The following is a 54,447-nucleotide window of genomic DNA, read 5'->3' on the forward strand; positions in this document are numbered from 1 at the left end:
GTCGACCGTGGTGCTTGATAGTCCGTGAAGGCCTCCTTGAGGGACCCTGGGTCCCTCAAGGAGGCCTTCACGGACTTGGCAGAGAAAGGACTTACTTACTTCACCGCGTCCAGGGCGTTGACGCGCCCGTGCCCGTAGTACGAGTTGTCCTTCGCCGGGCCTTCACAGACCGGCGCCGCGGAACCACAGGCGACCGTGTCGGCCTGGTGCTCCAGCAGCCACCTCAGCGCCACAGGCGGAGCGTGGCGGTAACGGGAAGCCAGCAGCGCGGCGACACCGGCGGCGTGCGGCGACGCCATCGACGTACCGCACTTGGTGCCGTACGCGCCGTTGAAGATCGTCGACAGCGGACAACCGGCACCCTGTCCGGCGGGCGGCAGCTGGGCCCGGTCGCCGCCGGGCGCGGTGACCGAAACGTCGTTGCCGTAGTTGCTGTACGACGACTTCGTGCCCGCGTAGCCGATGGCCGAGACGTTGACGACGCCGTCGATGGCCTTGGGCAGGATCCCGCAGCTCGAGTCGACGGGGTGCGGACGGTTCGGGTCGACGGTCTGCTTGTCCGGGTCGAAGCCGCTGTTGCCGGCGGCGGCGACGTTCAGCACGCCACGGCCGGTCGAGTAGGTCACCGCGCGGCGGACGGCCTCGAACGCGGCCGCGTCGCCCGGCTCCTTCGTGCAGTAGAACATGCCCGGGTCGATGTAGTAGCTGTTGTTCGTGACCGGGAAGCGGTGCTTCGCCGCCCACATGAACCCGCACACGGCGGCTTCGGGGAGGATCAGGCCGTCGTCGTTCACGACCTTCACCGACGCCAGCTTGACGCCGGGCGCGATGCCCGTGAAGCCGCGCGCGCTGTCCTTGCCCGCGATGGTGCCGGCGACGTGCGTGCCGTGGTCGGAGCTCGTGGGCGCCCAGGCGGCGGGCGTCGTGTCGGGCGCACCCGTGTTGCAGCCCGCGGAGGTCTTCGGGTCGATGGCGGCCTTCAGCGCGGGGTGGGTGGGCTCGATGCCCGAGTCCAGCACGCCGACGGTCACCGAGCGGCTGCCACCGGAGACCTTGTTCGCCTCGGGAGCCTGGATCGCCCGCATGTCCCACTGCTGGGCCGAGAGGTCTTCTTCGGCCGCGACGCTGGTGGTCTCTTCGCTCTCCTTGGTGTCGACCACGGCGGAGTGGGTCGAACGGGCCGACGCCGCCGGCGGGAACGCCACGTCACGGCCGCCCGAGTAGGCGCGGAAGACACCGATCTTCGCCTGGAAGTCGGCGTTGCGCGAGGTCGCGACCGCGACCCCGATCTCCGGGTAGTACGCGACCTTCTCGCCGCACTTGGCGCGCAGCTCGGTGTCGACCTTGCGCTCCGGGGTACGCGGGTTGTAGAGCACCACGTAGTTGAACGGCGCGCTCGCGGTGTCGCACTGCGGCGCGGGCGCGGCGCTCGCCGACGGGGCCGCGAACACACTTCCCGCCGCCGCCGCGACGAGCGCGGGGACGAGCAGGCGTCTGATCCGGGACATTCCACCTCCATGATTCGGTGGAGTGAACGTAAGCGAGCCGAAGCCCGGCCACCACCGACAAAAGGACGACAAACCGGATCAGGCGTCAGCCTTTTCGGCCTCCCGTGACTTGGCGCCACGAAGCGTGCGCAGACCGATCAGGCCGATGATGGTGCCGAGCACGAACGAGACGACCGTCAGCACCGCGTGCACGATGAAGTAAGCGGTGGGCGAGCCGTCGGCGGCCCAGGCGCGGTCGCTGTCCCAGAGGTTCTTGGCGAACGTGATCCAGATGATCCACGACCACACGCCGAAACCCAGCAGGAACATCGAAGTACCTCGCGAAATGCGCATGCCCCTGAGTATGCAGCGAGCCCGGCGACGCTACATTGCTCGGGTGCACAGCGCTATCTCCCGGTCGCTCCTGGTCCTCGTTTCCGGTGTGCTCGCCCTCGCGGTGACGCCGGTGGCCACAGCCGCTCCGAAGCCACCAGCCCAGGCGCAGCCGTGCGCGAACAAGACGACACCTCCCGCGCCGATCGACACCTCCGAGAAGCCGCGCCCCGGCGAGGCCGTGCCCGCCCCGTTGCCGGTCCCGCCGGTCCCGGTCGGCGGCGACCGGATGGCCGAATGCGGGCTCGTGCTCCCGAAGCGCGCGCTGAACCCGCCCGACGGGAGCACCGCCGCGTCCTGGGTGCTTCAGGACCTCGAAACCGGCGACGTCATCGCCGCGAAGGATCCGCACGCCCGTCAGCGGCCGGCGTCGCTGATCAAGGTCCTGCTGGGACTGGTCGTGGTCACCGAACTCAAGCCGGAAACGGTCATCACCCCGACCAAGGAGGACGCCGAGCAGGAGTGCACCTGCATGGGCATCGCCGCGGGCGGTCAGTACACAGTGGACCAGCTGCTGCACGGGTTGCTGATGCACTCGGGAAACGACGCGGCGCACGCGCTCTCCACCGTGCTCGGCGGGGTCGACGCCACCGTCGCGAAGATGAACGAGCTGGCTATCCGCGTCGGCGCCACCGACACCCGGGCCGCGACACCGTCCGGGCTCGACGGCCCGGGCATGTCGACCTCGGCCTACGACATGAGCCTGATCTTCCACTACGCGATGAAGAAGCCGGAATTCGCGCGGGTGGTCAAGACCAAGAGCTTCGAAATCCCGCCCACCGCGGGAAAGCCGGTCATCACGATCTACAACGACAACAAGCTCCTCGGGACCTACCCCGGGTTCATCGGCGGGAAGACCGGCTTCACCGACGACGCCCGGCACACCTACGTCGGCGGCGCGCTCCAGAACGGTCATCGGGTCGCGGTCGTGATGCTCCGCGCCGAACAGCGTCCGACGCGGGTCGTCGAACAGGCGGCGAAGCTCCTCGATTACGGCATCGCGCTGCGTGAGGCCAAGGCCGAATCGGTCGGGCGCATCGAATACAAGGCGGCGGAGGCCGTGGAAGCGGGCCAGGCATCGGCCGCGCCGAACGCCGACGGCACGTCGAACAGCGGCGCCGCGGCCGCGGCGGAAGACCCGTTCGGGGTGACCGGCTGGATCATCACGCTGGTCGTCTTCCTGATCATCGTGGCGTCGTTCGTCATCGGCCACCAGCGCAAGAAGGCCATGGCGGGCGAGTAACGGATCAGGACTTCCGGCGGCCGAACCAGCCCAGAAGCGCTCCGGTCGCGAAAGCCCCGCCGACGGCGCCGAGTCCCGGCCCCTGCTGCACGGTCACCCTCGGATGGATCAGCACCGGGGCCGGCGGCTCGATGACCGTCTGCATGTTCTCCTTGGCCGTCGCCGTCCACGCGGTGACGAACAACAGGAACCGCGAAACGAGATTCGCGAACACGAGCAGGCCGATCACCGGGCCGAACAACGTGAACGCCGGTGATTTCGTGACGCTGCCGAGGTAAACGGTCGCGGCCTGCTGGAGCACGATGAACCCGACGGCGGCGAAGATCGCGCCCTTGACCGCGCTGCGCAGCGCGACGTGCTCACGAGGCAGCCTCGCGATGACCCACAGGAACACCAGGGTGTTCGCGAGCAGGCCGAGCAGGATCGTGGCGACCTTCAGCAGGAACTTGGCCCAGCTCTGCTCCTCCAGGCCGACCAGTTCGAGCAGGAACCGCCCGACGCCACTGCCCGCCGCGGTGAGGCCGAAGGACACCACCAGCGCGAGACCCAGTCCGACCAGCGACAGCAGATCCTTGATCGTCGTCGACACCAACGGCAACTGTTGCTTTTCCTGCCCCCATTGGGCCGTCAGCGCGTCCCGCAGGTTCGTCATCCAGCCGATGCCGGAGTACAGGGCGAGCAGCAGGCCGAACACGCCGATACCGCCGCCGGAGTCCAGCGCCGCCTGGATGATGCTGCCGACCAGATCGCTCAGTCCCTCCGGGACCGACTTCTTGATGCCGTCGACGAGCTGGTTCGTCACCGCGGTGTCGCCGCGGAGCACGATCCCGATGATCGCGAAGGCGACCATCAGGATCGGGATCACCGAAAGCACACTGAAGTAGGTGATCGCGGCGGCGTAGTGGTTCCCGTAGCGCTCGGTGAAGGCGTCGTTCGCCCGGATGAGGTGATCGAGCCAGCCGTACTTCCGCCTCAGGCGCGGTAACAGCTTGTCCTCTTCCGGCTTCGCGCCGTCATCTTTCGCCACCTTGAAACGCTAACCACGCGGCGGCGACATCGCAGCGCGAATCAGCCTGCCGGGGGAAGGAACCCGATGTTGTCGTAGACGTTCCGCAACGTCACCGAAGCGACTTCCCGCGCCCGTTGCGCGCCGAGGGCCAGCGCCTTGTCGAGCTCGGCGACGTCGTCCATGTAGGACTGGACGCGTTCCTGCACCGGCGTGGCCCACTCGACGAACGCCTCGGCGACACCCTTCTTCAGGTCGCCGTAGCCCTTGCCTTCGTAGGCGGTGACGAGTTCGCCGACCGGCTGGTCGGTCAGCGCGGAGAGGATCGTCAGCAGGTTCGAGACACCGGGCTTGTTCTCGGCGTCGAAGACGATCTCGCGGCCGGTGTCGGTGACCGCCGACCGGACCTTCTTCGCCGACTTCTTCGGGTCTTCGAGCAGCTCGATGAGGCCGTTCCCGGTCGACGAGGACTTGCTCATCTTCGCGGTCGGTTCCTGCAGGTCGTAGATCTTCGCCGTGTCCTTGACGATATGCGGCTCCGGCACGGTGAACGTCTTGCCGTAGCGGTTGTTGAACCGCTGCGCGAGGTTGCGCGTCAGCTCCAGGTGCTGGCGCTGGTCCTCGCCGACGGGGACCTCGTTCGCCTGGTACAGCAGGATGTCCGCGGCCTGCAGGACCGGGTAGGTGAACAGGCCGACGCTGGCGCGATCCGTGCCCTGCTTCGCGGCCTTGTCCTTGAACTGCGTCATCCGGCTCGCCTCGCCGAACCCGGTCTGGCATTCCAGCACCCAGCTCAGCTGGGCGTGCTCCGGCACCTGGCTCTGGACGAACAGCGCGCTGCGGGCCGGGTCGACACCGAGCGCGAGCAACTGCGCGGCCGAACGGCGCGTGCGGTCGCGCAGCACCTTCGGGTCCTGCTCGACGGTGATCGCGTGCAGGTCGACGACCATGTAGAAGGTCTCGTGGGTGTCCTGCAGCCGCACCCATTGCCGCAGCGCACCCAGGTAGTTGCCCAGGTGGAACGAGTCGGCGGTCGGCTGGATCCCGGAGAGCACCCGCGGGCGCTTCAGTTCGTCGGACACGCCCGGATTCTGTCAGGCCGCGTCTCGGCGGGTCATCGGAGGTCGCCCCCGACGAACGGTCTAAACGGTTAAACGCCACATACTTCCGACGGTTCTGGGCGCGTTGTCCGATTCCTAGCGTTCATGGCACCGGACCTTCCGGCCACACCGAAGGAGAACCCAGATGAAGGCACGATCCCTGCTGATGGGCTTGGCCATCGCGGCTGCGGCCGTGTTCACGCTCCCCGGAGTCGCGACGGCGGCCGAGCCCACCGGCGGCGTCCAGCCGAACATCGTCGGCGGCGGCAACGCGACCCAGGTCTACTCGTTCATGGTGTCCCAGCAGTCGAGCTCCGGTGGGCACCAGTGTGGTGGCTCACTGATCAGCTCGACCTGGGTGGTCACCGCGAAGCACTGTGGCACGCCGGCGCAGGTGCGCGTCGGGACCACGAACCGCACCAGCGGCGGCACCGTGGCCCGCGTGGCCCAGCGGATCGCCCACCCGAGCGCCGACCTGGCGCTGCTGCGACTCTCGACGTCGGTTTCGCAGGCGCCGGTCACGATCGCCGACTCGTCCGGGGCCGTCGGCACCGCGACGCGGATCATCGGCTGGGGCCAGACCTGCGCCCCGCAGGGTGCCTGCGGTGCCCCGGTCACCCTGCAGCAGCTGGACACCTCGATCGTCGCCGACAACCGCTGCCTCGGCATCAGCGGCGCGAGCGAGATCTGCACCAACAACCCCGGCGGGAACAAGGGCGCCTGCTACGGCGACTCGGGCGGCCCGCAGGTGAAGCAGGTCAACGGTGTCTGGCAGCTGGTCGGCGCCACCAGCCGCGCCGGGAACAACAGCAGCACCTGCGCGACCGGGCCGTCGATCTACGTGGACGTCCCCTACTTCCGCAGCTGGATCCGCAGCAACTCCGGAGTCTGACCCGGTTCCCGCGTCGCCCCACCGCCCCCTGGGGCGACGCGGTCCCAGCCGGTTCAGCAAGGAACCGTGCGGAAGTTCGAAGAGCCGCTCCAGCAGCGCGACCGCCTTCAGGGAGTCGCATCGCTCGGGGCGGCTTCTTCCTGTCCGCCAGTAGCTCAAGGTCGCGACACTGACCCGGACGCCCTGCTGGGCGAGCCGGTGGCGGATCCGGTCGAGTCCGAGACCACTGTCCGCGATCGCCTGGTCCAGGGCCCGAGGGAAAGGATCACCGGGCCGGTTGCGACGTTGCGTCACCGTCATGCACCCGAGCGTGGCGACCGGCGCGCCCCTAAACAATCCGGGCGGGACTAGGTGTCCCTACCCAAGTAATCCGGCACTTCGCCTTTCGCGGGCTAATCGCGCTCCGCCCCTCTCGCGCGCCGACCTGCGTTTAGCGGGCTAAACGCGATCCGTGCGCGCCAGAGACCCAGGCGACTTTAGCGGGCTAATCGCGATCCGCCGGGGCCTGAGGCCAGAGCGACTTTAGCGGGCTAAACGCGATCCGGGGCCACGTTGCGTTTCGCCCCCTAAACGCGATTCGGGGGCGGGGAGGCGCAGGTCAGCGGCGCTGCTGGCGGGCGAGGGCGTCGTCGGTGAGGGCGGCCTCCGCCATCGCGGCGACGTGCGGGGTGGCGGGCTGAGCCGGAGCGACGGGAGCGGGGGCGGCAGCGGCCGAGCGGGCCTTCCGGCGCTGACGGAACACTCCGAAGGCCATGCCGACGACGCCGAGCGCGACGGCGATCAGGCCGACCGGGCCCAGAAGACCGAACGCCATCTCCGAGCGTGACGTCGCCTCCGCGGCCGAAGCCGGGACAGCGCCCGCGACGAGCAGCGCGACCGGGATCGCGATGACCGCCGCGGCCCTGGCCGCGGGCAGGGCCGAGCGCATCAGGAGATGAGCTGGGTTCCGCACCGGAGTGCCTCCCGTGACGTGACTTTGCCGAACCGGAACGCTAACCCGAACGAGTGAGCATTTCCAGGCTGCTGGTCAAAAAACTACCGAGCGTGTCAAGACCTGTGGGTTCTGATCAACTCGGGGCACGAGACTAGCCCCTCACAGGGGGGATCTTTCGAGCACCCCTCTTCTCAGAGTTGCCACGCACACAAAGGGTTTCTGACAAAACCGGACAGGGCTACGCCATTCGGCTGTCACCACAGGGCCGAACAGGCACGATCCGACTTTCATCGGTTGGTTTCTTGTCCGCAATGGTCTATACCTGTTGGCCATACCCCTTAAAAGGTATAGACCAATATCTCCCTGCATGGTCCCCTCGTACGAAGGAGCCACCGATGTCTCTTCGACGTATTCTCGCGGCTGTCGCCGCCACCTTCGCCGCCACCACGGTCGCCGTGGTCGTCCCGGCCCAGACCGCCTCCGCCGCGGACTGCGTGGCACCGTGGAACGCGAGCTCGGTCTACTGGGGTGGCAACACCGCCTCGCACAACGGACACAACTGGTCCGCCAAGTGGTGGACGCAGAACGAAACCCCGGGTACGGCGCAGGTTTGGGCTGATCAGGGCGCCTGTGGCGGCGGCACGACCAACCCGCCGAACCCGTCCGGTTTCGTGGTCAGCGAGGCCCAGTTCAACCAGATGTTCCCGAGCCGGAACGCCTTCTACACCTACAACGGCCTGGTCACCGCCCTCAGCGCGTACCCGGCCTTCGCGGGCACGGGCAGCGACACCGTGAAGAAGCAGGAAGCGGCGGCCTTCCTGGCGAACGTCAGCCACGAGACCGGCGGCCTGGTCCACATCGTCGAGCAGAACCAGGCCAACTATCCGCACTACTGCGACACGAGCCAGTCCTACGGTTGCCCGGCGGGCAACGCCGCCTACTACGGCCGCGGCCCGATCCAGCTGAGCTGGAACTTCAACTACAAGGCCGCCGGCGACGCGCTGGGCCTGCCGCTGCTGACCAACCCGTGGCTGGTGCAGAACGACGCGGCGGTCGCCTGGAAGACCGGCATCTGGTACTGGATGACCCAGAACGGTCCGGGCACGATGACCCCGCATGACGCGATGGTCACCAGCCGCGGCTTCGGCGAGACCATCCGCAGCATCAACGGCAGCATCGAATGCAACGGCGGCAACCCCGGCCAGGTGCAGAGCCGCGTGAGCAAGTACCAGCAGTTCACCGGGATCCTCGGCGTCGCCCCCGGCGGCAACCTTTCCTGCTGATCCGTCCAGGTAGCTGAAGGGGCTCTTCGCCGCTGTTGACGCGGCGAAGGGCCCCTTCGTCATTCGAGAGAGCTCAGAAGTCGGCGCAGCGCCCTGTCCAGGACTTCGAGGTCACCACCCAGCGGCGAAAGCAGCTTCGCGACATTCGCCGTGTGCTCGGTCATCGCGGCGTCGACGACTTCGAACCCGCGCTCGGTCAGCGTGACCCGGAAGCTGCGCCGGTCCTCGGTATCGAGCGCCCGCTCGACCAGGCCCGCCGACTCCAGCCGGTCGATCCGGCTGGTCATCCCCGCCCGGGACATCATCAGCGTCGCGGACAGCTCGGACGGGATCAGCGTGTACGGCTTCCCGGACCGTCTGAGCGCCGCGAGCACGTCGAACTCGCCTTGCTTCAAGCCGTGCTTCGCGAACACGGCCTCCACCATCGGCGTGGTCAGCATCGTCACGCGGCCGAGGCGGCCGGCGACCCCGATCGCGGTCAAGTCCAGTTCCGGTCGTTCCCGCCGCCAGGCGCCGACCACGTCGTCGATCGCGTCGACGTTCCGCTCTTCACTCACGCCTCGCAGTCTATTCGACGGGAGATAGTTTGACAGCGAACTATCAGTGGTGGAACTATCTGGGCATGACACAGAGCATCGAAACCCACGAACCCGTCCTCGTCCGCGCCGCCGAAGCCGAGACCGTCGGCGCGGCCCCCACCCTCGTCACCCTGCTCGCCGACGTCTCCACGACAGGCGGAGTCATGAGCAGCGCGAGAACACAACTCGGCGTCGGTGCCGACGGAGCGGCGCCGCACTACCACACCGGCTCCTCCGAGATGTTCTTCATGCTGGGAGGAAAGCTGGAAGTCCTTGTGGGAGAAGAGATCGTCACCGTTTCCGAGGGCGACATGCTCCTCGTTCCACCCTTGACCACGCACGCTTTCCGCGCGGTCGTGGACTCAGCGGCGGACGTACTGATCGTGTTCATCCCCGGCGTGGAACGGTTCGACTACTTCCGCCTGCTGGAAAAAGTCGGCCACGGCGACGCGACCGTCCAAGATCTCTTGGACAGCCAGGAAAAATTCGACAACCACTTCGTCGAAAGTCCAGTGTGGACAGAGAGCGCGAAATCCCGTCAGTAACCGCGTGGCGGATACCCCGGCGGCGGGCCGTACGGGCCCGGCTGCGGATGACCCTGCGGCGGGTATTGAGGCTGTGGGTATTGGGGTTGGGGGTACTGGGGTTGGGGATAGTGCGGCGCCGGGTACTGCGGCGGCGGATATCCCGGCTGCTGCGGATACGGCGGCCGACCGTACTGCGGCGGAGGCGGGTATTGCTGCGGATACCCGGGATTCTGCGGCGGATACGGCGGTTGCCGGTGTTGTTGCGGCGGTGGCGCGGCGGCCTGCCCGCCACCGAGATGGAACGGCAGAAGCGACACCAGGTTCCCGAGGTGCGCCAGTGTCAAGAGCACGTCGTCCGGCTTCGTCCGGCCGAACGTCGGGTTCTCGACGTAGACCAGTTCCGCGCCCACCAGCGACCAGGTGTGCAGCTTCGACGACCGCATCGTGGCGGCGACCTGCGGCGTCAGCACCCCGACCGCGATGTTCGGATCGGTGTCGATCAGCTTGTACCAGCGATTGAACTTCCGGTCCGCCGTGGCGGGCTCGGGGTACTGATCGACGTCCCAGGCGGCTTCGATGCTCGACACGATCTGGAAGTTCGGCATCGGCGCGGGCAGCGTGATCACCCAGACCGTGTCGATCGAGATCGTGTCCAGCTCGTTGACCTTCTTGTTGGTCCACCGCGTGTGCACGCTCGTGACCGTCGGGCGGCGGTGGTAGTCGAAGACGCTGAACCGGAGCCCGTTGTACGCGCCGCTCAGCGCGCCGAACGCCATCCGCTTGTCACCGCGCTGGTTGAACGGCAGCACCGTCCAGCGCTCCAGGAGGTTCGGCGCGTCCGGGCTGAACTCCCACCCGTACTGGGCGGACATCGCGTAGCGCTCGGCGTTCGTCGCCTCGATCCGCCTGGCTTCGTTCGTTTCCATTACCGGCCTCAGGTCTTTTGCAAGCGCCGAAGAACGCCGATCATCCCGAAAGCCTCTCGGTGAGCACCTGCCACACCAAGGCATCGTCGACGGTCGCGTATCCTTGGATGAGAATGTCGCGAAAGGCAACGATACGACCGAGGTCGGGAACCTGCCCAGCGAGAACGCTATCCACTTTGGACAGCTGGTTCAGCGCCTCACCCATCGAAGTCTTCGCCCTCACTGAACTCAGTCAGCAGTTCTGCTGCCCTCAACGCCTCCCAAAGGTAGGCGCGAGCATCACGCTGCATAAAGAAGCTCCCGAGTCTCCAGCACCTGCTCGAGGCCCTCTTTCAGGTCGAAATAAGTACCGAAGTGGTCGAACCCCGGCCCCGCGTCGAACTCGACGAGCACGTCGACATCGCTGGACACCGAGTCGAACCTGTCACTCACGGCAGAGCCGAACAGATCGAGGCGACGCACCGAGTGTGTTCGGCAAAGATCCTCGATTTCGCGCTTCTTGAGTTCGATCGACTCGTGCACGGCCGCCACCTCCTGAGCCTGATTGTGCCCGACCGAGTCCCGGAGGTCACGGTGACCGGCCTCAGGTCAGCCGGAATAGGTCGCGGTCACCGGCGCGTGATCCGACCAGCGCTGGTCGTAGGACTCGGCGCGTTCGACCACGATCGACGTGCACCGCTCCGCCAGGCCGGGGGTGGCGATCTGGCAGTCGATGCGCCAGCCCGAGTCGTTGTCGAACGCCTTCCCGCGGTACGACCACCACGTGTACGGGCCGGGGCCTTCGGGGTCGAGTTTGCGCTGCACGTCAACGTAACCGGCTTCGGTGAACACGCGGCCGAGCCACTCCCGCTCCTCAGGCAGGAAGCCCGAGCTCTTCTGATTCCCGCGCCAGTTCTTCAGGTCGGTCTTCTCGTAGGCGATGTTCCAGTCGCCCACGACGACGACCTCGCGGCCGCCGGCCTCGGCCTTGGCGCGCAGGTCGACGAGGTACGGCAGGAACGCCGCCATGAAGCGCTCCTTCTCGTCCTGGCGCGGGGTGCCGACGTCACCGCTGGGCAGGTACAGGCTCGCGACCACGACGTTCGGCAGGTGGATCTCGGCGTAGCGGCCGCTGTCCTCGAATTCGGGCTCGCCGAAACCGATGCGGACCTCGTCCGGCTCGGCGCGGCTGAAGAGCATGACGCCGTTGCGCCCCTTCTGCGCGGACGGCGCGTGCACCACGTGCCAGCCTTCGGGCGCGGCGGCACCGGCCGGCAGCTCCTTGAGCTCGGCCCGGACCTCCTGGCAGGCGACGACATCGGCCTTCGTCGAACCCAGCCACTCGACGAAGCCCTTTTTCGCGGCGGCGCGGAGGCCGTTGACATTCACAGTGGAGACGGTCAGCACCCTCCGCACGCTACCCGGAGGGTCCGACAGAATCGTCAGGGGTTGAGCCGCGCGGAGAGGTCCCGTTCATAGCGGTCCGAGATCTTCCGCAGCGACGGGCCCATGGTGAACTCCAGCAACCGGAGAAATCCGTGCGTCTCGATGACGACGTCGCAGACCACCTCGGTCCCGGTGCCCGTGCTCTTCAGATGCCAGGCGCCCGACACGGTGACCAGGCCGGGATCCAGCGTGCGGAACGCGACTTCGGCCGGCTCGTCGGCGCGGGTCAGCTCGACTTCACTGCCGATTTCCTTGCCCCGCGGTTTCACCCGCTGGTGGTATTTCGCCCCCGGCACGCCGACCTCTCCGGACGCGAGCGAGCACGACACGACGTCGAAGCGCCACTCCGGCTGGTTGGTGAAGTCGGCGAGATAGGCGTAAACCTCGTCGATCGGCTTCGGGGTGACGACCCGGCTCTGGACCTGCTTCATGACGGACCTCCGGTCACGAAGTCGCCGGAAATCGCGCGCCGTTACCCGGGATCTCCTGCGAGACTGCGCGCATGAGCGAGCTGACCGTGCTGGGCAGCTGCGGCGCCTGGCCGGAACCGGGACGCGCCTGCGCCGGATTTCTCCTGGTCCACGAGGGTTTCAAGCTGGTGCTCGACCTCGGCTACGGGGGCGCGTCACGGCTGTTCGAACACGCCCCCGGCGGCCGGGTCGACGCGGTGGTGGTGACGCATGAACATCCCGATCACTGCGCCGACGTGAGCGCGCTCGGCCGTGCTCGCGCCTACGGGCTGCCGGACGAGCCCAGGATCCCGCTGCACTGCACGCCGGGCACGGTGCGACGGCTCGAAGCGATGGAACCGCGGCCGCATCCGACGACGATCTTCGACGTGTCCGACCTCGGCCCACCGCGCGAGGTCGGGCCGTTCCGGATGACGACGTTCCTGCTGCCGCACCACGTGCCGAACTACGGGATCCGGCTGAGCGCGCCCGGGCTCACCGTCGCGTACACCGGCGACAGCGGGCCGAGCCCGGTCCTGGCCGAGCTGGCGCGCGACGCCGATCTGCTCATCGCCGACGCCACGTTGCAGGGCCCGTCTCCCGACGAGACGCCGCGGCTCGTGTCGACGGCGGGCGAGGCCGGTTACTGGGCCGAGCGCGGGGGCGCCCGGCGGCTGCTGCTGACCCATTTCTGGCCCGGTTCCGACCGCGAGATCTCGGTGACCGAGGCGCGCGACGAGTTCAGGGGCGAGGTGCTGGCGGCCGAGGAAGGCGCCCACTTGCGTTTAGCGGGCTAAACGCGATCCCGCAGGTCAGGGACACGTCGCCTTTAGCGGGCTAAACGCGAAGCCGCAGGTCACGGGCCGCATTTGGCGCCTTGGACCGGGGGCGCGAACTCCGCCGAGACCCACTTGCCCTCGGCGATCTTGCGGAAGCCGTTCTCGACCACCGGCTGCGCGTCGATCTTCGCGTCCTTGACGTACTTGCCGACGATCTTCTGCCCACCGGGGACGTCGCGCGCGTTGAGTACGTCGGCCGTCACCACGACCTGGCAACCGGTCGGGCTCGACGCGCTCGACTCCCGGTCCTGTCCCGAGATGGCGACGACGACGATCAGCGCCAGTCCGCCGCCGATGAACAAGACCGGTTTCGAGATGGCCATGATGGTCACTCCTCGAACAAGGGAATCGTTTTCTGTCCGGTCCAGAGTGGCAGAAACCGGGGCGGTCGCCCAGATCCCGGATTGCCAACCACCCGGAGGCGCCAACCGGAAAGTCGCCGGGCTACCCAGGGTCACAACGCGAAAAGGCCCCCTTCCGCGAGGAAGGGGGCCTTCGTCGTACTACAGCGAGACTCAGCCCTGGGCGATCTTCTTGGCCAGGTTCTCGTCCAGCGTCGCGAGGAACTCCTCGGTGGTCTGGAACGCCTGCTCCTTGCTGATCAGCAGCGCGAGGTCCTTGGTCATCTTGCCGCTCTCGACGGTCTCGATGACGACCTGCTCCAGCTTGTTCGCGAACCCGATCAGCTCCGGGTTCGAGTCCAGCTTGCCGCGGTGCTCGAGGCCCCGGGTCCACGCGAAGATCGACGCGATCGGGTTGGTCGAGGTCGGCTTGCCCTGCTGGTGCTGGCGGTAGTGCCGGGTGACCGTGCCGTGCGCGGCCTCGGCCTCGACGGTCTTGCCGTCCGGGGTGCGCAGCACCGAGGTCATCAGGCCCAGCGAGCCGAAGCCCTGCGCGACCGTGTCGGACTGCACGTCACCGTCGTAGTTCTTGCAGGCCCAGACGTAGCCGCCCTCCCACTTCATCGCCGCGGCGACCATGTCGTCGATCAGGCGGTGCTCGTAGGAGATGCCCTTGGCGTCGAAGTCGGCCTTGAACTCGGCCTGGTAGATCTCCTCGAACACGTCCTTGAACATGCCGTCGTAGGCCTTGAGGATGGTGTTCTTGGTCGACATGTAGACCGGGTACTCACGGTCGAGGCCGTACTGCAGCGAGGCGCGCGCGAAGTCCTCGATGGACTTGCGGTAGTTGTACATGCCCATGGCGACGCCGCCGCCCTCGGGGAACTTCGCGACGTCGAACTGCATCGGCTCGGAGCCGTCGTCCGGGGTGTAGCTGATGGTCAGCGTGCCGGGACCGGGGACCTTGAAGTTGGTCGCCTTGTACTGGTCACCGTGCGCGTGACGGCCGATGATGATCGGCTTGGTCCAGCCGGGCACCAGGCGCGGGATGTTCTGGATGACGATCGGCTCGCGGAAGATCACGCCGCCGAGGATGTTGCGGATCGTGCCGTTCGGCGAGAGCCACATCTTCTTCAGGCCGAACTCTTCGACGCGCGCCTCGTCCGGCGTGATCGTGGCGCACTTGACGCCGACGCCGTGCTTCTTGATCGCGTTGGCGGAGTCGATGGTGATCTGGTCGTCGGTGCGATCCCGCTCCTCGATGCCCAGGTCGTAGTACTCCAGGTCCACGTCCAGGTACGGGTGGATCAGCCTGTCCTTGATGAACTGCCAAATGATGCGGGTCATCTCATCGCCGTCGAGCTCGACGACGGTGCCCTGGACCTTGATCTTGGCCATGAGCAGCGGTGCTCCTTCCGCGGATCTTCGCGTTCTTCTTCAGTCTCTCCGGTAGCGGTACAAGCGTACTGCTTTACGGTCCTGGATGGTTCCAGTAGTGGTCGGTATCAAGTCTCCACGAGGCCGTTGTGACCGACGTCACCCGGTCGGACGACGGCCATCCGGCCGTCACGGGATCCCCGGAGACCGCGCCATCATCGAACCGCACTCCATTTTCGGCGCAGCAGGCCCACCGGAAGGGCGGTCCCCATGTCCACCAACCCCTACGCCGTGCCGCCGCACGAGCAGCCGTCGGTGCCGGAGCCTTATCTCCAGCCTAGGCAAAGCAGCCGTGCCGTGCCTCGTGTGATCAGCGCGCTCGGCGGGGTCCTCCTCACGCCGGTCGCGCTCGGGCTGGTGATCTACAGCGGCTCGCGCCTGCAGGGGATGTACGCGCAGGCCTACACCGTCGGCGAAGACCCGCTGGGCATGATCCTGCTGATCGTCGGCGGCTTCTTCCTTCTCGGCGTCGCGCTCCTCGGCGCGCTGTCCGGACTCGGGCCGGTCCTCGGCGGGCTGATCTGGGGAGTGATCCCCGGACTGACCACGCTCCTGGGCGGGACGAGCGTCATGAGCAGCCTGTACGACTTCGGCGGCCGCGAACTCGGCGTCGGCCTGGTGTCCTGGCTGGTGCTGGGCGCCCTGTTCGGGAGCGGTTTCCTCCTGGTCGGGGCGGGCCTGGTCGGGACCCTGACCCGGCGCCGCTCGAATCGCGTTTAGCGGGCTAAACGCGCTCTGCGGAGATCGAAGTGAACCGAAGGGGCTTCGCGTCCGTAGTCCGGTGCAGGGAGGTGGCCCGCCCATGTCATCGCACCGGTACGTCGCGGAGTACGACGACGAGGACTACCAGGAGTACGGCGAGTACGAGCAAGAGAAGCCCAAAGACCCGCGAAGGCCGTACGAGGACGTCGAGTCGTATGAGCCGTATGAGCCCTTCGAGGACGACCTGGGCACCGAAGACCCCCGCGCGGGCCGGGGCGTGCGCCGCGTCCTCAGCGGCGCAGGCGGCCTGATCCTGACGCCGGTCGCCCTCGGCCTGCTGTCGTGGGGCGGCCTGCGGCAGCAGATGCTCATCCAGGCGACGCTGAGCACCCAACGTGACGTCCTCGGCATCAGCCTGCTGGTGGGCGGCGGGATCCTGCTGCTGGCGGTCGGACTGCTCGGTGCGCTCTCGGCGACCGGGCCGATCCTCGGCGGTCTCGTCTGGGGCGTCGCGCCCGGCCTGGCCGCCGCGGCGGTCCCCGAATGGGGCTTCCGGCTCATGAAGTACCTGCCGCAGAACGACGTCACCTACGGCGTCACGAGCTGGCTCTTCATCGGCGGGCTGCTCGGGACGGGCTTCCTCCTGATCGGTGCCGGCCTCGCGTCGAGACTCGCCCGGCGGCGCCGCTGAGCGGGCTGGGACCATCGGCGCATGGGATTGTTCACCGTTCCTGAAGCCCGCGCCGAGCTCGCCCGGCTACGCCCCGTGCTCGACGAGCTCGTCCGCCTCCGCGCCGACGCGGCCGAACTCGCCGCGTCCCTGCGCCCGGGCGGCCGGGAGACCGCGCTCGGCGGGATGCCGGAATGGAAGGCCGCGCAGGCCAGGCTGGACGATCTGATGACCACCGTCCAGCGGACCGGCGCGGAGCTGAAGGGGTTCGCCCCGCTCCTGATCGACTTCCCCGCCGAACTCGACGGCGTCGACGTCCTGCTGTGCTGGCTCGAAGGCGATCCCGAACTGTGCTGGTATCACCGCGCCGACCTGGGTTTCGCCGGGCGCCGCCGCCTCCCGGATAGGGTCGCCGTCGTGACCGAGGAGATCGCGGCCGGACTGTTCGACGGCATGGCCGCCCACTACGACGAAGACACCTTTCACGGCCTGGTCGCCGAAGCGCTCGTCGACGGCCTCGGCCGCACGGCTCCCGAACGCGTTCTCGACGTCGCGACCGGTACCGGCGTGGCCGCGTTCGCCGCGCTGCGCCTGGAGCCGGGCGAGGTGCTCGCGATCGACATCTCGCCGGGCATGATCGCCCAGGCCGAGACGAAGGCGGCGACACTCGATCCCGGCAAGGTCATCACCTGGCAGGTCGCCTCGGCGGTTCCGTCGCCGGTGGAGGACGAGGGCGCCGACGCCGTCCTGTGCGCGTCCTCGCTGCACTTCCTCGGCGCGGCCGCGCTTCGCGACTGGCTGCGGGCGCTGCGCCCGGGCGGACGGGTCGGCTTCAGCCTGCCGCTGGCGTCGGCGTTCCGGCCGTCGGAGGCGTTCGCCGCGATCGTCCCCACCGACCTGAAGCTGCCGGAAACCGAGGACGACGCGGCGGAACTGGCCTCCGAAGCGGGCTTCACCGAGGTGACCGTGAAGCGCCTCGACGTCGAGTCCGAGGACAGGGTCCGGTCGGTGTTCGTGGTGCACGCGACCAAACCCTGAGCCCTACAGCGTCCTACAGCGGTGCGAAGAACGGCACGCACTTCGGCGCGGGCGCGCCTTCCGGGTCGAGCGCCTTGAGGATCAGGCCCGTCACGTTCGGGTCGATCGCCTGGCTCAGGTGCCCGGAGACGTCCACACCACACCTGTCCTGCAACACGATGTCGGTCGCACCCGGCTCGTTCAGCACGCCGCTGGTGTACGGCGTGACCACTCGATCGTGGCGGCTCACGATGCTCGTGTAGGTCGGCCCCGGCACGGTCACCCCGCCGCGGGCCAGATCGTCGAGGAAGTCCGACGGCGCGAGGTATTCACGGCAAGCCCTGCACACGCCGTCGGCGAGCAGGTCGAGGCCGGGCAGCGAAAGCACGGCCTTGGCCAGCCCGGAAAGGCCGGTGAGCGACGTGCCCTTGAAGTTCGAGCCGAAGCCGACGAAGTGCTTCACCTTCTCCGCGCCGCCCTCGAACTTGAGGTAGTACGCGGGCATCGTCGTGCCCTCGGAGTGCCCGACGATGTCGACCTTGTCCGCACCGGTGCTCGACCGCACGCGGTCCACGAACGCGCCGAGTTCGACGGCGCTCTTCCGCATCGAGGCCATTCCGCCGAACAACTGTCCACCCAGGACGGTGCCGCCGTAGGTCAGCGAATAGACGCAGTAGCCCGCGTTCTTGAGCTTCGGCGCGTGATAGAACCAGTTGGTCGTCGCGTTGCCGCCGAGGCCGTGCACCAGCACGACGGGCTCGGGGTGGTTCGCACTGGGCTTGCACGACCAGTCGTTCCAGCCGCTCGAAGGCGCCGCGCTCGCCACCGCCGGGACGGCGATCGTGAACGTCAGAGCCGCGACAAGCGTGGTGAGGATCTTCCTGGTCTTGGTGGCACCGCCGTTGGTGACCCGAGCCCGCATCCCTGCCTCCGGTTACTCGTCAGTATGTGATGCGTGTCATCATGCGTCACAAACTGGTGGCCGGGACCGGGAGAAGAACCAGACTTACGCGCCGCCTCTTGTGACGGATCACAAGGGCTTCAGGCGGTGGCCACCAGTGTCACACCGAGGGCGATCATCGTCGCGGCGACCAGGCCGTCCAGCACCCGCCACGACGACGGCTTGCGGAAGAACCCGCTGAGCAGCCGCGCGCCGAAGCCGAGCACGAGGAACCAGATCACGCTGGCCAGCACCGACCCGACGCCGAAGGCCCACCGGCCGCCGCCGTGTCCCGCCGCGATGGCGCCGAGCAGGAGCAGGGTGTCGAGGTAGACGTGCGGATTCAGCCAGGTGAGCGCCAGCGTCGTCAGCACGATGCGGCGCAGCGATCCGCCGGTCTCCGGGCCACCGGTTTCCAGCGCGGCAGGCTTGAACGCGCGACGGGCTGCGAGGGCGCCGTAACACAGCAGGAAAGCACCGCCGACCAGGGCGACGACGGTCAGTGCTTCGGGCGACGCCCCCACGATCGCGCCGACCCCGCCGACGCCGAGGCTGACCAGGATGGCGTCCGAAAAGATGCAGATCAGCACCACCACGAGCACCGCTTCGCGCCGGATCCCCTGCCGCAGCACGAACGCGTTCTGCGCGCCGATCGCGACGATGAGGGCCATGGTGGCGCCGAAACCGGCGGCCGCGCTGAACAGAACGTCTCCCATACGGAGGACATTAGGAAGCGGACCGTCAACAGTACAGCTAAAGATTCTTACGTAACATTAGCGCTCATGATGAGCGATCTGCCTCTCGACCTGGTCCGCACCCTGCTGACCGTCGCCGACGAAGGCACGTTCGACGCGGCGGCGTCGGCGCTGCACGTGACGCCGTCGGCCATCAGCCAGCGCGTCAAGGCGCTCGAACAGCGCACCGGCCGGGTGCTGCTGATCCGCACGAAACCGGTGCGCCTGACCGAATCCGGGCAAGCCGTCGTGCGCTTCGGCCGTCAGCTGGCCCTGCTGGAGGCCGACACCCGGGCCGAACTCGGCCTGACCGCCGGCGACGAACCGGTCCGGCTGCCGATCGCGGTGAACGCCGATTCGCTGGCGACGTGGTTCTTGCCGGCGCTCACGCGGGTGCCGCCCGAGCAGAAGATCTGCTTCGAGCTGCATCGTGAGGATCAGGACCACACCACGACGTTGCTGAAGGAGGGTCTGGTGATGGCCGCCGTGACGTCGTCGCCGGATCCGGTCGCGGGATGTTCGGTGCACCGGCTCGGGCACATGCGCTATCTGGCCGTCGTGAGTCCTGCGCTCGGCACGGATCTCGACCTCGCCGAAGCACCCGTCATCGTCTTCGACCGTCGTGACGACCTTCAGGACCGCTTCGCCCGCGAACGCGGCACGACCGCGAGTTCGCTGCGGCACTACGTCCCATCGTCCGAAGGGTTCTTCGACGCCGTCACCGCCGGGATGGGGTGGGGCATGGTGCCGCTCGCGCAGATCGGCGACCGGCTGCGTGACGGCACGCTCGTCGGTTTCGACCCGGACCACCCGATCGACGTACCGCTGTTCTGGCAGCAGTGGAAACTCGACTCCCCCGCGCTGGCCGCGGTGTCGGCCGCCGTCACCACCGCGGCCGCGGACCTGCTCGTCGACCCACACGGATGAGGACGCGCGCGACGGCCCGGTCGTGAGATCCTGGGCGCATGACGCGCGCATTGCACCTGGTCGGGGACGAGGAAGCGGACCGGCTGCTGACCGAGGACCCGTTCGCGCTGCTCGTCGGGATGCTCCTCGACCAGCAGTTCCCGATGGAACACGCGTTCCGCGGCCCGCAGAAGATCGCGGACCGGATGGACGGCTTCGACATCCGGAAGATCCACGCGATGGACACCGAGACCTTCGTCGAGCTCTGCGTGGTCCCGCCCGCGATCCACCGCTACGGCGGCTCGATGGCCCGCCGCGTGAAGGATCTCGCGGAGCACGTGGTCGAACGCTACGACGGCGACGCGGCCGGGATCTGGACCGCCGGGCGCCCCAAACCGGACGGCCCGGAGGTCCTCAAGCGGCTCAAGGCGCTGCCCGGCTACGGCGACCAGAAGGCCGCGATCTTCCTCGCGCTGCTCGGCAAGCAGCTCGGTATTCACCCGAAGGGCTGGCGCGCGGCCACCGGCTCCTACGGCGACCGCGGCTCCCGGCGTTCGATCGCCGACGTCGTCGACGCGAAGACCCTCGGCGAGGTGCGGGCGTTCAAGAAGGCGGCGAAGGCCGCGGCCAAGGCTCCGGCGAAGTAGCTACTTCTTCGCAGCTCCCGGCCACGGTCCCGGCGTCTCGGCGGGCAGCTCGGCCTGCTCGACCTCGGTGCGGAACACCCGGAAGCCGCGTGCCTGGTAGTTCTTGAGCGCGGCCGGGCCGTCCGTGGTGCAGGTGTGGACCGTGACGCGGCGCGGCGTCGCCATGCCAGGCCAGCGCTCCGCGAGCACCCATGCCTCGCGCAGCGCGACTGTCAGCAGGTGCCCGCCGACGCCCTTCCCGACGAAGGACGACATCAGGCCGAAGTAGGCGAGTTCGACTTCGCCTTCTTCGCTGCCGTCGAGTTCGAAGTAGCCGCACGGCGTCCCCTGCGCGTAGGCCACCCAGGTCTCGACGCCCGGCCTGTCCAGCCACTCGATCCACTGAGCCCACGTCCAGCTCAGCCGGTCGATCCAGAACCAGTCGCCGCCGACCGCTGTGTAGAGGTAGCGGTTCAGCTCCGGGCTGACCAGCTCGGAGCGCGTGACCGTCACCGGGACGGCGGGCGGTTTCGCCGCGCTCAGGTCGTCCGGCGAGGTCTGTTCGAGGTGCCAGGTCGTGATCTCCATGCGGCGATCATTTCAGCCAGACCCGCAGCGGTCCCAGTGCCGTGTAGCCGTTGCGCAGGGCCGCGTCGAGATCTTCGCCGCGTTCGTAGCCGGTGATCGGTAAACCGGGGAAACTCGCTGCGACGGCCGAGGTCGCGCCGCGCCAGGCGTCGTCAAGATCGCCACGAGTGTACAAATTGGACAGTCCGGCGAAGTCGCCGTCGCGATTCGCGGTCACGCCCGAAACTCCGTCGGACCACACCTCGACGAACGGGTCTTCGAACTCGTCGTCGACTCGGGACCAGCCCGGTTCAAGGGGCATCTGGACCGTGCGGGTGATCCACGTGGCCTCGAAAAGCACCTCGAAGCCGGCTCGCGAAAGATCGAGGCAGCCGAAGCTGTCCTTCACCGCGCAGCCCGGCGACAAGTCGATCCCGTCCAGGACGTCTTCGGCTGTCGCGTCCGGTGTCAAGGTCATCGCGTCCGGGTACAGCGGAGGTGTCCGGCGCGCCGACTTCCAGACGCGGGCGGTGAAAACGCCCGTCCGGCAGACCGTATGACACCAGCGGGCGTTGACCCGTGCGGCGTCGGCTATCTCCGCGCGAACCACAGCACGTCCGGCTCACCCTGCGGCACCGGGATCTTCAGCTCCCGGACCTCACCGAACCGCGCTCGCAGCCGCTTCGCGAACGACGGCACCGACTCGGCGCTCCACACCCCGAGCACGCCGCCGGGCCGCAGCCGCGTGGCGAGCATGTCGAGCCCGTCCTCCTGGTACAGCTTCGCGTTTCCGTCGGTGACCGTCCACTCAGGACCGTTGTCGATGTCGAGGCACAGCGCGTCGAACCGTTCTTCCGTCCGGCGTAACCACTTCACCAGATCGGCCTCCACGACGGTGACCCGCTCGTCGGCGAGGGCGTCGCCGTGGACGTCCTTGAGCGGGCCCTCGCGGTTCCACCCGATCACGGCCGGCTCGCGCTCGACGACCACGATCTCGCCGACACCGGGGTGGTCCAGCGCGGCGCGCAGCGAATAGCCGACACCGAGACCGCCGATCAGCATCCGCGCCTTGCCGGGCACCAGGTCCGCCGCCACCGAGACGAGCAACCGTTCCGATTCACCGTTACGGGTGTCCATCAGGAAGACGCCGTTGGCGATGACCTCGAAGTCTTCCCCCGCCCGGCGCAGTACCAATTCGCCGCTCTTCCCGGCCACTGTGTCGAGTACGTCGGTCATCCCGGCAGCCTATCGGCGACGGTCACAGCAAGCCCGCCAATTTGTACAGCACGAGACTGCCCGCGACGGCGACGTTGAGACTCGCGCCCATGCCCACCATCGGGATTTCGACGACGGTGTCGAGAAGGTCGAGCGCTTCCGGCGGAATGCCTTGCTGCTCATGGCCGAGTACGGCGATCGTCCGGCCGCGCGCGGGCGGGAGATCGGCGAGGCGGACGGATTCGTCGGCCAGTTCGACACCGACGATCGCGGTGCCCGCCGCCTTTTCCCGCGTCAGCCAGCCCGGCGGATCGTTCACCCAGTGCACGCAAGCCGGGCGCCGCAACGTGTTCCCTCGGCGCAGCGCCTCCGGCACCCACGGAAACCTCGGCACGGCAAGGCAGGCACCCACCGCGTCGCAAGTCCGCAGAAGCGTGCCGAGATTCGCGCCGTGCAGCGGCCACAGCGGTGCCGCGACGAGATGTCCCCAGCAGGAGTGGGATTTCCTTCTTCTGGCCGCACGCAGTTCCGAGGGCGTGCGGACCCGGATCGACGGGCTCACCGGATGTGAGGCGTCGCGCCTCCAAGGATTTCGAGGATCATGCCCACACTGTAGCGGGATCACCTCCGACGCTCCTAACCTTGAAGCGTCGGAGGTGGTTCTCATGCAGGCGACCGTCGGAGACGAGATCCACGTGCACGGACGCACGGTGGGCTCGGCCGGGCAACGCGGCGAAATCCTCGAGGTACGCGGAGAACACGGTGGCCCGCCGTATCTCGTCCGGTTCGCGGACGGACACGAAGGGCTGGTGTTCCCCGGCCCCGACTGCGAAGTCCAGACTCGCGCCGAATAGGCGTCAGTCGGCCAATGCGGGCTGCCTCACGCGGCTCCGCCAGCCCACCACGACCACGGCCGCTCCGAGCGCCGTCAGCACCGCCGCGATCTCGGGCAGCAGGAGCGGCCCGCCGCCGCTGAGCACCGCTCCCCCGACCAGGCCGGACAGTCCGACGCCGAGGTAGATCGCGGACGCGTTGAGCGAGAGGACGAGCCCCGCGTTCTGCTTGGACAGCTCGATCAGCCGGTGCTGGATCGGCGGGTTGATCGACCAGGTGGCCAGGCCCCAGAGGAACAGGATGACGGCCGCGCCGGCGACGCTGGTCGCGACCAGCGGCAGCAGCGCGAGCACCACGGTGATGCCGCCGAACACGATCAGCAGCGGGCCGCGGGCGCCCCAGCGGTCGGTCGCGCGGCCGCCGAGGACGTTGCCGAGCGCGCCGCCCGCGCCGTAGACGAACAGCAGCAGGCTGACCGTGGTGCCGTGGACGCCCGCCGTGGCGGACAGGACCGGCGAGATGAAGGTGTAGACGGAGAACGCGGCGAGGCAGCCGAGCACGGTCGCGCCGAGCATGGCGAGGACACGCGGGTCCTTGGCGACGGTGAACCGTTCGGCGAACGGGACTGGCGGCGGTGCCGGGACGGCGGGCAGGACCAGCCGGACCGCGAAGGCACCGAGGAGCGAGAAGGCCGCGACGAGCGCGAAGACGGCCTGATAGCCGACGCTCTGCGAAAGGACGCTGCCGAGCGGGACGCCCAGGATCGTCGCGATGGTCAAGCCGCCGAAGACGAGCGCGACCGCGCGACCCCGGCGTTCCGGCGAGGTGAGTTCGGCGGCGACGGCGCTCGCGGCCGGGGTGAAGACCGCGGCGCCGATCGCGGTGACGACCCTCGCGAGGAGCAGGGTCACGTAGCCGGGCGCGAGGGCGGCGAGGGCGTTGCCGATGGCGGTGACGACGAGGGCGGCGACCAGGAGCGTGCGCCGTTCCCAGCGGCCCGAGACGGCGGCGAACAGCGGCGAGCCGACGGCGTACGCGATGGCGAAGGCGGTGACCAACTGGGCGGCGGCCGTCTCGGAGACCGCGAGCTCGCCGGTCAGCGCGGGCAGCAGCCCGGCGACGACGTACCCGCTGGTGCCGACCGCGAAGGTGCCGAGCGCCAGCACCGCGGTCCTGGGTGGTGCGAAAGTCATGACTCCCCAGCTCCAGACCCCCGTCGATCGCGTTTAGCCCGCTAAACGCGAGTCGGTGCCGGAGCGCGTTTAGCCCGCTAAACGCAGGTCTGCGCGGCAGGCGACCAGAGCGCGATTAGCCCGCGAAAGTCGACGTGGGGTCGTTGTTCGATGGTTGTCGTAGTTCGATGGAGACCGTACTACGAACTCGCCAGAAGTTCGAGGGGCGTCGTACTATGGACCCATGGCCGCGACGACCCAGCAGTACGTCTACCCCGATCAGGACGAGATCCGGATCGAGGCGGTCCTCGCCGCGCTCGCGGACCCGGTGCGGCTCGACATGGTCCGCCAGCTGGCCGGCGCCGACACCGAGATCTCGTGCAGCGGTTTCGACGTCGCCGTGACCAAGTCCACACTCACCCATCACCTCCGCACCCTGCGCGAAGCGGGCATCATCATGGGCCGCCAGCAGGGCACCGCGCGCTACAACTCCTTGCGCCGCAACGATCTCGACGAGCTCTTCCCCGGCCTGCTCCAGGGAGTGCTCGCCGCCCGCCGCTGAGGGTGGGCAGCCTCACCCGAAACCGGGATGACAAACGCCCCCTCGATCCGTTGAACTGGACGCAGGACAGCTCGTCGGCGCTGGAGCCACACGCGCTGTCTTCTTTTGTGTCCGAGACCTAAATCGATTCAGCTCTCCCATCCGCGACGCTGGGCGAGTAATCGTTTACTCACGTACGACCCCGGAAGGAGAGCCGTGCCCGTCGCGCTGCTCGCGCTCGCCATCGGTGCCTTCGGCATCGGGACCACCGAATTCGTCATGATGGGCGTGCTGCCCGAAGCCGCCGCCGACTTCGGCGTGTCGATCCCCTCCGCCGGCTACCTGATCTCCGGGTACGCCCTCGGCGTCGTGGTCGGCGCCCCGCTGCTCACCGCCGCCGCCGTCCGGCTGCCGCGCAAGACCATGCTGCTGGCGATGATGGGGCTGTTCACGCTCGGCAACACCCTCTTCGCGCTTTCGCCGAACCAGGAGTTCGGCGTCGCCTTCCGCTTCCTCGCCGGTCTGCCGCACGGCGCGTTCTTCGGCGCCGGCGCGGTCGTCGCGTCCAGCCTGGCCAAGCCGGGCGAACGCGCGAAGGCCGTCTCGATGATGTTCCTGGGCCTGACCCTGGCCAACGTCGTCGGTGTGCCGCTGGGGACGCTGCTCGGCCAGAAGGTCGGCTGGCGCGCGACCTTCGGCGTCGTCGCCGTGATCGGCCTGATCGCCATGGCCGCGATCGCGAAACTGGTCCCCCACCAGGGCAAACCGGTCGAGCCGTCGCTGCGCGGCGAACTCGGCGCCTTCCGCCGACCGCAGGTGTGGCTCGCGCTCGCGATCGTCACGTTCGGCCTCGGCGGCGTCTTCGCCTGCCTGTCCTACATCGCGCCGATGCTGACCGACGTCACCGGCTACTCGCCGTCGAACGTCACCCTGCTGCTCTCGCTGGCCGGGGTCGGCATGACGATCGGCAACATCCTCGGCGGCAGGCTCGCCGACAAGGCGCTGATGCCGAGCCTCTACGTCTCACTGTTCGGACTGGCCACGGTGCTGGCGATCTTCACCTTCACCGCGAACGGCAAGGTCGGCGCGGCGGTCACGATCTTCTTCGTCGGCCTCGCCGGGTTCATGATCGGCCCGATGATGCAGGCCCGGATCATGGAGAAGGCGGGCGGGACGCCGTCGCTGGTCTCCGCCGCCGTGCAGTCGGCGTTCAACATCGCGAACTCCATCGGCGCCTACCTGGGCGGACTGGTGATCGCGGGCGGGTTCGGCCTGGTCGCGCCCAACTGGGTGGGGGCGTCGCTGGCCGTGCTGGGACTCTCACTGGCCGCGGTGTCCGGCGGCCTGGACCGCCGCGAAGCCCGGCTCACCCCCGCCATGGCCTCCTGACCACTCAGGACAGTGGGCCGCCGGTGATCGTGAAGGCGATGAACAGGATCAAGACGGACAGCGCGCCGTAGGTCAGGACGTCGACCGGCTTGCCCCGGATCGCCAGCAGGCCGGCCTTGGCTTCGGGCAGCGCCGCCCGGAGCAGGCCCGCGAGCAGCAGCGCCCCGCCGATCAGCGCGGCGCCCTGGCGCCAGTGGTACTGCCCGATCCGCAGGGCGGCGACGGCCACCACCAGCATCACCAGCAGGAACGGCAGGTGATGGAGCAGTGCCCCACGGTCACGCCGCTGTCCGGCCACCGCCATCAGTCCTCGTCCTTCGGGGTCTCGCGGGCAAATCGGTTCACGTCGTCAGTATCCCGGGTGAGTGACGCGGCAGCAGGTCAGGGCTTATTCCGGGCTGTCAAGAGCGGCAAAACCCACATGCGGGGTGCACACAAGCGCGGATACGGTCAAAATGTGACCGTGGCACAACCGACGACTCAGTTGAACGCGACCGAGCAGGACACCCTGGTCAAACAGATCGGCCTCGCCCTGCTGCGGGCCGCGCCGCGCGATTGGCGGAAGGTGACCGCCGAGTACCGAGCCGTCGGCAGGTACCACGAGATGACCGGCGAGATCATCACCGAGGACGGCACCGCGCACGAGTGGGTCGCGACGCACGACATCGCGACGCTCTTCGGCAGGCTCCGTGCCGGCATGTATCGCGACGGCCGCGGCACCTGGTTCAACGCCCGATACCAGCTCGACCACCCGTCCAGCTACAACCTCGAGTACAACCGCGACGAGCCCCAGTGGCGCCTCGCGCCGCCTCCTCAGGCGCTCTCCGACGAGCTGCGCATGTTCCCCCGCTCCGAGGAGAACGTGCCCGAATGGCTGATCCGGCGCATGTCCGGCCTCGGCCCGGAGCAGCCCGGACCGCACTTCCGCATCGCCCGCATCTTCGACACCATCGGCCCGGCCGGGCGTCCGGTGATCAACCGGCCCGACCTGGAGATCGAAGAGCAGGACAGGCTGCTCGAGTATCTCGACCACGCCCCGCTGGTGGTCCCCGAGCGCGGCTACGACATCGACAGGCTCGCGCAGACCCCCGAGGCCACCGTCCCGGTCGCCTTCCACAGCGACGGGCAGTGGATCTGGCCCGCCGCCGTCAACTTCTACCTGCGCGAGTACGGCGTCTCGCCGGAACTCGACCTGATCGAGCACGTCCGGCAGAACGATTTCGCGCTGCCCGAGGTCGACGCCCAGACGGCGCAGGCCGCGGCGGGGTACCTCACCAGGGGGAACCAGCCCCCGCAGCAACGTCCCAACGGCCCGGGTGGACCCAACGGCGTCCCCGCCGGCCCGCCTCCGCAGGGCCCGCCGCAGAACGGCCCGGTACCGAACGGCCCCGCGCAGAACGGTCCCGTGCCGCCGCAGCAGCAGGCCGCGGTCAACCAGCCCGGACCCCACGGTCCCGGTGGCCCCGCGGGTCCTGGTCCGAACCAGGCCGCTCAGCCACCCGTCCCGCCGCCGCATCAGCAGGGTCCGGATCCGGCGGTGGCGGCAGCCGCGGCCGCCGCACCGGTCGCCGCCGCGGCGGCCGTTCCCGCCGCCGAGTCGACGGTCCCGGATCAGGCCGAGCAGGCCCAGCGGTACGAAGAGGACTACGACACCCAGGACTACCAGGCGCAGGACTTCCACGAGGCCGCCGCCGAGCAGCAGTACGAAGACGGCTACGAAGGCCCGTACGCGCACGACGAGGCGCAGTTCCACGAGTCCGAACAGGACGTCTACGCCGACGAGGACCGGCAGGACGAGGCGTCGCATCAGCTCGCCGAGCCCGAACCGGAGCCGCGGACCGCCGACCCGGAGGCCACCACGTACGCGAGGCCTCCGCGGGTCGACGCCTACGAGCAGCCTCGCGACGAGGAGCAGGACGCGTACATCCGGCAGGAGGAGAGCCAGCCGTACGCGCCTCCCGAGGAGGAGTCGACCACCGGCTACACACCGGTCGAGCAGGCCGACGCCGGCCCCGAACTGCCTCTCCTGACGCATGACGCGGAACCGAGCGTCCCCCCGCCGTCGGACTCCGAGGTCACGCAGGTCGACGCCCCACCGCAGGAGCGGGGGACCTTTGCTGCCGCTCCCGTTCCCGTGCCGCCCCGGCCGGAGCCCGAACCCCGGCGTGAGGAAGCCCCGCGCCGCGTCGAGCACCCGGTGCCGGTGCTGAACGAGCTCCAGGCGAAGTTCGACGACCTCGACGTGCCCGGCGACGTCTACCGCATCGGGGGCCCGGCCGACCACGGCTGGAGCGTCGAGGAGGTGGACGGCGGCGGCTGGCGGGTCGGCTGGTACGACGGGAAGCTGACCAACCCGGCGGTGTTCGGTGACGCCGAGGACGCGGCCGCGTTCATGCTCGGCAAGGTCCTGCTGAACCCGAACGGCGCTCCTCCTGTCGACGAGCGGCCTTTGGACGATCAGGCCTTCGACGACGAGCCCGCCGTCGAAGAACCGCCCGCCGAGGAAGTGCCTCCGCCCCGCCCCGTGCTGGCGACGTTGTCCCCCGAGATCGCGACCGGTTCGCATCCGGTGCCGCCGCGGGAGGCGATCCCGGCACAGGAGCAGACGGCGTTCACGACGGCCGAGGAGCTGCTCGGGGACGACTTGGACGACGAGCCCGCCCCCGCGCCGGTCCCGCCCGCGCCCCCGGTGCGGCCGAATCCGGTGCTGGCGAGCCCACCGCCCGCGCCGCCGCGCCGCGAACGGCCGGTGACGCCGCCGCCTCCGCCGCCGATGCGGCGTGAGGAACCGGCCCGTCCGCCTGCCGCGGCGGCGAACGCCGGGGCCCCCGACGCCAAGCAGAACTGGCCGATCTCGCCGCTCAACGGCGAGCCGCCGCTGACCCTGTTCCGCGGCAAGGAGCTGCGCGAGCTGCCCGCGGGCAGCGAACTGGACCGCTTCGGCGGCCCGAACGGCAACCTGACCTACGCGGCCGGGACGCCGTTCGAAGAGCGCTCGCTCGTGCCGGAGTGGGTGAACCGGCCATACCACGTGTACCGCGTGCAGCGGCCGCTCGAAGCTCTCGCCGGTGTCGCGATCCCGTGGTTCAACCAGCCGGGTGGCGGGTCGGCGTACCTGCTGCCGGCGTCCATCGAGGAGTTGCTCGCCGAGGGCGACCTCATCGAACTGGACCCGGGCGAACCGCCGATCGACTAGTCGGTTCCGCAATGAAGGGGCCTTTCATCGCAAATTTTGCGATGAAAGGCCCCTTCATTGCACGCGGGGGTCAGTGGACGACGAGGCCGTGCGCGGCGGCGTAGGCGATCGCGGTCTCGGTGTCCACGTGCACGCCCGAGAGGTTCGCCTGCACCAGGCCGTTGGCGTCGATCCGCGCTCCCCGCAGGTCGGCACCGTCGAGTTTCGCGCCGGCCAGCCGGGCACCGGTGAGGTCGGCGCCGCGCAGATCGGCGCCGGTGAGGTCCGCCTCGGTCAGATTGGCCTCGCGCAGCCGCAATCCGGAAAGATCCACTTTGGACAGTCGATTACGGCTCAGTGAGACCAGCGAGAGATCACATTCGGTGAAAGCGATCTTCTGGAACCGGCAGTCCACAAAGGACGATCCAAGCATCGAGCAGGAGCTCCATCGGGTACCGGCGAGCACACTGCGGTCGAAGGTGCACGAGCGGAACGCCGACGCCTCGTGGCGCGACCCTTCGAAGTCGACCTTGGTGAAGTCGCACTGGTCGAAGGTGCAGCCCTGGGTACGCAGGCCGCGCAGGTCGGCCTCGGTGAAATCACAGCCGACGAAACTGCGTTTTTCCCACCATTGCTGGGAAAGGACGGCTTCTCGATAGTCTTCGGCGGTCTCAGTCACCCGTCCAGGATCGCACACCCGCTCACGGCCAGGTGATCCCGTCGAACAACGCGCGCAGCTTCGCCGCCCGTGCCGGCGAGGACGCGCCGATCCACCCGATGCGGCCGAGCAGATGGGCACGGAAGTCCGGATGCGCGGCCCGGTTCTGCGCCTCCGGGCCGGTGCGGACGCAGTTGTGGAGCAGTGCGCGCAGCGCGTCGTAGTCGGCACGTGCCGCGGCGGGTGCGCTGTTGACCACCAGCCCCGCGACCCGTTGCCGCTGGTGCGCGGCGGCGACCGAGGTCTTGTCGTCACGCAGCCGGAAGCCCTCGTCGGTCACGATCCGCCGGACGCCGGGCAGCAACCGGTGCAGCGGCAGGGAATCCCCGGAGAACGCCAGATCGTCGGCGTAGCGTGTGTAGGCCGCGCCCAGTACCCGCGCGAGGCCGTCGAGCCGCCGGTCCAGATGGTGCGTGACCGCGTTCGCGACCGCGGGCGACGACGGCGCGCCCTGCGGCAGATGCGTGGCCGCCAGGTTGTTCAGCAGCCGCACGCGGGCCGGATCCCGCCGTCCGCCGGGCGCGGTGGCGAGAACGTCGGGCGGGACGGCCGTGGTGAGCACGCCCGCCAGCGCCTCCGCCACGGCGGGCGGATAGCCGGCGAGCGCGAGCAGCGCCGAGATCCGGCGCGCGGACACCGCCGGGAAGAACCCTTCGAGGTCCATCCTGACCACGGTCTCCCGGCCGGCGTGCGGCGCGGCGCAGGTCAGGGGCGACCGTCCGCGCCGGAACCCGTGCGCGGCTTCGTGCACCGGCAGCGCCTCGACGACGTGCCGCACGATCCGGCGCTGGAGTTCGGCGATCCGCGGTTTCGGCCGCTCGATGAGCCGCACCCCGCCCGAAGCCGTCGGGATCCAGCGGTAGCCGTAGTGCCGGATCGGTTCGGCCGCGCGCCTGTTCCAGCTTTTCGCGTCGGCGAACCAGGAGAGTTCGCCGGGTGTCAGGTCGAGTGCGGCGGCGCACTCGTCGAACGTCGTCCAGCGGGCGACCTGCCACCGCCAGACGGGCAGGGGTTCGATGGGCGACGCGGAGATGACTCTTTCTCCTGTCATCCGCGCGGACACGCACGCGAAGCATGCCGCTCTCGCGCGGGACGCCTTGTCTCGCTGACTTCGTGCTCCCCGGGGTTGCCCCGGAGTGGGTGGTGATCCACCGGCTCACCTCCGCGTCGCGACCACCACCCTACCGAATTCAGCGGCTCGGGATGATCTTCGCGCTCGCCACGTAGTTCATGGCCTCGATGAACTTCGGGTCGTTCATCCGGCGCTCCATCTCCGGATAGTCGAGGTCGACCAGCCGGGTCTGGATCCACCACAGGTTGCCGAACGGGTCGAGCACCCGGCCGACGCGGTCGCCGAAGAAGAGTTCGGTCTGCCTCGTGACCTCCTTGGCGCCCGCCTCGATGGCCCGTCGCTGCGTCTCCACACTGTCCTCGACGTAGAGCCGCAGATACGCCGGGGTTTCGATCCAGTCGTCCTGCGCGTCGAACAACATGACGACCGAGTCACCGATCCGGACCTCGGCGTGCCCGATCTTCCCGCCCTCGACGTACACCGGTTCGCCCATCGGCTCGGCGTCGAAGACGCGCTTGAGGAAGTCGATCACGCCCGCGGAGTCACGCGAGATGATCCACGGGGTGACCGAGTTGTAGCCGTCGGGGATCGGGTTGCTCATCGGAGTTCTCCTCAGTCGTCCTGGTGCGATGGGAAGAACGCTAGAACCCGTATAGGACAGATCGTGTCCTAATGCGATTTCAGCAGGAAAGAAGGCTTCGTTTCCTGCCACTCCGGCATGTCCAGCGAGTCGAGCACCTCGACGATCCGCTTCTCTTCGTAGCGGAAATGCGTCTCCATGATCGCGGTGAGGCCGTCCAGTTCCCGTTGGACGTCGAGGATCTCGTCCTGAGTCGACCCGGGGCCGACACCGGCGACCAGCTCTTCGAGCCGTTCGATGATCCCGGTCATCACCCCGTGGTCGTGCGCGAGCTCTTCGAGCGACGGCCGCAATTCGGGGAATTTGTCCGCCAGCACAAGGAAAGCGCCGCCGTCCTCGCCGGTGTGATGCCTTGTCAGCGCCGAGCAGAAGGTGAGGCAATGCGCCCGGAGATCGCGCAGCCGCTCGGCACGCCCCTCCGCGACCGACCCGAGGTCGTCGTGCAGCAAGGCCAGCTCTTTACGCAACCAGTCGTGAACTTGAACGAGTTGTTTTCCGAACGCCGTCAACCGGCCGTTCGTCCGAGAAGGGGTTTCCATGATTTCCCATGGTCCGGCGCCTCCATGCCCGCGACGGTCTCTTTGCCGGGTGCACTGCGACGCTGGGGGAACTTCAGCACGGCCCCCGGGTGATCGTCAAGAGGTTTCAGTGGAAGTCACGGGACTTGGCGGTGATCCGCAGCGGCAGGTGCCGGATCTGTTCGGCGAGGACGTTCACCACCTCGCCGGTGCGCTCGACCACGCCGCGGACCAGCAACGCGGGACTGCCGCGGGCGACCCGGTGATAGCGCTGCCACACACCCATCGTGCAGATGATGTTGATCATCCCCGTTTCGTCTTCGAGGTTCATGAAGGTGACGCCGCCCGCGGTCGCCGGCCGCTGGCGATGGGTCACCGCGCCGCCGGTCAGCACCCGCGTGCCGTGCGGGACTTCGCGCAGGCCCGCCGCCGTGACGACACCGAGTTCGTCGAGGCTCTCCCGGACGAACTGGGTCGGGAAGCTGTCCGGCGACACCCCGGTGGCCCAGACGTCCGCGGCCGCGACGTCGATCGCGTCCATCCCCGGCAGCATCGGCGCCTTGGCCCCGGTGGTGAGTCCCGGCAGTTTCTCCAGGCTTTCGTCGGCGACCGCGCCCGCGGCCCAGAGCGCGCTTCGCCTGCTCTCACCGAAACACCCGAACGCGCCGGCCGCGGCCAGCGCCTCGACCTGCGGCGTGGTCAGCCGCACCCGCCGGGCGACCTCGGGCAGATCCTCGAACGGGCCGCCGCGATCCCTTTCCCCGACGATCTCCTTCGCCAGGTTCTCACCGATCATCCGCACGGTGGACAGACCGCCCCGTACGGCGAGCAGTTCTCCCCCTTCCGGCAAGGGTTCCAGCGTCGCGTGCGGGAGACTCGCGTTGATGTCCGGGCCGAGCACCCGCACCCCGTGCCGCCGCGCGTCGGCGACGAGCGACTGCGGCGAGTAGAACCCCATCGGCTGGGCGCGCAGCAAACCCGCCAGGAACGCGTCCGGGTGGTAGTACTTGAAGTACGCGCTCGCGAACACCAGCAAAGCGAAACTCAGCGCGTGGCTCTCCGGGAAGCCGAAATTCGCGAACGCCTTGAGCTTGCCGAAGATCTTCTCGGCGAGCTCCCCCTCGATGTCGTTCTTCGCGGCACCTTCGAGGAAACGCCGTTTGAGCCGTTCCATCTTCTGCTCGGACCTTTTGGCGCCCATGGCGTGCCGTAACTGGTCCGCTTCCGCCGGGGTGAAATCGGCGACGTCGAGGGCGATCTGCATCATCTGTTCCTGGAACAACGGGACGCCGAGGGTCTTCTTCAGCGCGTTCTCCAGTTTCGGATGGTCGAAATCCCATTTCTCCTGCTCGTTCTTGCGCCGGATGTAGGGATGCACCGAACCACCCTGGATCGGACCGGGCCGGATGAGCGCGACCTCGACCGCCAGATCGTAGAACTTCTTGGGGCGCAAGCGAGGCAGGGTCGCCAGCTGAGCGCGGCTCTCCACCTGGAAGACGCCGATCGCGTCCGCGCGGCAGAGCATTTCGTAGACGTTCTGATCCTTGAGATCCAATTCGGAGATGTCGACCTCTTCCCCTTTGTGGTCGTGAACAAGGTCGATCATATAATGCAGGGCCGACAACATCCCGAGCCCGAGCAGATCGAATTTGACCAATCCCGCGGCGGCGCAGTCGTCCTTCTCCCACTGCACGACACTGCGGTTCTCCATCCTCGCCCATTCGATCGGCACCACCTCGCTCACCGGCTGTTCGCAGATCACCATCCCGCCGGAATGGATGCCGAGATGCCGGGGGAAGTCTTCGAGCGCGCAAGCGAGTTCCACGACCTCTTCCGGGATGTCGTGATCGTGGTCCTTCTCCGTGGCCCGCAACGCGCCCCAGCGGTCGATCTGCTTGCTCCAGGCGTCCTGTTGGCCGGGCGAGTACCCCAGCCCCCGCGCCGCGTCCCGGACCGCGGACCGCGCCCGGTAGGTGATCACGTTCGCCACCTGCGCGGTGTTCAGCCGACCGTATTTCCGGTAGACGTACTGGATCGCCTCCTCGCGGCGATCGGACTCGATGTCGAGGTCGATGTCCGGATAGCCGTCGCGATCCGGGGCGAGGAACCGTTCGAAGAGCAAGCCGTAGCGCACGGCGTCGACCTTGGTGATGCCGAGCGCGTAGCAGACCGCCGAGTTCGCGGCCGAACCCCGGCCCTGGCAGAGGATCTTGTTCACCCGGCAGAACCGCACGATGTCCCAGACGATCAGGAAGTACCCGGGGAAACCCAGTTCTTCGATGATGTCCAGTTCGTGGTCGATCAGTTTCCGGGCCTTCTCGCGGTAGTCCTCGTCCTTGTTCTTCTCGTGCTCCTTCGCGCCTTCCTTGGTGAGATGACGCAAATACGACGCTTCGTCGTGCCCCTCCGGCACGTCGAACGGCGGCAGCTTCGGCTCGATGTGGTGGAGTTCGAACGCGCATTCCCGGCCGAGCAGCGCCGCCCGCTGCACCGCGCCCGGGTACCGCTTGAAGATCTCGGCCATCTCCTCTCCCGACCGCAGGAACGCCGTCCCCGCGGCGGGCAGCCAGCCCTCCATGTCCTCCAGTCCGCGCCGGGCGCGGATGGCGCTGAGCGCGTCGGCGAGCGGGGCCCGTTCCGGCCGGGCGTAGTGCGCGGCCGTGGTCGCCACCGTCGGAAGCCCGAACTCCCGGGCCATCTCGCTCAACAGGTCGTTGTGCGTACTGTCCAAGGGAAGGCTGTGGTCGATGAGTTCGACGTAGACGTTTTCCCTGCCGAAGCAGTCGATGAGCTCCTTCAGCCTCTCGACGGCCGCGGCGGGGCCTTCGGTGACGAGCGCCTTGCGCACCGCGCCCTTGCGGCAGCCGGTGAGCACGACACACTTCCCGTCGACCTCTTCGGCGACCGCGCGCAGGTCGTAGACCGGCCTGCCCTTCTCCGCCCTTTCCTTGGGCGACAACGACTCCCTGTCGAAGCCGTACAGCTGACCGGCGGTGATCGCACGGTTCAGGCTCAGGTAGCCGTCCTTCTGCTTGGCCAGCAGGAGAAGGTGCTCGCCCTCGGGATCGGCGAACCCGTTCTGCGGTCCGGACAGGCCGAAGCTGAGCTCGGTGCCGAAGACGGTGTGCACGCCCAGTTCCCTGGCCGCCTCGGCGAAGCGCACCACGCCGTACATGCCGTCGTGGTCGGTGAGCGCGATCGCGTCCAGCCCCAGTCGCGCGGCCTCCTCCACCAGTTCCTCGGGATGGCTCGCCCCGTCGAGGAAGCTGAAGTTCGAATGGCAGTGCAATTCGGCGTACGGCACCCGGCGCGCGGTGGCTCCGTCGTCCTCACCGATCTGCCCTGTCAGGTCCGGGGGCCGCAGATAGCCCTCGCGTTTGGCGCTCCAAGCCGGGCTGTCACCGCCGTCGCCGGGCTGGACCTCGCCCGCGAGCTCGCGGGCGAGGTCCTTCCACGGCCGCGGAGGATTGTTCCAGCCCATCGGTCACCGGTTCTCGATCGAACGTCTCGGCGCGGGGACGAACACTTCCGCCCGCGGGACGCACGCCGCCCAGGCCGTATCCAGCTCCGCACGCTGCACCGGGATGGCCGGTTCCTCCAGCCAGCGCCGCACCAGCCGCGTGTACTCCTCGTCCATGTTCAGTCGTACTTCCCTTCCAGTGTCCACATCGGATTCCGGTGGTTTTCGAAGCGGAGCAGTACCGCCTCCTCTGCGTCACGCCCGTCGGCCAGCAGCACCTGCAACCGGACCCGGGTCCCCGACCGCGCGTGCCCCGCCCCTGCCCGGACGCCGACCAGCCACGGCCCGGCCCAGGCGAGGACCTCGCGCGGCTCTTCGCCCTCGAAACCCACGAGGAACGGCGCGGCGGTGACCCGGCGCCGCGCCGTGATCTCCACGACGCGCCCGTTCTCGTCCAGCACCTGGGCGGGCACCGGCCGGGCGAACACCGTCGCCGGGGAGGGTGACGGGAGCCTCCCCGCCCAGTTCGCGTCCGCCTGCGCGGACTTCTCCCGTCTGTCGCCCCACGGCACCAGCCGGACACGCTCGGCGGGGCCGCGGCCGCCGTCGAGCACCGCGGTGAAGACGCTCTCCGGGCCGAGCAACCCCTGTACCCGCACCAGGGCACGACCGGCCCGCTCGCCGGACAGGCCCTCGTCCTCGGTGGCCGGGCGCAACGTGCCCGTCGCCCCCGATTGCCACAACCCGAGTTGCAGCGACCGGCCTTCGACGGTCTCCTCCGGCTCCAGCCGCAGCCGGACGACACCGGACCGGGGCCGCGCCGAGGTGTCCCGGACTTTCAGCCAGCCTTCGAACTGCCAGCGCACCCTGTCCGCGACGCCGAGCGGGGTGAGCGGTTCGGCGCAGCGCCACACCCGGCCGAGTTGTTCCCCGGTCTCGGTGGTGGCGTAGATGCCGAGGCGGGTACAGGCCAGGCCGTGCGCGGAAAGCCCGGCGTGGAAACGTTCGCCGAGTCCTTTCGCCACGAACGCGGCGGCGTCGATCCGGTCGATCGGCGGATCGAACGCCTTCGCGAGCGAAAGTTCCGGTGGCGGACGACGACGCGACGGCGGTCGCTCGGACCACCCCCGCGCCAGCCGGTGCGCGAGCACGCCTTCCATGCCGAACCGCGCGGAGACGTCGCTTTCGTCGAGCGCCGCGAAGGCGCCCAACGTGCGAAGACCGAGCTGTTTGAGCAAAGTGACCAGCTCGGTTCGGCCGGCTTCGGGCTGGTCGAGTTCGCGGACGGGCAGCGGGGCCAGGAATTCCGCCGTCCCACCGGGATCGACCATCGTCGAACGACGGGCGGCGAGCGTCGCCGCGAACAAGCCGTCGGCGACACCGACCTGGCATTCCACTCCCGCCGCCACGGACACCTCGTCCACCAGTCGTTCGAGGAGGCCGTGCTCGCCGCCGAAGTACCCGGCCGCGCCGTCGACCGGGACGGCGACGATCCCCGGGCGTACCACCTCGACGCCGACGGCCAGCTCCTCCACCGCCCGCGCGACCGACTCGAAGAGCCGGGCGTCACGGCCGTCGTCCTCGCCGAAGACCGCCAGCTCCGGGCAACAGGACTGGGCCTCGCGCCGCCGCATCCCGCGACGGACGCCGAACCCTCGGGCGACCGCGGTGCAGGCGACCACGCGGTTCGCCGAGAAGACCGCGGCCGGGCGGCCGACGGGCTCGCCCGCGACGGCCGCGGCGGCGACCGCGGGCCAGTCCGGGCACCACAGCACCAGCATGCGCAGAGGTGGGTTCACGCCGTCCCCCACCTCGCCGTGGCCGCCGTGACCACCGTGGCCGGCGCGGGGAAGTCCGCTTTCCGGACCTCGCCCTCACCGGGAAACCGCAGCAACGCCGACATCGGCCGGGCGGCCGCACCCCGGCCACCCGTCCGCACCTCCACCTCACGAGCGCGCAGGTAGCCCGCGCCGTCGCCGGTGAGCCCCGTCCAGCGCGAGCGACGACAGCTCAGTTCGACCTCCGCACCGGGCCAGGAACCCAGTGAGAGCAGGACCGAACCACGGTTGCGAGCACGGGCGGACAGCCGTCTCGCCACGTCGGGCCGGGCGAATCCCGGACCGACGACCACGAGATCGAAGCCGTCGAGCAGGGCCGCGGTCACCGCCGGGAACTCGACGCCAGGACGGGGGACCAGCGCCAGCCTGCCCACCTCGACCCCGAGTTCCGCGGCGGCGACCACCCCGAGCGTGGGCAGGCCGACCGCGACCGCCCACGCACCGCCGGCGGTCGCGGCGGCCAGCAGGGTGAGCATCAGTGACGTGGACCCCAGCACCGAAACGGTGCTCCCGCGCCGGAGCCCCGCGGCGGGCAGCAGACCGGACAACGCCGGGGACACCGGGAGCACCCTTCCCGTCGTCCTCGCGTGTTCGGCCGCGGAAGCCACGCCACTGGCCGTGCTCACTCCCGGCAAGGCCGCCAGCCTCGCCAACGGCAAGGCCCGTGCCTCGACCACCTCCGCTGTCACCGGACCCTCCCCACGACATCTAGACCGTCCTTTGTGGACGGCGCTGGACGCACCACGGGGAAGGCGGCGCTTCGAACGCGTGTTCGATAACTCCAGTAGACCGGGTGTCGAGGCGGTTGTCAAGCGAGGCGGGAACGATCACCGGACCTGTCACGTCCGAGAGCGGGAATCCCCACGCCGGAAAGGAAAATCGCAGTGAACGACGCTTGGCCCGAGACGGTGAACGGCTGGGAACTCGCCAGGGAGGGCCACATCGAGAACTACCGCAAACGCTTGGCCAACCGGGTCACGGTCACCGCGATCTGGGAGAACGGGACCGGGCGTGGCCAGGTGGACGCCCGCACCGAACCGCTCGGCGGCGGCCGGACGCTGACCAGCAGCCGCAAGGACTTCCGGGACAAGGAGGCGTTCTGGACCGCCGCGACCTGCGTCCTGGAGATGGCCGCGAATCTGCCGTCACTGGACTGGCACACGAGCCCGGCACCCACGGCGCTGGCCGGGACCGTCGCCGGCATGGTCGAAGCGGAACCCGGCACCAGTGGCTACCCGGAGGCGGAACTGACGTTCACGCTGACCGACGGCCACACCGTGACCTTGTTCATGACCGACGAGCAGGCCTTCGACCTGAGCAACGCCATCTCGCGGCTCGACCACCACGTGTGGTCCGAAGAGCGCGAAGACGACGAAGAAGATGAAGAGGATGAGGACGAAGAAGACGACGAGTTCGAAGAGAGCGACGTCGACATCGACGGGGTACCCGACGTCGAAGAAGTCGTCTCCGGCCCGGACACCGGGCACGACCTGGTCACCCTGCTGGATGACCGGTTCGGGGTCACCGAGGACGACCTGCTGGCCCACGTCGACTGGTCCGCGCTCATCGTGGTGGGTGAACCCGCGGTGGGTTCGCTCATCGAGCGGGGTGACGAACTGACCGCCGCCGTCGCCCCGAGGTGGTATCCGGTCGTCGCGGACCGGCCCGGTGAGCGCTGGGTCGTCCTCAAGCGCACCGGCCTGCGCTACCACGGGGAATGAGCGGGAGTTTCTGTCATTCTGGACGCCATGCCCTCGCCAGCCCTGCGCCGCGCCCTGACTGACCCCGGCGAGCCGCCACTCCGCCCTCTGCCGGACGAAGTGAGCGCGCTGCTGGAGGAACTGTCCGCTCCCCCGCGGCTGGCCGCGCATCTGCGCGCGGTCCACGACGTCGCCCGCTCGCTGGCCGACTGGATGGAGAAGCGGCATCCGGAAGCGGGATTCGACCGCGAAGCGACCCTGTTCGGCGCGGCCGTTCACGACATCGGCAAGACGATCCACCGCGAAGAGCTGTCCGGGCCCGGCTCCGCGCACGAGCAGGCCGGTTACGAACTCCTTGTCTCCCAAGGAATCGAGGTGAACCGGGCCCGGTTCGCGCGGACACACGCCGCCTGGAGCGCGGACGTCGGCGTCGAGGACCTGCTCGTGAGCGTCGCGGACAAGGTGTGGAAGGCGAAGCGGGTCACCGATCTCGAACAGCTGCTGGTCGACCGGTTGACCGTCGCGAGCGGACAGCCGTCGTGGGAGGTCTTCCTGGCACTGGACGACCTGCTCGACCGGATCGCGGCGGATGCCGACGGGAGGCTGGCCTTCCAGGCGAGCCATCCCGTCGACGGCTGAGCGTCAAGCCACGCGCGGCAACGGGGCCGGGTGATACCGCCGGAAAGCGGGGGCGGCGGTGCCCTGTTCACCGTGCAGCCAGTCGTAGAGGAAGCGGAGTTCCGGCCCGAACCGGTTCGCCTCGGCGTTCAACCGCTCCGGCGACGTCGACGACCAGCGCCCGGTTTCGACGCGGTCCCGCAGCACCCGCAACGCCGTCAGTTCCTCGGCGGCGGTGTGCTGACAGTGCCCGGCCCGGTTCACGTACAGCTGCCGGATCCGCCCGGAATCGACGCTGTCACCGTAGGTCCGCTCGTGTTCGGGGGCGACGCCGTCGCCGATCGGGTGCAACGTGACGACGGGCTGATGACCGCGTCCCGTCGGTGTCCCGACGCGGGCGAGCCACCGGGCGGCGACGTCGTCGGCCTGGACGCGGGGCGCGGCGGCGAGCTTGGCGAGATCGGCGCCGAGGTCCAGCCCCGCGTCCCGGTAGGCCTGGTACGCGAGGCCGCGTTCACTCGACCGCGCGAGCAGGCCGCGATAGTCCACCTCGGTGTTCCCGGTCGGGTTCCCGCCGGCCCGCGTCTCCAGATCGGCCCGATGAGCGCCCCACGCGAACTGGTCGTAGACCGCCTCGACGAACTCCGTCTGCTGCCGGATCTGCTCGGCGACGTCGGCGGAGCGCGGACGGTGCGCCGTCGACCAGCCGGGGACGTCGGCGAACGCGTTGGCGAGGGCGAGCCGTGCCCGTCCATCGGGTGACTCCAGCGCCTTCGCGATCGCCTGATGGGCTTTCGCCAGGTTCGCCCCCGGGTCGGCGATGCGGGCGACCTCCAGTTCGGGCGCCAGCAGTGTCCGGACCGCGAACCCGAGGTCCAGCGCCTGGCCGAACAACGCGGAGCCGCCCGCGACCGGACCGCACATCGCCAGCGCGCCGTCGATCCGCCGCGGAAGCCGTTCGGCCAGCAGGACCGCGTTGAGGCCGCCGCCGGAAGCTCCCCAGGTGAGCACCTGCGCCGGGCGGCCGACGTTGCGGTCGAACCAGGACAGCAGCGCCGTCTGATCGTGCACGGCTTCACGGGCCGAGAAGCCGTTCGGCTTGCTGTAGAGCGACGCGGCCAGCGCGTATCCCTCGCCGAGGAGAACGGGTTTCGCCTCCTGCCGGTTGGCGAGCTCGATCTCCTCGGGAACGTAACCCGGTGGGTAGATCCCGTGGTTGTACAGCAACAACTTGCCGTTCCAGTCCGAAGGCACCTCGACCCGGTACCGGGCGCCGTCGATCACTCCGGTGTGCACCCGGACGTCGTCCGTGGCGAGGGCGGGCGCGCCGGTGACGATCAGCGCGGCGGCCAGGATTCCTGTCAACGTCATGGCGGAAATGCTGGCAGCGCGGGGCTTCGCGGGAATCCGTCGAGACGCGGCTTCTCCGCTACGCTTCCCGGCGTACGAGCTCTTCCGCGAGCTCGACGGTGATCCCTTCCGGGCCGCGGACGTAGCAGAGCCGGTAGCTGTCCTCGTACTGCACCAGCTCGCCGACGAGCTCGCCGCCATGCGAGCGCAACCGCTCGAGGACGTCCTCGATGTCCTCCACCGAGAACACGAAATGACGGATGCCGGGCGTGTTCATCGGCACGCGGGAATGGCCGTCCCGCCTCGGCGCCTGGTACTTGATCAGCTCCAGCCCGCCGTGGCCGTCCGGCGTCCGCATCATGGCGAGGTCGGTCCGGACGTCGTCGAGCCCGGTGAGGCGATCGACCGTGTCGCCTTTGAGCGACACCTCGCCTTCCAGTTCGAGACCGAGCGCGGTGAAGAACGCCTTGGCCGCTTCGAGATCGTGGACGACGACGCCGACGTGTTCGAGTTTCATGACCGGTTTCCTTTCAGGCGCTCTGACGGCGCATGAGTTCTTCGACGGCGGTGGGCAGAGTGTTCTCGAAGTCGATGAGCTTGACCCAGGTCGGGGTCACCACGACGCGGACCATGCCGTCGTAGAGCGACCGCACGTTCGCCTCCCATTCGACCCGCTGCTCGGGTGTCATCTCGTAGGTGCCGCTCCACTGCAGGTACTCGTCGGGGATGCCGTCGACGTAGTCCAGCTCGACGGTGCCGCGCAGGAGCAGGATCTTCGGCGGGTGCGATTCGGTGTCGATGGTCAGGGCGACCGCGGGGTTGCGGCGCAACGACGCCAGCTTCGGCGCGTTCGTCGGGGTGCACATGACGATCTCCCTGCCGTTCCAGTGGATGCCGATCGGGATCGACCGCGGCGTGCCGTCGAGCGCGGTGTAGGCCAGCCGGGCCAGGTCGCGGGCCAGGAGCTCCTGGCTGAGCGGGCGGTTCAGGATCTCGTCGATCGTGCTCTGCTGCATGTCGCTCTCCTCGGGTCGCTTTCTTCGCGGACGTCCCGGGGACGCCGCCGTCCCCCGCGCTTCGACACTCGCGATATGTGACCTGGGTCACGTCGCCTTTAGCGGGCTAAACGCGATCCGGTTGTCGAAACGGGCCCTGGCCAGGCGTCGCGTCTGTGAAGGCACACGAGAAAGGGACAGACATGGCGAAGGAATCCGAGGTCCGCTTCGAGGGCTTCATGCCCACTACGCCCGCCGACACCTGGGCGGCGATCACCACAGGCAGCGGCGGCTGGCTCTGGCCGATCCGGTACGAACCGCGCGACGGCGGCGCCGAGTCCGGCCTCACCCCGAACGGCGGCATGGTGACGGTCTGGAAGCCGTCACAACGCTTCGTCACCTACGCGGAAGACGAGAACGGCTGGTTCAACACGCTCGAATACGTCCTCGAACCGAAGGATGGCGGCACGTATCTGCGCTACGAGCACAACACGGTCCTCGACGACTTCGACGTGGAGTACGACGCGTGCAAGCGGCACACGGCGTTCTACTACCACTCGCTGGGCGAGTACCTGACGCACTTCAACCGGCGGGAGGTGAAGTACTTCAAGACCGACGCGCCCGAAACGTCGAAGGCTCCCGAAGCGTTCGAGGTCGTGCGGAGGGCGATCGGCGCGACACTCGCGGGCGACCAGGTGCGCTTCGAGGTGCCGGGCGTCGGCACGATCGAAGGCGTCGTCGACTACCTGACGTCGGCCTTCATCGGCATCCGGACGGAAGACGCGCTGTACCGCTTCTACGGCCGGAACGTCTGGGGCCGGCCTGTCGGCATCGGGCACCACCTGTTCGCCGAAGACGCCGACCTGGACAAGGCCGAGAAGGCGTGGACGGCCTGGCTGAACGGTCTGTACGCCTAGCGGGGCAGCTTCTTCACGATGTCGGCGCCGACGGACTTCGCCGCTTCGGCGGACTCCGCCGGCGGGATCGGCGAGTTCGTGAAGAACCCCTTGTCCCAGCCCTTGTAGGTGACGATGACGACGTACACACCCTGGGTGAAACGCAGTTCGGCACCGCTGAAGGCGCTGTCGGTGTCGAGGGAGACGAGGACCGCCTTGTCCCCGATGCCCTGAACCTGCTGCTGGCGCTCGGACGGCGCGGCCGACCCGGGAGACGCCTCCGCCGCGCGCTTCTCGGCGTCCGGCCCCTCGTGGCGATAGATCGTGACCTGGAGGGCGCGGTCGTGGACGTTGTCGCCGTCCGGTGCCAGCCAGGCGCACCCACGCTGCTTGGTGACGATCTCCAGCGCCTTGATCTCGTTCTCGCGAGAGCCCTGGAAGCTGGTCATGAGCGTCTTGTTCAGGACGTCCGGGGAGATCGCGCACTCGGCGGGCGGCTGCTCGGAGACCGGTGCCTTGCCGACCGACGAGTAGTACTCCGACGCGAAGATGCCGCCGGGGATGCCCAGGCCGAGCAGCACCACGCCGCCCACGATCAGGCCGACGATCAGCCCGGTCTTTTTCTTCTTGGGCGGCTGGCCGTAGCCGGGCGGGCCGTACCCGGGAGGCGGGCCATACCCGGGTTGCTGGCCGTATCCGGGCTGCTGCCCGTAGCCCGGTCCGCCTGGCTGAGGCGGCCCGTAACCCGGCTGCCGGCCGTAGCCCGGCTGGCCTCCCGGCCCAGGTGGCGGGCCATGCCCCGGCCCTTGGCCGTACCCCTGCGGCGGCTGGTGCACCGATCCTCCTACCGATCCTTGCGTACGCTCCGCGTCGCGATTAGGGGGCTAAACGCAGGTCGGTGCCCAGATCGCGTTTAGCCCGCTAAAGGCGACACGCGGTCAGCATGGCACGGCGGCCGGGGGCGGGCACCGGGAATGCCCACGGCGCGGTCCACGGGCACCCCCGGATCGCGATTAGGGGGCTAAACGCAAGTCCGTCGCCAGATCGCGATTAGCCCCCTAAACGCAGGTCGGGCTAGTGGGCGAAGTGGCGCGTGCCGGTGAGGTACAGGGTGACCCCGGCGGCCTCGGCGGCGGCGATGACCTCGGCGTCGCGGATCGACCCGCCCGGCTGGACGACGGCGCGGACCCCGGCCTCCAGCAGGACCTCGAGCCCGTCCGGGAACGGGAAGAAGGCGTCCGAAGCGGCGACGGAGCCCTTCGCCCGCTCGCCCGCCCGCGAGACCGCGAGCCGCGAGGAGTCGACCCGGTTGACCTGGCCCATGCCGACGCCGACGGTCGCGCCGTCGTTCGCCAGCAGGATCGCGTTCGACTTCACCGCGCGCAGCGAACGCCACGCGAACTCGAGGTCGGCCAGCGTCCGCTCGTCGGCGGGCGCCCCGGTCGCGAGAGTCCAGTTCGCCGGGTCGTCGCCCTCGGCGGCGATCGTGTCGACGGTCTGCACCAGCATGCCGCCGGAGATCGGCCGGAACTCGATCGGATCCGGCGACGTGATCGCGGGCAGCTTCAGCAGCCGCACGTTCTTCTTGCGCTGCAGGATCTCCAGCGCCTCGGCGTCGAAGTCCGGCGCCAGGACGACCTCGGTGAACACCTCGGAGATCTGCTCGGCGGCCTCGCGGCTCACCGGCCGGTTGGTCGCGATCACCCCGCCGTAGGCCGAAACCGGGTCGCACGCGTGCGCCTTGCGGTGCGCCTCGGCGATGTCCTCGCCGACCGCGATGCCGCACGGGTTGGCGTGCTTGATGATCGCGACGGCCGGGGCGTCGAAGTCGTAGGCGGCGCGGCGCGCGGCGTCGGTGTCGACGTAGTTGTTGTACGACATGGCCTTGCCGTGCAGCTGTTCGGCGTGCGCGAGGCCCGGCCGCCAGTGCTTGTACAGCGCGGCCTTCTGGTGCGGGTTCTCGCCGTAGCGCAGCACGTCGCCGCGCTCCCACGAAGCGCCGGTGAAGTCCGGGAAGCCGGAGTCGTCCGCGGGCGCGTAGGCGTTGGCGAACCACGCGGCGACGGCGGTGTCGTACGCCGCCGTGTGCGCGTAGGCCTGCGCGGCGAGCCGCTTGCGGTCGGCAAGCTCGAAACCGCCGGCGGCGACGCGTTCCAGCACCCACTCGTAGCGGGAGGGGTCGACCACGACGGCGACGCTGTTGTGGTTCTTCGCCGCGGCGCGCACCATCGCCGGACCGCCGATGTCGATGTTCTCGACGCAGTCCTCCGGGCTCGCACCCGACGCGACGGTCTGGCTGAACGGGTACAGGTTGACCACGAGCAGGTCGAACGGCGCGATGTCCAGCTGCTTGAGCTGCTCGACGTGCTCCGGGCGGTCGCGGTCGGCGAGCAGGCCCGCGTGCACCCGCGGGTGCAGCGTCTTGACCCGGCCGTCGAGGGACTCGGGGAACCCGGTGACCTCCTCGACCGGCGTCACCGGCACCCCGGCGTTCGCGATGACCTTCGCCGTGCCACCGGTCGACACGATCTCGACACCCGCCGCGTGCAGCCCGGTGGCGAGCTCCAGCAGTCCGGCCTTGTCGGAGACGCCGATCAGCGCGCGCCGGACGGGACGCTGTCCCTGTGCGGTACTCACGAAAACCTCACCTTTCGTCCCTCGACCGCGCACCCGCTCCGGCCGAGTTTTTCGATCGTTTCCACCAGGAGCCTGCGTTCCACGGCCTTGATCCGCTCGTGCAGGACGTGCTCGTCGTCGTCGGACTCCACGATCACCGGCTCCTGCGCGATGATCGGCCCGGTGTCGACTCCGGCGTCGACGAAATGAACCGTCGACCCGGTGACCTTGACCGCCATCGCCAGCGCGTCGGCCACGGCGTGCGCGCCGGGGAACGACGGCAGCAACGCCGGATGCGTGTTGATCACGCGGCCGGGGAACCGCGCGAGGAATTCGGCGCCGAGGATCTTCATGAACCCCGCCGAGACGACCAGGTCCGGCTGATAGGCGGCGACGGCTTCGGTGATCGCCTTGTCCCACGCCGCGCGATCCGGGTGGTCGGCCATCCGCACGGTGAACGACGGCACGTCCGCGCGTTCGGCCCGGGTGAGCGCTTCGATCCCGGTGCGGTCCGCGCCGACGGCGACCACTTTCGCCGGGAAGTTCGGTTTTTCGACCGCGTCGAGCACGGCTTGCAGCAGCGTGCCGGAACCGGACGCGAGGACGACGAGCTTCACCGGAGTGGGCAGGTCCAACCGACTAGCCAGAACGGGCTCCTTGCCACGGCGGTACGCACTCGGGCGTACGGCGCTTCACCTGGTCGCGACAACCCTAACGGTCGCCGCCGGGCGCGCTTTCGTCGCCGGACCCGTCGGTGGACTCGGTCACAGCGACGTCCTGCTCGGGCTCGGGTTCGGGCTCCGAATCCGCTGGGGTCTCACCCAGTTCTCGGGCGAGTTCCTCTTCGGCCTCTTCGTCGAATTCTTCGTCGAGCTCGGCTTCGGCTTCTTCCACTTCTTCTGCGGGCTCCGCCACTTCGGGCTCGACTGCGACATCCTCGTCGATGATTTCGACGTCGGGTTCGCCCGGCGGTTCGGGAGGCTCGTGCGCTCCGGCGAAGAACGCGACGAATCCGCCGGGGATGACGATCCAGCAGAACGCGATCACCGACGCGACCCCGACCGGCACGCTGACCGGGTCGAACGGCCCGTCGCCGAGCCTGCCGCCGGCGAGGGTCCCGAGGACGACACAGCCGAACGCGACGAGCGCGCCCGCGACGGCGACCGCCCGCATGCGCAGCATCGGATCCTCGTCGATCGCGCGGATCTTCCAGCCGACCAGCGCGCCGACCAGCGCGGGCAGGAGCAGCAACGCCGGCCACCACACCGCGTGGTGCGACGGGATCCCCGCCAGCACCGGCACGCCGGGCAGCCGTCCTTCCTGGTAGCCGAACATGCCGACGGTCAGCGAACCGATCGAAAAACCCGGCCCGGTGGTGAAGGACAACGCGGCGACGACCGCGTTCGGCAGATAGGCGACGGAAAGCACGAACATGCCGAAGCTCGTGCCGAATCCCGGCTCGAACAAACTGTCCACAGTGGACCACGAGAGGGCGGTGGCCACGGTGAACACCACCGCGCCGCAGGCGATCATCGCGGCGAGGCCGAGCGCGCCCGCTCGCAGACCGTGGACGGCCACCGGGTCGAACCGGTCCCGGACCGAGGCAGGCAGCCCGCAGACCTTGGCGATTCCCGCGACGGCGGCGAATCCGGCGATGAGCCCCGGCACGCAGAAGGCTGTCAGCGGGTTGACGCCGATCGGCGATCCGCCGGTCAGCAAGGCGATGAGCACGCCGAACAGGGCGTGCGCCCCGGCGATCACGGTCACCACCGGGACGGCGTCGGCCGGGGTCCGGCCACCGATCCGGCGGACGGCCCGCGTGGCCGCCCTGGCCGTGAGCCAGGCGACGACGAGCGTCGGCAGCAACGGCAGCACGCCGAGCGGATGCCCGCCGAGGTCGAGTTCCACCTGCCACGAGGCGAGCCAGCCCGGCCCGGCGGCGAGCACGGCGCCGGTGGCGGAGAACCGGGTCCGGTCGGCGGCGAACGAGACGACCGCGAGGACCAGCGCGACGACGGTGTAGGAGAAGAGCAGGGGCGAGCAGGCCGCGGCGAGCAACACCCGAACCCGCTTCGCCCTGGACACCTCCGGCTCGGGGACGAGGTCGCTCACCGGCTCTTCGCCCGGCGGGCGTTCGTCGCGGGTGAGCATCTTCATGATCCGCACCATGACATCCGTGCTGCTCCGTCCGGGTGAGGCACGCCGCCGCCGAACGGCGCACGTGGCCCAACCCACCCGGTCGGGTAACCCGGAAAGCGAAAACACCCGCTGTGACACGGAGAGTCACAGCGGGTGTTCTACGTTCGAAAGATCAGCTCTGCTGGCCGAAACCGCCCGGCGGCGTACCCGGGTTCTGGCCCGACTCCGACGACGAGGACGGCGGCTGCTGGAAGAACTGGCCCTGCTGCGGCGCGTACGTCGTGGCCTGCTGCCCCGGCGGCTGCGTGACCGGCGGCTGGAATCCGCCCGGCTGCGCGAACGGACCGGACGGCTCGCCCTGCTGACCTGGCTGCCCCTGCTGGCCCGCGCCGGGGAACGGCTGGACCTGGGTGGCGGCCGGGCCCTGCTGACCCTGCTGGCCGAACGGACCCTGCGGGCCCTGCTGCGGGAACTGCTGGCTGTACGGGGCCTGCGGCGCCTGCTGCGGCTTCGCGGCGGGCAGCTTGATGACGTCGTGCTCGAACAGCAGCGCCGCGACCGCGACCAGCATCTGCAGGATGCCGAGGATCAGGACCACGGTGAGGATGCCCGGGACCGAGACCTCGTCACGACCGCTTCCGTAGCCGATGATCAGGTCCAGGCCGCCGAACGCGCCGAGGACGCTGAACAATGCCGCGAACGGCAGCGTCTTCGGGCCGCGCGGCAGCGCGTGCAGTGCCGCGAGCAGACCGCTGACCAGGAGGAAGATCGAGACCTGTCCGGCGGCGTCGGCCTCGTCGGAGAAGCCGATGAAGAACTGCACCAGGCCGAGGACCGTGACGGCGAGCGCGAGCAGCAGCGCCAGGTTCAGCGGAGCCGCCGGTGACGGCGCCTGCTGCTGAGGGAAGGCCCCCGACGCGGGGTTGGGGTGTTGCTGGCCGCCACCCTGCTGGGGGTAGCCGGGCCCACCGCTGGGATAGGACATCCGAATGCTCTCCTGTCGTTCGACCGGCACCCCGGGGCGCGCGGGACTCCCGGGACAAACGAGGCGGCTGTGATGCTCGAACGCTAGCGCACGCACGCGGTCACGTCGCTTCTCGGGCTCTGAGACGTCTGTACACCCGATCGGGTTCCCCGCGGAACCCCTCGCGAAGCCCCACTTCGCGATTAGCCCGCGAAAGTCGCCCTGCCCGCCACGTGACGTTTAGCCCGCGAAAGTCGACGCGCCCGCCGGATCGCGTTTAGCCCGCGAAAGTCGACGCGGCCCCGACCTGCGTTTAGCGGGCTAAACGCGATCCGGTGGCAGAAGCAGGCGGGCCGGGCACCGGTGTGGTGCCCGGCCCGCCGGGAAGAGCTCAGTCTCCGAAGGATCAGAGGCTGTTGTACAGCTCGCGCGCCAGGACGGCGGTCTCGCTCGGGGTCTTCCCGACCTTGACGCCGGCGGCCTCGAGGGCCTCCTTCTTGGCGGCGGCCGTGCCGGAGGAGCCGGAGACGATGGCGCCGGCGTGGCCCATGGTCTTGCCCTCGGGCGCGGTGAAGCCCGCGACGTAGCCGACGACCGGCTTGGTCACGTTGTCCTTGATGTAGGCAGCGGCGCGCTCTTCGGCGTCGCCGCCGATCTCGCCGATCATCACGATGACCTTGGTCTCGGGGTCGGCCTCGAACGCCTCGAGGGCGTCGATGTGCGTGGTGCCGATGACCGGGTCGCCGCCGATGCCGACACCGGTCGAGAAACCGATGTCACGCAGCTCGTACATCATCTGGTAGGTCAGCGTGCCCGACTTCGACACGAGACCGATCGGGCCGGCACCGGTGATGTCGGCCGGGATGATGCCCGCGTTCGACTTGCCGGGGCTGATCACGCCGGGGCAGTTCGGCCCGATGATCCGGGTCTTGTTGCCGGTCGCGACCGCGTGCGCCCAGAAGTAGGCCGAGTCGTGCACCGGGATGCCCTCGGTGATCACCACGGCGAGCGGGATCTCGGCGTCGATCGCCTCGATGACCGCGTCCTTGGCGAACTTCGGCGGCACGAAGATGACCGAAACGTCGGCGCCGGTCTCCTTGATGGCCTCCTCGACCGTGCCGAACACGGTGAGTTCCTTGCCCTCGACGGAGACGGTCTGGCCGGCCTTGCGGGCGTTGACGCCACCCACGATGTTCGTGCCGGACTTCAGCATCTTGGTCGCGTGCTTCATGCCCTCGGAGCCGGTGAGCCCCTGGACGATGACCTTGCTGTTCTCGTTGATGAAGATCGACATCTCACGCACCTGCCGCGGCGAGCTCGGCGGCCTTGTCGGCCGCGTTGTCCATTGTGTCCACCACGGTGACCAGCGGGTGGTTCGCGTCGGCGAGGATCTGGCGACCCTCGACGACGTTGTTGCCGTCCAGCCGCACGACGAGCGGCTTGGAGGCCTCGTCACCCAGGATCTTCAGCGCCTCGACGATGCCGTTCGCGACCGCGTCGCAAGCGGTGATGCCACCGAAGACGTTGACGAAGACGCTCTTCACGTCGGTGTCGTTGAGGATGACGTCCAGCCCGGCCGCCATGACCTCGGCCGAGGCGCCGCCGCCGATGTCGAGGAAGTTGGCGGGCTTGACGCCGCCGTGCTTCTCGCCCGCGTAGGCCACGACGTCCAGCGTGGACATCACGAGGCCCGCGCCGTTGCCGATGATGCCGACCTCGCCGTCGAGCTTGACGTAGTTGAGGTCCTTGGCCTTGGCCTTGGCTTCGAGCGGGTTCTCCGCGTCCTTGTCGACCAGGGCCTCGTGGCCCGGCTGACGGAACGAGGCGTTCTCGTCGAGGGTGACCTTGCCGTCGAGGGCGATGATCTTGTCCTGCGGGTCACGGACCAGCGGGTTGACCTCGACCAGGGTCGCGTCCTCGGAGACGAAGGTCTCCCAGAGCTTCACGACGACGTCCGCGGCCTCGTCGACCACGTTCTCCGGGAACTTGCCCGCGGTCAGGATCTCGACGGCCTTCGCCTTGTCGACACCGATGATCGCGTCGACCGGGATCTTCGCGAGCGCTTCGGGACGCTCGACGGCCAGCTGCTCGATCTCCACGCCACCTTCGGCCGAAGCCATCGCGAGGAAGGTGCGGTTCGCACGGTCCAGCAGGAAGGAGAAGTAGTACTCCTCGGCGATGTCCGAGGCTTCGGCCACCAGCACGCGACGCGTGATGTGGCCCTTGATGTCGAGACCGAGGATCGCCTCGGCCTTTTCCGCGGCCTCGTCCGGCGTCTGGGCCAGCTTGACGCCGCCGGCCTTGCCGCGGCCGCCGGTCTTGACCTGCGCCTTGATGACGACCTGGTTGCCGATCTTCTCGGCGGTGGCCTTGGCTTCTTCGGGGGTGTTTGCCACGGCACCCGGCAGAACCGGTACTCCGTGGGCGGCGAAGAGATCCCTCGCCTGGTACTCGTAGAGGTCCACTACTCCAGTCTCCTGACGACACGCCACTGTGGTGGTCCGTTTCCGGACCGCGCTGTCGGACCAGTCGAGGTTAGCGACCTGCGCAGAAGCAGGGGACTCCGCACCTGGTGAAGTCGGTCACCGTACGCGGTCAGACGGGCTTTCCACGGTGTGAGACCGCACACCGGAGACCCAGTTCGCCGCCTCTTCCAGGCTTTCGAAGGCGTTGTCGAATCCGCTCGGGCCGTTACCGACCGCGAAGAGAAGGACGTCCGGGAGGGCGTCGGCGAGCCCTTCCGGTTCACTCGCGCCACGCACGACGCCGAGGATGTCCGGATCCTCCTGTTCGACCGTCCGGAGTAGTTGCTCGGTGGTGTCGAGGCGCCCGGCATAGACGACCTCGACCCCGTCGTCGCGCAGCGCTCTCCCCAGCGCGACCGACGCGCCTTCCCCGACACCGAACTCGGCGAGCACGACACGAAGGAGACGACGTGTCACGCGGACCGCCGCGAGCCCGCGACGGCCATCGCGGCCGCGACGAGGGAGACGACGGCGGCGCCCAGCGCGAGCCAGAACCCGATCCCCGCCGAAGAGCCGTCGTGCTCCGAGCCGACGAGCGGCAATTCCGCCGCGCGCAGGCCGAGCACCAGCGCGGCACCGGCCAGCGCGGCCGCCGCCGCGACCGGTCGCGAACGCGGGACGAGCGCGTACAGACCGAGGACGACCGCGAGCGCGCCGAGCAGGCCCCATGACGCCGCGCCGAAGTCCGACCACAGACCCGGAGCGGTGTAGCCGGGCGCGGCGAACACCGGTGTGCCGAACGCGGCGATCGCGAGTACCGCCGCCGCGACGACCGGGGTCAGCACGGCACCGCCGGCCCGCGGCCCGTCCGCCTCGACGTCCATCCCGGCGGCGTCGTCGGTGACGTCGCGTTCCACGACGCCGGTGATCACGGCGGCGAGCGCGGCCATGGCCGCCAGCGCGAGCGCGATGAAGGTCCACGTGACGCCCTGGGCCGCCGAGTACCCGACCTTGTCCGGCAACGGCAGCGGCAGGTCGACGCCGAACGATGCCGGGTCCACCGCCTTGTCCTCGGTCACGGCCAGCGCCGCGCTCAGTACCGCGGCCGCCGCGAGCACGACACCGGCCCACGTCGCCGCGACGACTCCCCTGGCGAACGCCGAGAGCCGCGGCACGAAGACGAACAGCGCGGGCACGGCGAGCACGATGGCGGCGCCGAGCAACAGCCAGCGCGCCGGTGTCTCGGGCACGGGCGTCGGCCCGTTGGCCTTCAGTACCGGGGTCAGCGCGCCCGCCGCCGCGGCCGCCGCGGCGGACAACGCCAGCCCACCGGTGGCCAGCCGCCACCAGAACAACCCGGGCAGCCTGGCCTCACCGGCCAGGTCGCCGGTGGCCGCCTCTCCCGCGTCCGCGACGTCGAACCGGGTGAAGGCCAGCCCGACCAGCGCCAGGCCCGCGACGGTCACCAGCACCGAGCCCGGCGCGATCGAAAGCCGGTCCACGACGAGTCCCGCGACCATCGGCGGCACGCCGACCGCGAGCGCCGCCAGGCCCGCCCCGGCGAACCCGCCCTTGCCGACCCCGGCCGCGGGCGAACTCACCGCCACGAGCACGGTCAGCGGCAGCATCGCGGCCAGCAGCAGGTAGCTGGCCATCGCGACCGTCGGACCCTCGAAGGCGTTCTTGGCCAGGAGGTACGCGTTGCCCGAACCGAGCGGTGCGAGCAGCAGGCCGATCCCGCCCGTCACGCCGAGCACGGGCCCGAGGAGCCGCCAGCGGCGCCGTCCGTCGAGTTCGCCCGCCAGCTCCGCCTCGTCACGGGCCGTCCCGGCGGCGAACACCCCGGCGACGAGCGTGAGCAGATGGCCTGCCACCAGCGGCCACAGTCCCGGCCCCACCGGAGGCAAGGTGAGCAGCCTGTCGGCGAGGAACAGTTCCGGCCGCGAGGCCAGGGATCCGTCCGCGAGCAATTGCAGGTCCAGCAGCAGCCGTCCGGGCGCGAGCGCGGTCAGGCCGAGCACCAGTCCGGCCGCGAGCCCCGGACGTCCCGTCGACACCGCGTAGAGCACGGCCACCGCGGGCGCCAAAGCCAGCACGACCAGCAGCGGAGCGGCGGTGAACCCGGGCGAACCGCCCCGCACGACGGGCATCAGCGCACCGACGGCCAGGGCGACCGCACCGGCCGACACCAGCCCCGCCGACAGCAGGAGCGCTCGCGGGCGGGCGCCCGGTTCGCTCCGGGGAAGTTCGGCGGACGCGGACCCGGGGGCGGCTTGCCCGGCTGTTTCGCCGGGGTGCCGTGAGCGCGAAGTCATCGACGGCGACGCTAGCAAGCCGGGCCTGACCGGGCCCGCCAGCAGGGGCACCACAGGTCTCGGACACGGCTGAGAGCGGTCAAGCGTCCTTCAACATCACCGGGCAACCGGTTATTTCCCTCGTTTGCCTCCATTCCGGCCCTTCGGTACCCCCGAACGGCCGCATGATCTTGTAACGCAAATCACAAGGTTAAGAGTAAACCTGCTCTAACTTTGGGTAATCTTCACTGGATAACGGCCAGATCTCCGTCGCCCGATCGGCCGAGAGCGCCGCCAGATCTTGCTGACCGGGGTGCCGCTTCGTTACTGTCCCCGGGTCCCCATTACAGTCAGATCACGAATGAGAGCACCGAACGAACCACCCCCGAGGTTCTTCACCGGGTTCCCCCGCCCGGGCTCTTGATCCGACTCCCCGAACACGGAAGGCCCCGTCTTGGCTTCACACCGCTCCCCCGGCGGCCAAGCTCCTTCCCCGGCGCTCGAGAACGCACTCGATGGTGCGGTCGTTCGCGTCCGGGGCTCGCACCGACTGTCGCCCCCGTCCTCGGCCCTTCGCGGCCGTGTCGTGGTCGCGGCCGTCGCCGCCGGCGCCTTCGCGGCCGCCGCTGCCGGGCAGACCCTGAAGTCCGTTTCGGAATCCTCCGACGCCGCTGTCACCCCGCTGGCCAGCACCCAGGACGCGAGCGCCTCGTTCGCCCTCGGTGGCGGAGCCGGTGGTGGCGCCCCCGAGCTGCTGCCGACCAGCCAGTCGGCGAACGCCTCCGCCGAGGCCCAGAAGCTCTCGGACAACAACAG

The 54,447-nt window shown here is 69.2% G+C and carries 59 protein-coding genes (1 of these 59 only partly in view); 18 read left to right on the forward strand and 41 right to left on the reverse strand.

What is annotated here, in order from left to right:
- Nucleotides 1-95 precede the first annotated feature (95 nt).
- Both ACFWMR_RS16645 and ACFWMR_RS16650 read right to left on the reverse strand, forming a co-directional pair.
- On the reverse strand, nt 96-1,508 hold the full coding sequence (locus ACFWMR_RS16645; RefSeq protein ID WP_378378970.1) for a S8 family peptidase: 1,413 nt from the start codon (nt 1,506-1,508) through the stop codon (nt 96-98).
- A 78-nt stretch (nt 1,509-1,586) separates the two neighbouring features.
- On the reverse strand, nt 1,587-1,841 hold the full coding sequence (locus ACFWMR_RS16650) for an SCO4848 family membrane protein (protein WP_093938862.1): 255 nt from the start codon (nt 1,839-1,841) through the stop codon (nt 1,587-1,589).
- A gap of 43 nt (nt 1,842-1,884) precedes the next feature.
- Between ACFWMR_RS16650 and ACFWMR_RS16655 the strand changes: the two genes are divergently transcribed.
- Nucleotides 1,885-3,123, forward strand: a complete 1,239-nt coding sequence (locus ACFWMR_RS16655) for a D-alanyl-D-alanine carboxypeptidase family protein (RefSeq protein WP_378378971.1) — start codon at nt 1,885-1,887, stop codon at nt 3,121-3,123.
- A 4-nt stretch (nt 3,124-3,127) separates the two neighbouring features.
- On the opposite strand, the gene ACFWMR_RS16660 is transcribed toward ACFWMR_RS16655, so the two are convergent.
- Both ACFWMR_RS16660 and trpS read right to left on the reverse strand, forming a co-directional pair.
- Nucleotides 3,128-4,150: a YhjD/YihY/BrkB family envelope integrity protein gene (locus ACFWMR_RS16660; RefSeq protein ID WP_378378972.1), complete on the reverse strand. Its 1,023-nt coding sequence runs from the start codon at nt 4,148-4,150 to the stop codon at nt 3,128-3,130.
- A gap of 41 nt (nt 4,151-4,191) precedes the next feature.
- Nucleotides 4,192-5,211, reverse strand: a complete 1,020-nt coding sequence (gene trpS / locus ACFWMR_RS16665) for a tryptophan--tRNA ligase (protein ID WP_378378973.1) — start codon at nt 5,209-5,211, stop codon at nt 4,192-4,194.
- A gap of 163 nt (nt 5,212-5,374) precedes the next feature.
- Here trpS and ACFWMR_RS16670 point away from each other — a divergent pair, with 163 nt between their 5' ends.
- On the forward strand, nt 5,375-6,121 hold the full coding sequence (locus ACFWMR_RS16670; protein ID WP_378378974.1) for a S1 family peptidase: 747 nt from the start codon (nt 5,375-5,377) through the stop codon (nt 6,119-6,121).
- 598 nt (nt 6,122-6,719) lie between these two features.
- On the opposite strand, the gene ACFWMR_RS16675 is transcribed toward ACFWMR_RS16670, so the two are convergent.
- Nucleotides 6,720-7,049 (reverse strand): hypothetical protein, encoded by a 330-nt coding sequence (locus ACFWMR_RS16675; protein WP_378379013.1) that lies wholly within the window; start codon nt 7,047-7,049, stop codon nt 6,720-6,722.
- A gap of 401 nt (nt 7,050-7,450) precedes the next feature.
- On the opposite strand from ACFWMR_RS16675, the gene ACFWMR_RS16680 reads away from it, so the two are divergent.
- Nucleotides 7,451-8,338 (forward strand): glycoside hydrolase family 19 protein, encoded by an 888-nt coding sequence (locus tag ACFWMR_RS16680; protein WP_378378975.1) that lies wholly within the window; start codon nt 7,451-7,453, stop codon nt 8,336-8,338.
- Nucleotides 8,339-8,397: 59 nt separating this feature from the next.
- Here the strand turns inward: ACFWMR_RS16680 and ACFWMR_RS16685 are convergent, their stop codons facing one another.
- Nucleotides 8,398-8,895, reverse strand: a complete 498-nt coding sequence (locus ACFWMR_RS16685) for a MarR family winged helix-turn-helix transcriptional regulator (protein ID WP_378378976.1) — start codon at nt 8,893-8,895, stop codon at nt 8,398-8,400.
- Between the two features lie 65 nt (nt 8,896-8,960).
- On the opposite strand from ACFWMR_RS16685, the gene ACFWMR_RS16690 reads away from it, so the two are divergent.
- Nucleotides 8,961-9,461 (forward strand): cupin domain-containing protein, encoded by a 501-nt coding sequence (locus tag ACFWMR_RS16690; RefSeq protein WP_378378977.1) that lies wholly within the window; start codon nt 8,961-8,963, stop codon nt 9,459-9,461.
- On the opposite strand, the gene ACFWMR_RS16695 is transcribed toward ACFWMR_RS16690, so the two are convergent.
- The 5 genes from ACFWMR_RS16695 to ACFWMR_RS16715 all read right to left on the reverse strand — a co-directional run bounded on the left by ACFWMR_RS16695 (nt 9,455) and on the right by ACFWMR_RS16715 (nt 12,225).
- Entirely contained in the window at nt 9,455-10,369 is a 915-nt protein-coding gene (locus tag ACFWMR_RS16695) for a hypothetical protein (RefSeq protein ID WP_378378978.1), read from the reverse strand. The two genes, ACFWMR_RS16690 and ACFWMR_RS16695, sit on opposite strands and share 7 nt — an antisense overlap.
- A 40-nt stretch (nt 10,370-10,409) precedes the next feature.
- Entirely contained in the window at nt 10,410-10,574 is a 165-nt protein-coding gene (locus ACFWMR_RS16700) for a HepT-like ribonuclease domain-containing protein (RefSeq protein ID WP_378378979.1), read from the reverse strand.
- Nucleotides 10,575-10,648: 74 nt separating this feature from the next.
- Complete coding sequence (locus tag ACFWMR_RS16705) at nt 10,649-10,891, reverse strand: nucleotidyltransferase family protein (RefSeq protein ID WP_378378980.1); 243 nt, start codon at nt 10,889-10,891, stop codon at nt 10,649-10,651.
- 66 nt (nt 10,892-10,957) lie between these two features.
- Nucleotides 10,958-11,764: an exodeoxyribonuclease III gene (locus ACFWMR_RS16710; RefSeq protein ID WP_378378981.1), complete on the reverse strand. Its 807-nt coding sequence runs from the start codon at nt 11,762-11,764 to the stop codon at nt 10,958-10,960.
- A gap of 26 nt (nt 11,765-11,790) precedes the next feature.
- Complete coding sequence (locus tag ACFWMR_RS16715) at nt 11,791-12,225, reverse strand: SRPBCC family protein (protein ID WP_378378982.1); 435 nt, start codon at nt 12,223-12,225, stop codon at nt 11,791-11,793.
- A gap of 71 nt (nt 12,226-12,296) precedes the next feature.
- Between ACFWMR_RS16715 and ACFWMR_RS16720 the strand changes: the two genes are divergently transcribed.
- Complete coding sequence (locus tag ACFWMR_RS16720) at nt 12,297-13,040, forward strand: MBL fold metallo-hydrolase (protein WP_378378983.1); 744 nt, start codon at nt 12,297-12,299, stop codon at nt 13,038-13,040.
- Between the two features lie 59 nt (nt 13,041-13,099).
- On the opposite strand, the gene ACFWMR_RS16725 is transcribed toward ACFWMR_RS16720, so the two are convergent.
- Together ACFWMR_RS16725 and ACFWMR_RS16730 are read right to left on the reverse strand one after the other, a co-directional pair.
- Nucleotides 13,100-13,405, reverse strand: a complete 306-nt coding sequence (locus ACFWMR_RS16725) for a hypothetical protein (RefSeq protein ID WP_093938875.1) — start codon at nt 13,403-13,405, stop codon at nt 13,100-13,102.
- 192 nt (nt 13,406-13,597) lie between these two features.
- Nucleotides 13,598-14,821, reverse strand: a complete 1,224-nt coding sequence (locus ACFWMR_RS16730) for an NADP-dependent isocitrate dehydrogenase (RefSeq protein ID WP_005166487.1) — start codon at nt 14,819-14,821, stop codon at nt 13,598-13,600.
- Between the two features lie 249 nt (nt 14,822-15,070).
- On the opposite strand from ACFWMR_RS16730, the gene ACFWMR_RS16735 reads away from it, so the two are divergent.
- From ACFWMR_RS16735 to ACFWMR_RS16745, 3 genes are all read left to right on the forward strand, one after another.
- Complete coding sequence (locus ACFWMR_RS16735) at nt 15,071-15,580, forward strand: hypothetical protein (protein ID WP_378378984.1); 510 nt, start codon at nt 15,071-15,073, stop codon at nt 15,578-15,580.
- An 82-nt stretch (nt 15,581-15,662) separates the two neighbouring features.
- Nucleotides 15,663-16,253: a hypothetical protein gene (locus tag ACFWMR_RS16740; RefSeq protein ID WP_093938849.1), complete on the forward strand. Its 591-nt coding sequence runs from the start codon at nt 15,663-15,665 to the stop codon at nt 16,251-16,253.
- Nucleotides 16,254-16,274: 21 nt separating this feature from the next.
- A complete protein-coding gene (locus tag ACFWMR_RS16745) occupies nt 16,275-17,270 on the forward strand; it encodes a DUF2203 family protein (RefSeq protein WP_378378985.1) in 996 nt (331 codons plus the stop codon).
- Nucleotides 17,271-17,283: 13 nt separating this feature from the next.
- On the opposite strand, the gene ACFWMR_RS16750 is transcribed toward ACFWMR_RS16745, so the two are convergent.
- Both ACFWMR_RS16750 and ACFWMR_RS16755 read right to left on the reverse strand, forming a co-directional pair.
- Nucleotides 17,284-18,171, reverse strand: a complete 888-nt coding sequence (locus tag ACFWMR_RS16750; protein ID WP_378378986.1) for an esterase/lipase family protein — start codon at nt 18,169-18,171, stop codon at nt 17,284-17,286.
- A 119-nt stretch (nt 18,172-18,290) separates the two neighbouring features.
- A complete protein-coding gene (locus tag ACFWMR_RS16755; RefSeq protein ID WP_093938846.1) occupies nt 18,291-18,905 on the reverse strand; it encodes a LysE/ArgO family amino acid transporter in 615 nt (204 codons plus the stop codon).
- Between the two features lie 66 nt (nt 18,906-18,971).
- Between ACFWMR_RS16755 and ACFWMR_RS16760 the strand changes: the two genes are divergently transcribed.
- Nucleotides 18,972-19,850: a LysR family transcriptional regulator ArgP gene (locus ACFWMR_RS16760; protein ID WP_093938845.1), complete on the forward strand. Its 879-nt coding sequence runs from the start codon at nt 18,972-18,974 to the stop codon at nt 19,848-19,850.
- Nucleotides 19,851-19,888: 38 nt separating this feature from the next.
- Entirely contained in the window at nt 19,889-20,476 is a 588-nt protein-coding gene (locus tag ACFWMR_RS16765; protein ID WP_378378987.1) for an HhH-GPD-type base excision DNA repair protein, read from the forward strand.
- On the opposite strand, the gene ACFWMR_RS16770 is transcribed toward ACFWMR_RS16765, so the two are convergent.
- The 4 genes from ACFWMR_RS16770 to ACFWMR_RS16785 are packed head-to-tail and all read right to left on the reverse strand — an operon-like array spanning nt 20,477 to nt 22,799.
- Complete coding sequence (locus tag ACFWMR_RS16770) at nt 20,477-21,043, reverse strand: GNAT family N-acetyltransferase (protein WP_378378988.1); 567 nt, start codon at nt 21,041-21,043, stop codon at nt 20,477-20,479.
- Between the two features lie 7 nt (nt 21,044-21,050).
- The gene (locus ACFWMR_RS16775) at nt 21,051-21,632 is read right to left on the reverse strand and encodes a hypothetical protein (protein ID WP_378378989.1); all 582 of its coding nucleotides are present in this window, start codon (nt 21,630-21,632) and stop codon (nt 21,051-21,053) included.
- On the reverse strand, nt 21,614-22,258 hold the full coding sequence (locus tag ACFWMR_RS16780) for a spermine/spermidine synthase domain-containing protein (RefSeq protein WP_093938840.1): 645 nt from the start codon (nt 22,256-22,258) through the stop codon (nt 21,614-21,616). Before ACFWMR_RS16780 ends, ACFWMR_RS16775 begins: the two co-directional genes overlap by 19 nt.
- 22 nt (nt 22,259-22,280) lie before the next feature.
- Nucleotides 22,281-22,799 carry a TrmH family RNA methyltransferase gene (locus ACFWMR_RS16785; RefSeq protein WP_378378990.1) on the reverse strand — a complete coding sequence of 173 codons (519 nt, stop codon included), beginning with the start codon at nt 22,797-22,799 and terminating at the stop codon, nt 22,281-22,283.
- A gap of 103 nt (nt 22,800-22,902) precedes the next feature.
- On the opposite strand from ACFWMR_RS16785, the gene ACFWMR_RS16790 reads away from it, so the two are divergent.
- Complete coding sequence (locus tag ACFWMR_RS16790) at nt 22,903-23,091, forward strand: DUF1918 domain-containing protein (protein WP_093938839.1); 189 nt, start codon at nt 22,903-22,905, stop codon at nt 23,089-23,091.
- Nucleotides 23,092-23,094: 3 nt separating this feature from the next.
- Here the strand turns inward: ACFWMR_RS16790 and ACFWMR_RS16795 are convergent, their stop codons facing one another.
- On the reverse strand, nt 23,095-24,264 hold the full coding sequence (locus ACFWMR_RS16795) for an MFS transporter (RefSeq protein ID WP_378378991.1): 1,170 nt from the start codon (nt 24,262-24,264) through the stop codon (nt 23,095-23,097).
- Nucleotides 24,265-24,487: 223 nt separating this feature from the next.
- Here ACFWMR_RS16795 and ACFWMR_RS16800 point away from each other — a divergent pair, with 223 nt between their 5' ends.
- The gene (locus tag ACFWMR_RS16800) at nt 24,488-24,805 is read left to right on the forward strand and encodes an ArsR/SmtB family transcription factor (protein WP_093938837.1); all 318 of its coding nucleotides are present in this window, start codon (nt 24,488-24,490) and stop codon (nt 24,803-24,805) included.
- Nucleotides 24,806-25,000: 195 nt separating this feature from the next.
- A complete protein-coding gene (locus ACFWMR_RS16805) occupies nt 25,001-26,173 on the forward strand; it encodes an MFS transporter (protein ID WP_093938836.1) in 1,173 nt (390 codons plus the stop codon).
- A gap of 4 nt (nt 26,174-26,177) precedes the next feature.
- On the opposite strand, the gene ACFWMR_RS16810 is transcribed toward ACFWMR_RS16805, so the two are convergent.
- Complete coding sequence (locus ACFWMR_RS16810) at nt 26,178-26,477, reverse strand: DUF3017 domain-containing protein (RefSeq protein ID WP_007032100.1); 300 nt, start codon at nt 26,475-26,477, stop codon at nt 26,178-26,180.
- A gap of 153 nt (nt 26,478-26,630) precedes the next feature.
- Between ACFWMR_RS16810 and ACFWMR_RS16815 the strand changes: the two genes are divergently transcribed.
- Entirely contained in the window at nt 26,631-29,369 is a 2,739-nt protein-coding gene (locus ACFWMR_RS16815) for a TNT domain-containing protein (protein WP_378378992.1), read from the forward strand.
- A gap of 70 nt (nt 29,370-29,439) precedes the next feature.
- Here the strand turns inward: ACFWMR_RS16815 and ACFWMR_RS16820 are convergent, their stop codons facing one another.
- From ACFWMR_RS16820 to ACFWMR_RS16855, 8 genes are all read right to left on the reverse strand, one after another.
- On the reverse strand, nt 29,440-30,027 hold the full coding sequence (locus ACFWMR_RS16820; RefSeq protein WP_378378993.1) for a pentapeptide repeat-containing protein: 588 nt from the start codon (nt 30,025-30,027) through the stop codon (nt 29,440-29,442).
- Between the two features lie 22 nt (nt 30,028-30,049).
- The gene (locus ACFWMR_RS16825) at nt 30,050-31,117 is read right to left on the reverse strand and encodes a reverse transcriptase family protein (protein ID WP_378378994.1); all 1,068 of its coding nucleotides are present in this window, start codon (nt 31,115-31,117) and stop codon (nt 30,050-30,052) included.
- 139 nt (nt 31,118-31,256) lie between these two features.
- A complete protein-coding gene (locus tag ACFWMR_RS16830) occupies nt 31,257-31,739 on the reverse strand; it encodes a VOC family protein (RefSeq protein WP_378378995.1) in 483 nt (160 codons plus the stop codon).
- Nucleotides 31,740-31,807: 68 nt separating this feature from the next.
- A complete protein-coding gene (locus tag ACFWMR_RS16835) occupies nt 31,808-32,317 on the reverse strand; it encodes a hemerythrin domain-containing protein (protein WP_378278286.1) in 510 nt (169 codons plus the stop codon).
- A 106-nt stretch (nt 32,318-32,423) separates the two neighbouring features.
- Nucleotides 32,424-35,777, reverse strand: a complete 3,354-nt coding sequence (locus ACFWMR_RS16840) for an error-prone DNA polymerase (RefSeq protein ID WP_378378996.1) — start codon at nt 35,775-35,777, stop codon at nt 32,424-32,426.
- A 3-nt stretch (nt 35,778-35,780) separates the two neighbouring features.
- Nucleotides 35,781-35,933, reverse strand: a complete 153-nt coding sequence (locus tag ACFWMR_RS16845; protein WP_167406425.1) for a hypothetical protein — start codon at nt 35,931-35,933, stop codon at nt 35,781-35,783.
- A gap of 2 nt (nt 35,934-35,935) precedes the next feature.
- Nucleotides 35,936-37,537 (reverse strand): DNA polymerase Y family protein, encoded by a 1,602-nt coding sequence (locus tag ACFWMR_RS16850; protein WP_378379014.1) that lies wholly within the window; start codon nt 37,535-37,537, stop codon nt 35,936-35,938.
- Between the two features lie 14 nt (nt 37,538-37,551).
- Nucleotides 37,552-38,283 carry a hypothetical protein gene (locus tag ACFWMR_RS16855; RefSeq protein ID WP_378378997.1) on the reverse strand — a complete coding sequence of 244 codons (732 nt, stop codon included), beginning with the start codon at nt 38,281-38,283 and terminating at the stop codon, nt 37,552-37,554.
- A gap of 195 nt (nt 38,284-38,478) precedes the next feature.
- On the opposite strand from ACFWMR_RS16855, the gene ACFWMR_RS16860 reads away from it, so the two are divergent.
- Both ACFWMR_RS16860 and ACFWMR_RS16865 read left to right on the forward strand, forming a co-directional pair.
- Nucleotides 38,479-39,315: a hypothetical protein gene (locus tag ACFWMR_RS16860; protein WP_378378998.1), complete on the forward strand. Its 837-nt coding sequence runs from the start codon at nt 38,479-38,481 to the stop codon at nt 39,313-39,315.
- A gap of 27 nt (nt 39,316-39,342) precedes the next feature.
- Complete coding sequence (locus ACFWMR_RS16865) at nt 39,343-39,933, forward strand: HD domain-containing protein (protein WP_378378999.1); 591 nt, start codon at nt 39,343-39,345, stop codon at nt 39,931-39,933.
- 3 nt (nt 39,934-39,936) lie between these two features.
- Here ACFWMR_RS16865 and ACFWMR_RS16870 read toward each other — a convergent pair whose 3' ends face one another.
- Genes ACFWMR_RS16870 through ACFWMR_RS16880 form a run of 3 tightly spaced genes read right to left on the reverse strand, consistent with a single transcriptional unit; the run spans nt 39,937 to nt 42,278 of the window.
- Nucleotides 39,937-41,283: a hypothetical protein gene (locus ACFWMR_RS16870; protein ID WP_378379000.1), complete on the reverse strand. Its 1,347-nt coding sequence runs from the start codon at nt 41,281-41,283 to the stop codon at nt 39,937-39,939.
- 58 nt (nt 41,284-41,341) lie between these two features.
- On the reverse strand, nt 41,342-41,779 hold the full coding sequence (locus ACFWMR_RS16875; RefSeq protein WP_378379001.1) for a VOC family protein: 438 nt from the start codon (nt 41,777-41,779) through the stop codon (nt 41,342-41,344).
- 13 nt (nt 41,780-41,792) lie between these two features.
- The gene (locus tag ACFWMR_RS16880; protein WP_093935175.1) at nt 41,793-42,278 is read right to left on the reverse strand and encodes a pyridoxamine 5'-phosphate oxidase family protein; all 486 of its coding nucleotides are present in this window, start codon (nt 42,276-42,278) and stop codon (nt 41,793-41,795) included.
- Nucleotides 42,279-42,460: 182 nt separating this feature from the next.
- Between ACFWMR_RS16880 and ACFWMR_RS16885 the strand changes: the two genes are divergently transcribed.
- Complete coding sequence (locus ACFWMR_RS16885; RefSeq protein ID WP_378379002.1) at nt 42,461-43,174, forward strand: SRPBCC domain-containing protein; 714 nt, start codon at nt 42,461-42,463, stop codon at nt 43,172-43,174.
- Here the strand turns inward: ACFWMR_RS16885 and ACFWMR_RS16890 are convergent.
- The 9 genes from ACFWMR_RS16890 to ACFWMR_RS16930 form a co-directional block, all read right to left on the reverse strand.
- A complete protein-coding gene (locus tag ACFWMR_RS16890; protein ID WP_378379003.1) occupies nt 43,171-43,989 on the reverse strand; it encodes a hypothetical protein in 819 nt (272 codons plus the stop codon). The genes ACFWMR_RS16885 and ACFWMR_RS16890 overlap by 4 nt on opposite strands.
- Before the next feature lie 238 nt (nt 43,990-44,227).
- Nucleotides 44,228-45,790, reverse strand: coding sequence for a bifunctional phosphoribosylaminoimidazolecarboxamide formyltransferase/IMP cyclohydrolase (purH, locus tag ACFWMR_RS16895; RefSeq protein WP_378277647.1), 1,563 nt, complete (start codon nt 45,788-45,790; stop codon nt 44,228-44,230).
- On the reverse strand, nt 45,787-46,404 hold the full coding sequence (gene purN, locus ACFWMR_RS16900; RefSeq protein ID WP_093935171.1) for a phosphoribosylglycinamide formyltransferase: 618 nt from the start codon (nt 46,402-46,404) through the stop codon (nt 45,787-45,789). The genes purH and purN overlap by 4 nt, the downstream gene beginning before the upstream one ends.
- Nucleotides 46,405-46,480: 76 nt before the next feature.
- Entirely contained in the window at nt 46,481-47,938 is a 1,458-nt protein-coding gene (locus tag ACFWMR_RS16905) for a cell division protein PerM (protein WP_378379004.1), read from the reverse strand.
- 142 nt (nt 47,939-48,080) lie between these two features.
- Nucleotides 48,081-48,893 (reverse strand): DUF5336 domain-containing protein, encoded by an 813-nt coding sequence (locus ACFWMR_RS16910; RefSeq protein ID WP_093935169.1) that lies wholly within the window; start codon nt 48,891-48,893, stop codon nt 48,081-48,083.
- Between the two features lie 385 nt (nt 48,894-49,278).
- A complete protein-coding gene (sucD, locus tag ACFWMR_RS16915) occupies nt 49,279-50,166 on the reverse strand; it encodes a succinate--CoA ligase subunit alpha (protein WP_378277856.1) in 888 nt (295 codons plus the stop codon).
- A 1-nt stretch (nt 50,167) separates the two neighbouring features.
- Nucleotides 50,168-51,337 carry an ADP-forming succinate--CoA ligase subunit beta gene (sucC, locus tag ACFWMR_RS16920; RefSeq protein WP_184899224.1) on the reverse strand — a complete coding sequence of 390 codons (1,170 nt, stop codon included), beginning with the start codon at nt 51,335-51,337 and terminating at the stop codon, nt 50,168-50,170.
- A gap of 117 nt (nt 51,338-51,454) precedes the next feature.
- A complete protein-coding gene (locus tag ACFWMR_RS16925) occupies nt 51,455-51,814 on the reverse strand; it encodes a hypothetical protein (protein ID WP_378379005.1) in 360 nt (119 codons plus the stop codon).
- A complete protein-coding gene (locus ACFWMR_RS16930; RefSeq protein WP_378379006.1) occupies nt 51,811-53,652 on the reverse strand; it encodes a hypothetical protein in 1,842 nt (613 codons plus the stop codon). Before ACFWMR_RS16930 ends, ACFWMR_RS16925 begins: the two co-directional genes overlap by 4 nt.
- A 565-nt stretch (nt 53,653-54,217) precedes the next feature.
- On the opposite strand from ACFWMR_RS16930, the gene ACFWMR_RS16935 reads away from it, so the two are divergent.
- A protein-coding gene (locus ACFWMR_RS16935; protein WP_378379007.1) for a M23 family metallopeptidase crosses the window boundary here: on the forward strand, nt 54,218-54,447 show its 5' portion. Its footprint extends 457 nt past the window's final position; only the first 230 of its 687 coding nucleotides appear in the window; the start codon lies at nt 54,218-54,220; the stop codon falls past the right edge of the window.

It is taken from the genome of Amycolatopsis thailandensis, from assembly GCF_042723255.1.
Classification (GTDB): Bacteria; Actinomycetota; Actinomycetes; order Mycobacteriales; family Pseudonocardiaceae; genus Amycolatopsis; species Amycolatopsis thailandensis.

What these genes read in the sequence shown, in the direction of transcription:
- ACFWMR_RS16725 (WP_093938875.1), bottom strand. Translation starts at nt 13,405, where the DNA reads ATGGCCATCTCGAAACCGGTCTTGTTCATCGGCGGCGGACTGGCGCTG.
- ACFWMR_RS16670 (WP_378378974.1), top strand. Translation starts at nt 5,375, where the DNA reads ATGAAGGCACGATCCCTGCTGATGGGCTTGGCCATCGCGGCTGCGGCC.
- ACFWMR_RS16750 (WP_378378986.1), bottom strand. Translation starts at nt 18,171, where the DNA reads ATGCGGGCTCGGGTCACCAACGGCGGTGCCACCAAGACCAGGAAGATC.
- ACFWMR_RS16695 (WP_378378978.1), bottom strand. Translation starts at nt 10,369, where the DNA reads ATGGAAACGAACGAAGCCAGGCGGATCGAGGCGACGAACGCCGAGCGC.
- ACFWMR_RS16795 (WP_378378991.1), bottom strand. Translation starts at nt 24,264, where the DNA reads ATGACTTTCGCACCACCCAGGACCGCGGTGCTGGCGCTCGGCACCTTC.
- ACFWMR_RS16910 (WP_093935169.1), bottom strand. Translation starts at nt 48,893, where the DNA reads ATGTCCTATCCCAGCGGTGGGCCCGGCTACCCCCAGCAGGGTGGCGGC.
- ACFWMR_RS16770 (WP_378378988.1), bottom strand. Translation starts at nt 21,043, where the DNA reads ATGGAGATCACGACCTGGCACCTCGAACAGACCTCGCCGGACGACCTG.
- ACFWMR_RS16885 (WP_378379002.1), top strand. Translation starts at nt 42,461, where the DNA reads ATGGCGAAGGAATCCGAGGTCCGCTTCGAGGGCTTCATGCCCACTACG.
- ACFWMR_RS16735 (WP_378378984.1), top strand. Translation starts at nt 15,071, where the DNA reads ATGTCCACCAACCCCTACGCCGTGCCGCCGCACGAGCAGCCGTCGGTG.
- ACFWMR_RS16740 (WP_093938849.1), top strand. Translation starts at nt 15,663, where the DNA reads ATGTCATCGCACCGGTACGTCGCGGAGTACGACGACGAGGACTACCAG.
- ACFWMR_RS16810 (WP_007032100.1), bottom strand. Translation starts at nt 26,477, where the DNA reads ATGGCGGTGGCCGGACAGCGGCGTGACCGTGGGGCACTGCTCCATCAC.
- ACFWMR_RS16765 (WP_378378987.1), top strand. Translation starts at nt 19,889, where the DNA reads ATGACGCGCGCATTGCACCTGGTCGGGGACGAGGAAGCGGACCGGCTG.
- ACFWMR_RS16870 (WP_378379000.1), bottom strand. Translation starts at nt 41,283, where the DNA reads ATGACGTTGACAGGAATCCTGGCCGCCGCGCTGATCGTCACCGGCGCG.
- ACFWMR_RS16825 (WP_378378994.1), bottom strand. Translation starts at nt 31,117, where the DNA reads ATGACAGGAGAAAGAGTCATCTCCGCGTCGCCCATCGAACCCCTGCCC.
- ACFWMR_RS16865 (WP_378378999.1), top strand. Translation starts at nt 39,343, where the DNA reads ATGCCCTCGCCAGCCCTGCGCCGCGCCCTGACTGACCCCGGCGAGCCG.
- ACFWMR_RS16720 (WP_378378983.1), top strand. Translation starts at nt 12,297, where the DNA reads ATGAGCGAGCTGACCGTGCTGGGCAGCTGCGGCGCCTGGCCGGAACCG.
- ACFWMR_RS16690 (WP_378378977.1), top strand. Translation starts at nt 8,961, where the DNA reads ATGACACAGAGCATCGAAACCCACGAACCCGTCCTCGTCCGCGCCGCC.
- ACFWMR_RS16800 (WP_093938837.1), top strand. Translation starts at nt 24,488, where the DNA reads ATGGCCGCGACGACCCAGCAGTACGTCTACCCCGATCAGGACGAGATC.
- ACFWMR_RS16675 (WP_378379013.1), bottom strand. Translation starts at nt 7,049, where the DNA reads ATGCGCTCGGCCCTGCCCGCGGCCAGGGCCGCGGCGGTCATCGCGATC.
- ACFWMR_RS16715 (WP_378378982.1), bottom strand. Translation starts at nt 12,225, where the DNA reads ATGAAGCAGGTCCAGAGCCGGGTCGTCACCCCGAAGCCGATCGACGAG.
- ACFWMR_RS16650 (WP_093938862.1), bottom strand. Translation starts at nt 1,841, where the DNA reads ATGCGCATTTCGCGAGGTACTTCGATGTTCCTGCTGGGTTTCGGCGTG.
- ACFWMR_RS16790 (WP_093938839.1), top strand. Translation starts at nt 22,903, where the DNA reads ATGCAGGCGACCGTCGGAGACGAGATCCACGTGCACGGACGCACGGTG.
- ACFWMR_RS16755 (WP_093938846.1), bottom strand. Translation starts at nt 18,905, where the DNA reads ATGGGAGACGTTCTGTTCAGCGCGGCCGCCGGTTTCGGCGCCACCATG.
- ACFWMR_RS16680 (WP_378378975.1), top strand. Translation starts at nt 7,451, where the DNA reads ATGTCTCTTCGACGTATTCTCGCGGCTGTCGCCGCCACCTTCGCCGCC.
- ACFWMR_RS16700 (WP_378378979.1), bottom strand. Translation starts at nt 10,574, where the DNA reads ATGGGTGAGGCGCTGAACCAGCTGTCCAAAGTGGATAGCGTTCTCGCT.
- ACFWMR_RS16780 (WP_093938840.1), bottom strand. Translation starts at nt 22,258, where the DNA reads ATGACCGACGTACTCGACACAGTGGCCGGGAAGAGCGGCGAATTGGTA.
- ACFWMR_RS16745 (WP_378378985.1), top strand. Translation starts at nt 16,275, where the DNA reads ATGGGATTGTTCACCGTTCCTGAAGCCCGCGCCGAGCTCGCCCGGCTA.
- ACFWMR_RS16845 (WP_167406425.1), bottom strand. Translation starts at nt 35,933, where the DNA reads ATGGACGAGGAGTACACGCGGCTGGTGCGGCGCTGGCTGGAGGAACCG.
- sucD (WP_378277856.1), bottom strand. Translation starts at nt 50,166, where the DNA reads ATGTCGATCTTCATCAACGAGAACAGCAAGGTCATCGTCCAGGGGCTC.
- ACFWMR_RS16830 (WP_378378995.1), bottom strand. Translation starts at nt 31,739, where the DNA reads ATGAGCAACCCGATCCCCGACGGCTACAACTCGGTCACCCCGTGGATC.
- ACFWMR_RS16930 (WP_378379006.1), bottom strand. Translation starts at nt 53,652, where the DNA reads ATGACTTCGCGCTCACGGCACCCCGGCGAAACAGCCGGGCAAGCCGCC.
- ACFWMR_RS16875 (WP_378379001.1), bottom strand. Translation starts at nt 41,779, where the DNA reads ATGAAACTCGAACACGTCGGCGTCGTCGTCCACGATCTCGAAGCGGCC.
- ACFWMR_RS16645 (WP_378378970.1), bottom strand. Translation starts at nt 1,508, where the DNA reads ATGTCCCGGATCAGACGCCTGCTCGTCCCCGCGCTCGTCGCGGCGGCG.
- ACFWMR_RS16905 (WP_378379004.1), bottom strand. Translation starts at nt 47,938, where the DNA reads ATGGTGCGGATCATGAAGATGCTCACCCGCGACGAACGCCCGCCGGGC.
- ACFWMR_RS16850 (WP_378379014.1), bottom strand. Translation starts at nt 37,537, where the DNA reads ATGCTGGTGCTGTGGTGCCCGGACTGGCCCGCGGTCGCCGCCGCGGCC.
- ACFWMR_RS16760 (WP_093938845.1), top strand. Translation starts at nt 18,972, where the DNA reads ATGATGAGCGATCTGCCTCTCGACCTGGTCCGCACCCTGCTGACCGTC.
- ACFWMR_RS16840 (WP_378378996.1), bottom strand. Translation starts at nt 35,777, where the DNA reads ATGGGCTGGAACAATCCTCCGCGGCCGTGGAAGGACCTCGCCCGCGAG.
- ACFWMR_RS16730 (WP_005166487.1), bottom strand. Translation starts at nt 14,821, where the DNA reads ATGGCCAAGATCAAGGTCCAGGGCACCGTCGTCGAGCTCGACGGCGAT.
- ACFWMR_RS16835 (WP_378278286.1), bottom strand. Translation starts at nt 32,317, where the DNA reads ATGGAAACCCCTTCTCGGACGAACGGCCGGTTGACGGCGTTCGGAAAA.
- ACFWMR_RS16880 (WP_093935175.1), bottom strand. Translation starts at nt 42,278, where the DNA reads ATGCAGCAGAGCACGATCGACGAGATCCTGAACCGCCCGCTCAGCCAG.